Annotated in this window: 49 protein-coding genes, 1 rRNA gene and 1 riboswitch (1 of these 51 running past the window's edge); of the genes, 45 read left to right on the forward strand and 5 right to left on the reverse strand. The window is 53.4% G+C overall.

Features of this window, described 5'->3' with window-relative positions:
• Positions 1 to 204 precede the first annotated feature (204 nt).
• The 9 genes from rrf (at position 205) to BMX45_RS23050 (ending at position 11,281) form a co-directional block, all read left to right on the forward strand.
• Positions 205 to 321, forward strand: a 5S ribosomal RNA gene (rrf, locus tag BMX45_RS23010).
• A gap of 313 nt (positions 322 to 634) precedes the next feature.
• The gene (locus BMX45_RS23015; protein WP_175495190.1) at positions 635 to 1,615 is read left to right on the forward strand and encodes a ketoacyl-ACP synthase III; all 981 of its coding nucleotides are present in this window, start codon (positions 635 to 637) and stop codon (positions 1,613 to 1,615) included.
• 317 nt (positions 1,616 to 1,932) lie between these two features.
• The gene (locus BMX45_RS23020; RefSeq protein ID WP_090912166.1) at positions 1,933 to 3,285 is read left to right on the forward strand and encodes an ABC transporter substrate-binding protein; all 1,353 of its coding nucleotides are present in this window, start codon (positions 1,933 to 1,935) and stop codon (positions 3,283 to 3,285) included.
• Positions 3,286 to 3,403: 118 nt separating this feature from the next.
• Entirely contained in the window at positions 3,404 to 4,360 is a 957-nt protein-coding gene (locus BMX45_RS23025; RefSeq protein WP_009592284.1) for a carbohydrate ABC transporter permease, read from the forward strand.
• Complete coding sequence (locus BMX45_RS23030; RefSeq protein ID WP_009592322.1) at positions 4,357 to 5,220, forward strand: carbohydrate ABC transporter permease; 864 nt, start codon at positions 4,357 to 4,359, stop codon at positions 5,218 to 5,220. The genes BMX45_RS23025 and BMX45_RS23030 overlap by 4 nt, the downstream gene beginning before the upstream one ends.
• Before the next feature lie 79 nt (positions 5,221 to 5,299).
• Positions 5,300 to 7,024: a sensor histidine kinase gene (locus tag BMX45_RS23035; protein ID WP_090912169.1), complete on the forward strand. Its 1,725-nt coding sequence runs from the start codon at positions 5,300 to 5,302 to the stop codon at positions 7,022 to 7,024.
• A 15-nt stretch (positions 7,025 to 7,039) separates the two neighbouring features.
• Positions 7,040 to 8,383 carry an ABC transporter substrate-binding protein gene (locus tag BMX45_RS23040; protein ID WP_090912171.1) on the forward strand — a complete coding sequence of 448 codons (1,344 nt, stop codon included), beginning with the start codon at positions 7,040 to 7,042 and terminating at the stop codon, positions 8,381 to 8,383.
• A 22-nt stretch (positions 8,384 to 8,405) separates the two neighbouring features.
• Positions 8,406 to 10,004, forward strand: coding sequence for a response regulator transcription factor (locus BMX45_RS23045; RefSeq protein ID WP_090912173.1), 1,599 nt, complete (start codon positions 8,406 to 8,408; stop codon positions 10,002 to 10,004).
• Between the two features lie 305 nt (positions 10,005 to 10,309).
• Positions 10,310 to 11,281, forward strand: coding sequence for a ring-cleaving dioxygenase (locus BMX45_RS23050; protein WP_012819073.1), 972 nt, complete (start codon positions 10,310 to 10,312; stop codon positions 11,279 to 11,281).
• Between the two features lie 84 nt (positions 11,282 to 11,365).
• Here the strand turns inward: BMX45_RS23050 and BMX45_RS23055 are convergent, their stop codons facing one another.
• Positions 11,366 to 12,319, reverse strand: coding sequence for a helix-turn-helix transcriptional regulator (locus BMX45_RS23055; RefSeq protein ID WP_090912175.1), 954 nt, complete (start codon positions 12,317 to 12,319; stop codon positions 11,366 to 11,368).
• A 128-nt stretch (positions 12,320 to 12,447) separates the two neighbouring features.
• Between BMX45_RS23055 and BMX45_RS23060 the strand changes: the two genes are divergently transcribed.
• Entirely contained in the window at positions 12,448 to 13,341 is an 894-nt protein-coding gene (locus tag BMX45_RS23060) for an SDR family oxidoreductase (protein ID WP_090912177.1), read from the forward strand.
• Positions 13,342 to 13,501: 160 nt separating this feature from the next.
• Here BMX45_RS23060 and BMX45_RS23065 read toward each other — a convergent pair whose 3' ends face one another.
• On the reverse strand, positions 13,502 to 13,759 hold the full coding sequence (locus BMX45_RS23065) for a GlsB/YeaQ/YmgE family stress response membrane protein (protein WP_009592319.1): 258 nt from the start codon (positions 13,757 to 13,759) through the stop codon (positions 13,502 to 13,504).
• A gap of 208 nt (positions 13,760 to 13,967) precedes the next feature.
• Between BMX45_RS23065 and BMX45_RS23070 the strand changes: the two genes are divergently transcribed.
• From BMX45_RS23070 to BMX45_RS23115, 11 genes are all read left to right on the forward strand, one after another.
• Positions 13,968 to 14,702, forward strand: coding sequence for an acyl-[acyl-carrier-protein] thioesterase (locus BMX45_RS23070; RefSeq protein ID WP_254778198.1), 735 nt, complete (start codon positions 13,968 to 13,970; stop codon positions 14,700 to 14,702).
• Between the two features lie 61 nt (positions 14,703 to 14,763).
• Complete coding sequence (locus BMX45_RS23075) at positions 14,764 to 15,456, forward strand: response regulator transcription factor (protein ID WP_090912181.1); 693 nt, start codon at positions 14,764 to 14,766, stop codon at positions 15,454 to 15,456.
• Positions 15,457 to 15,459: 3 nt separating this feature from the next.
• Positions 15,460 to 16,446, forward strand: a complete 987-nt coding sequence (locus tag BMX45_RS23080; protein ID WP_090912183.1) for a sensor histidine kinase — start codon at positions 15,460 to 15,462, stop codon at positions 16,444 to 16,446.
• 589 nt (positions 16,447 to 17,035) lie between these two features.
• Positions 17,036 to 17,806, forward strand: a complete 771-nt coding sequence (locus tag BMX45_RS23085; protein ID WP_090912185.1) for an ABC transporter ATP-binding protein — start codon at positions 17,036 to 17,038, stop codon at positions 17,804 to 17,806.
• Positions 17,781 to 19,709, forward strand: a complete 1,929-nt coding sequence (locus BMX45_RS23090; RefSeq protein WP_090912187.1) for an FtsX-like permease family protein — start codon at positions 17,781 to 17,783, stop codon at positions 19,707 to 19,709. The genes BMX45_RS23085 and BMX45_RS23090 overlap by 26 nt, the downstream gene beginning before the upstream one ends.
• A gap of 90 nt (positions 19,710 to 19,799) precedes the next feature.
• Positions 19,800 to 20,645, forward strand: a complete 846-nt coding sequence (locus BMX45_RS23095) for an MBL fold metallo-hydrolase (protein WP_090912189.1) — start codon at positions 19,800 to 19,802, stop codon at positions 20,643 to 20,645.
• A gap of 339 nt (positions 20,646 to 20,984) precedes the next feature.
• Positions 20,985 to 23,123 carry a DNA topoisomerase III gene (locus BMX45_RS23100; protein ID WP_090912190.1) on the forward strand — a complete coding sequence of 713 codons (2,139 nt, stop codon included), beginning with the start codon at positions 20,985 to 20,987 and terminating at the stop codon, positions 23,121 to 23,123.
• Between the two features lie 107 nt (positions 23,124 to 23,230).
• Positions 23,231 to 23,368, forward strand: a complete 138-nt coding sequence (locus BMX45_RS31425; protein ID WP_006208278.1) for a hypothetical protein — start codon at positions 23,231 to 23,233, stop codon at positions 23,366 to 23,368.
• A gap of 237 nt (positions 23,369 to 23,605) precedes the next feature.
• Complete coding sequence (locus BMX45_RS23105) at positions 23,606 to 23,869, forward strand: DUF1294 domain-containing protein (RefSeq protein WP_012819088.1); 264 nt, start codon at positions 23,606 to 23,608, stop codon at positions 23,867 to 23,869.
• A 123-nt stretch (positions 23,870 to 23,992) separates the two neighbouring features.
• The gene (locus tag BMX45_RS23110; protein WP_012819089.1) at positions 23,993 to 24,427 is read left to right on the forward strand and encodes a universal stress protein; all 435 of its coding nucleotides are present in this window, start codon (positions 23,993 to 23,995) and stop codon (positions 24,425 to 24,427) included.
• 303 nt (positions 24,428 to 24,730) lie between these two features.
• Entirely contained in the window at positions 24,731 to 25,009 is a 279-nt protein-coding gene (locus BMX45_RS23115; RefSeq protein WP_090912192.1) for a hypothetical protein, read from the forward strand.
• A 32-nt stretch (positions 25,010 to 25,041) separates the two neighbouring features.
• Here the strand turns inward: BMX45_RS23115 and BMX45_RS31965 are convergent, their stop codons facing one another.
• Together BMX45_RS31965 and BMX45_RS31970 are read right to left on the reverse strand one after the other, a co-directional pair.
• Positions 25,042 to 25,326, reverse strand: coding sequence for a histidine phosphatase family protein (locus BMX45_RS31965; protein ID WP_254778200.1), 285 nt, complete (start codon positions 25,324 to 25,326; stop codon positions 25,042 to 25,044).
• Positions 25,301 to 25,654 carry a histidine phosphatase family protein gene (locus tag BMX45_RS31970; protein WP_254778202.1) on the reverse strand — a complete coding sequence of 118 codons (354 nt, stop codon included), beginning with the start codon at positions 25,652 to 25,654 and terminating at the stop codon, positions 25,301 to 25,303. Before BMX45_RS31970 ends, BMX45_RS31965 begins: the two co-directional genes overlap by 26 nt.
• A gap of 576 nt (positions 25,655 to 26,230) precedes the next feature.
• Positions 26,231 to 26,332, forward strand: a riboswitch (purine riboswitch).
• 192 nt (positions 26,333 to 26,524) lie between these two features.
• On the opposite strand from BMX45_RS31970, the gene purE reads away from it, so the two are divergent.
• The 16 genes from purE (at position 26,525) to BMX45_RS23200 (ending at position 46,571) form a co-directional block, all read left to right on the forward strand.
• Complete coding sequence (gene purE / locus BMX45_RS23125; RefSeq protein ID WP_009592351.1) at positions 26,525 to 27,010, forward strand: 5-(carboxyamino)imidazole ribonucleotide mutase; 486 nt, start codon at positions 26,525 to 26,527, stop codon at positions 27,008 to 27,010.
• Entirely contained in the window at positions 27,007 to 28,194 is a 1,188-nt protein-coding gene (purK, locus tag BMX45_RS23130; RefSeq protein WP_090912194.1) for a 5-(carboxyamino)imidazole ribonucleotide synthase, read from the forward strand. The genes purE and purK overlap by 4 nt, the downstream gene beginning before the upstream one ends.
• 3 nt (positions 28,195 to 28,197) lie before the next feature.
• Positions 28,198 to 29,493, forward strand: coding sequence for an adenylosuccinate lyase (gene purB, locus BMX45_RS23135; RefSeq protein ID WP_090912196.1), 1,296 nt, complete (start codon positions 28,198 to 28,200; stop codon positions 29,491 to 29,493).
• 220 nt (positions 29,494 to 29,713) lie between these two features.
• The gene (locus tag BMX45_RS23140; protein WP_090912198.1) at positions 29,714 to 30,604 is read left to right on the forward strand and encodes a phosphoribosylaminoimidazolesuccinocarboxamide synthase; all 891 of its coding nucleotides are present in this window, start codon (positions 29,714 to 29,716) and stop codon (positions 30,602 to 30,604) included.
• A 49-nt stretch (positions 30,605 to 30,653) separates the two neighbouring features.
• Complete coding sequence (gene purS, locus BMX45_RS23145; RefSeq protein WP_090912200.1) at positions 30,654 to 30,899, forward strand: phosphoribosylformylglycinamidine synthase subunit PurS; 246 nt, start codon at positions 30,654 to 30,656, stop codon at positions 30,897 to 30,899.
• 4 nt (positions 30,900 to 30,903) lie between these two features.
• On the forward strand, positions 30,904 to 31,593 hold the full coding sequence (gene purQ / locus BMX45_RS23150; RefSeq protein ID WP_012819095.1) for a phosphoribosylformylglycinamidine synthase subunit PurQ: 690 nt from the start codon (positions 30,904 to 30,906) through the stop codon (positions 31,591 to 31,593).
• Positions 31,571 to 33,814 (forward strand): phosphoribosylformylglycinamidine synthase subunit PurL, encoded by a 2,244-nt coding sequence (gene purL, locus BMX45_RS23155; RefSeq protein ID WP_090912202.1) that lies wholly within the window; start codon positions 31,571 to 31,573, stop codon positions 33,812 to 33,814. The genes purQ and purL overlap by 23 nt, the downstream gene beginning before the upstream one ends.
• Positions 33,799 to 35,277, forward strand: coding sequence for an amidophosphoribosyltransferase (gene purF / locus BMX45_RS23160; protein ID WP_009592356.1), 1,479 nt, complete (start codon positions 33,799 to 33,801; stop codon positions 35,275 to 35,277). Before purL ends, purF begins: the two co-directional genes overlap by 16 nt.
• Positions 35,278 to 35,456: 179 nt before the next feature.
• Positions 35,457 to 36,497: a phosphoribosylformylglycinamidine cyclo-ligase gene (gene purM / locus BMX45_RS23165; protein ID WP_090912203.1), complete on the forward strand. Its 1,041-nt coding sequence runs from the start codon at positions 35,457 to 35,459 to the stop codon at positions 36,495 to 36,497.
• Positions 36,497 to 37,105, forward strand: coding sequence for a phosphoribosylglycinamide formyltransferase (gene purN / locus BMX45_RS23170; protein ID WP_090912205.1), 609 nt, complete (start codon positions 36,497 to 36,499; stop codon positions 37,103 to 37,105). The genes purM and purN overlap by 1 nt, the downstream gene beginning before the upstream one ends.
• A 156-nt stretch (positions 37,106 to 37,261) precedes the next feature.
• Positions 37,262 to 38,809, forward strand: coding sequence for a bifunctional phosphoribosylaminoimidazolecarboxamide formyltransferase/IMP cyclohydrolase (gene purH / locus BMX45_RS23175; RefSeq protein WP_090912207.1), 1,548 nt, complete (start codon positions 37,262 to 37,264; stop codon positions 38,807 to 38,809).
• A 214-nt stretch (positions 38,810 to 39,023) separates the two neighbouring features.
• Positions 39,024 to 40,292 carry a phosphoribosylamine--glycine ligase gene (gene purD, locus BMX45_RS23180; RefSeq protein WP_090912209.1) on the forward strand — a complete coding sequence of 423 codons (1,269 nt, stop codon included), beginning with the start codon at positions 39,024 to 39,026 and terminating at the stop codon, positions 40,290 to 40,292.
• Between the two features lie 545 nt (positions 40,293 to 40,837).
• Entirely contained in the window at positions 40,838 to 42,148 is a 1,311-nt protein-coding gene (locus BMX45_RS23185; protein WP_009592303.1) for a sugar ABC transporter substrate-binding protein, read from the forward strand.
• A gap of 97 nt (positions 42,149 to 42,245) precedes the next feature.
• The gene (locus BMX45_RS23190; RefSeq protein ID WP_090912211.1) at positions 42,246 to 43,559 is read left to right on the forward strand and encodes a sugar ABC transporter permease; all 1,314 of its coding nucleotides are present in this window, start codon (positions 42,246 to 42,248) and stop codon (positions 43,557 to 43,559) included.
• The gene (locus BMX45_RS23195) at positions 43,559 to 44,401 is read left to right on the forward strand and encodes a sugar ABC transporter permease (protein WP_009592355.1); all 843 of its coding nucleotides are present in this window, start codon (positions 43,559 to 43,561) and stop codon (positions 44,399 to 44,401) included. The genes BMX45_RS23190 and BMX45_RS23195 overlap by 1 nt, the downstream gene beginning before the upstream one ends.
• 133 nt (positions 44,402 to 44,534) lie before the next feature.
• Positions 44,535 to 46,571, forward strand: coding sequence for a methyl-accepting chemotaxis protein (locus BMX45_RS23200; RefSeq protein ID WP_090912213.1), 2,037 nt, complete (start codon positions 44,535 to 44,537; stop codon positions 46,569 to 46,571).
• A gap of 538 nt (positions 46,572 to 47,109) precedes the next feature.
• Here BMX45_RS23200 and BMX45_RS23205 read toward each other — a convergent pair.
• Positions 47,110 to 49,251, reverse strand: coding sequence for an alpha-amylase family glycosyl hydrolase (locus BMX45_RS23205; RefSeq protein ID WP_090912215.1), 2,142 nt, complete (start codon positions 49,249 to 49,251; stop codon positions 47,110 to 47,112).
• Positions 49,252 to 49,689: 438 nt separating this feature from the next.
• On the opposite strand from BMX45_RS23205, the gene BMX45_RS23210 reads away from it, so the two are divergent.
• From BMX45_RS23210 to BMX45_RS23250, 8 genes are all read left to right on the forward strand, one after another.
• Positions 49,690 to 50,835 (forward strand): serine hydrolase domain-containing protein, encoded by a 1,146-nt coding sequence (locus tag BMX45_RS23210; protein WP_090912217.1) that lies wholly within the window; start codon positions 49,690 to 49,692, stop codon positions 50,833 to 50,835.
• Between the two features lie 297 nt (positions 50,836 to 51,132).
• Positions 51,133 to 52,086: a GNAT family N-acetyltransferase gene (locus tag BMX45_RS23215; RefSeq protein ID WP_090912219.1), complete on the forward strand. Its 954-nt coding sequence runs from the start codon at positions 51,133 to 51,135 to the stop codon at positions 52,084 to 52,086.
• A gap of 42 nt (positions 52,087 to 52,128) precedes the next feature.
• On the forward strand, positions 52,129 to 52,836 hold the full coding sequence (locus tag BMX45_RS23220; protein ID WP_009592358.1) for a PIG-L deacetylase family protein: 708 nt from the start codon (positions 52,129 to 52,131) through the stop codon (positions 52,834 to 52,836).
• Positions 52,837 to 53,353: 517 nt separating this feature from the next.
• The gene (locus BMX45_RS23230) at positions 53,354 to 53,968 is read left to right on the forward strand and encodes an alpha/beta hydrolase (RefSeq protein WP_090912223.1); all 615 of its coding nucleotides are present in this window, start codon (positions 53,354 to 53,356) and stop codon (positions 53,966 to 53,968) included.
• 140 nt (positions 53,969 to 54,108) lie between these two features.
• Complete coding sequence (locus tag BMX45_RS23235; RefSeq protein ID WP_090912225.1) at positions 54,109 to 55,056, forward strand: carbohydrate ABC transporter permease; 948 nt, start codon at positions 54,109 to 54,111, stop codon at positions 55,054 to 55,056.
• 15 nt (positions 55,057 to 55,071) lie between these two features.
• Positions 55,072 to 55,911 (forward strand): carbohydrate ABC transporter permease, encoded by an 840-nt coding sequence (locus tag BMX45_RS23240; protein WP_090912227.1) that lies wholly within the window; start codon positions 55,072 to 55,074, stop codon positions 55,909 to 55,911.
• A 150-nt stretch (positions 55,912 to 56,061) separates the two neighbouring features.
• Positions 56,062 to 57,432: an ABC transporter substrate-binding protein gene (locus tag BMX45_RS23245; protein ID WP_090912229.1), complete on the forward strand. Its 1,371-nt coding sequence runs from the start codon at positions 56,062 to 56,064 to the stop codon at positions 57,430 to 57,432.
• A gap of 98 nt (positions 57,433 to 57,530) precedes the next feature.
• Positions 57,531 to 57,671, forward strand: the 5' end (the start) of a protein-coding gene (locus BMX45_RS23250; protein WP_090912231.1) for a cache domain-containing sensor histidine kinase. It continues 1,671 nt past the right edge of the window; only the first 141 of its 1,812 coding nucleotides appear in the window; it begins with the start codon at positions 57,531 to 57,533; its stop codon lies off the right edge, out of view.

Here is a 57,671-nt window from a genome sequence, read left to right on the forward strand (position 1 = left end):
AAGTGAAGCGAAGCTTTGAAGCGGATGCCGAATACTTTCTGGGGACCCCGATACCACATCGGGTGAATGCTACGGAGTCTAATGTGCTGCAAATATCGTTTCGTATCTAGTTTTCAGGTGATCAAAACTGAATTGTAAGTGTACAAGCTATGCTTGCAAGGAGGATGGTCACGGCATTTGGCGATGCCGTATCCTGAATATACGTTTGGTGGCGATGGCGGAAGGGTTCCACGCGTTCCCATACCGAACACGACCGTTAAGCCTTCCAGCGCCGATGGTACTTGGACCGAAGGGTCCCGGGAGAGTAGGACGTCGCCAAGCGAACAACCATAAAGACCGTTATCGAGTAATCGATAGCGGTCTTTTTTGTTATACAATCATGAATCATCAGAAAGTAAAATTGCGGGATCCTCACATCCCGATTTATTGCATGTCGGTTGGTGAGGAAGTATATTTCTAGTCGTGGTTAGAGAACCTTTATCGCTTCAGCGATAAAGGTTTTTCGTGTAAGAGGGACCGCGTGTTTAGATCGAGGCGAAGATGGTGAAGGCTAGAATAATCATATATAAAAATAAATTAGTACCAAGTCCTAATACTTGGTGTTATAATAGTTATAAAATTGGAGGTGGGAATGATGAGCCAATCGAAGTCGAGAATAACGGCAATCGGGACGTACGTTCCTGAACGGATCTTAACGAATGCGGATTTGGAAAAAATGGTGGAAACGAGCGATGAGTGGATCGTCCAGCGAACAGGCATGCGGGAACGCCGGATTGCGGCTCCCGATCAGTACGTGTCCGATCTTGCCATTAAAGCTGTGGAGGATATGGTTGAACGGTATGGCATTACCGTGCAGGATGCGGATATGATTCTTGTGGCCACGAGCACGCCGGAGTACTCTTTTCCCAGTACCGCTTCCCGAGTGCAATCGAAGCTGGGCATCGCAAGCACAGGCGCGCTGGATCTGAATGCCGCCTGTGCGGGATTCGTATATGCGCTGCAGATGGCTGACGGATTGATATCCGGGGGAGCCTACCGTAAAATTCTGGTTATCGGCGCGGAAACGTTATCGAAGATTACGGATTATACCGACCGAACGACATGCGTATTGTTTGGGGATGGTGCAGGTGCCGTATTGTTGGAGAGAGACGAGTCTTCGGCTGGGATCATCGCTTCCGTTTCGGGCACTTTTGGCGAAGGCGGCATTCATCTGTATAAAACGGCGCTCTCCGAGCAAATGGACGGTACGGAATTAAAGAGCGGATGCCTTGTCCAAAATGGCCGCGAGATTTATAAGTGGGCCATTCGGAACATTCCGGACGGCGTCCGGGCCCTTTTGTCCAAAGGGGGCATGACCGCGGACGAAGTCGATTGGTTTGTTCCGCATAGCGCAAATCTCCGCATGATCGAGGCGATTAACGAGCGGGGGCCGTTTACAATGGACCGCACCTTGACCAGCGTCGAGTACCGGGGGAATACGTCAGCAGCTTCCATTCCGCTTGCGCTTCAGCTGGCCGTCGACGAAGGGCGCCTGAAAGCCGGAGACCACGCACTGCTCTACGGATTCGGCGGAGGCATGACCTACGCGGGTTCCATCGTCAAATGGACGATATGACAACGTAACAAGAATCAATGGAACGAACCTGGTGCATGGACAACCGTTAGTAAGGTTCCCGGAGGCCGCCCTAGAGGGCTCTGGGGTCCAACCGGAGAAATCGTCAGGCTGACGAAGTGTTCCACTCCGAGAGATTAATCTAAGCTATTAACCGCTATCGATAATCGATATGCGGTTTTTTAGTGCTGCGATTTTTCGAGATGTACGTGAATCGTAATATATTCAACTCAAATTCGAAAGTTTGCCTCCTCAAAATTTGGCGCCGCTTTCATTAGACTAAAGAAGAAAAATACGTTCCATGGAAGAGGGGTAGAAGAATGAAAAGGTTTAAATCATGGAGCTTGCTGCTCCTGAGTGTCATCATGGTGTTCACGCTGGCCGCATGTGGAGGCGGTGGCGGAAACGGAAGCAGTACGGCTGAATCTCCGGGGGGAGGCAGCAGCAATGAAGGGACGGACAATACGAAAGAAGGAACCGAGTCCACAGAGAAAATCGAGCTCTCCTTTTGGTCGCTCGGAACGACCAACTATGAAGATCTGGCGAAGGAATATACGAAAGAGCATCCAAACATCACGTTCAAATTCCAGAATACGTCGGACCAAACGGCGCACCACAACAATTTGACGACGGCGTTGTCCGCGGGCTCTGGTGCACCTGACATTTTCCAGCTGGAAATTGCCTTCATGGAGCGCTTCATCAATAACCAGGATAAGTTCTATAACTTGTACGACCTCGGCGCCAAAGACTTAGAGGGCAACTACCTGGAGTGGAAATGGAAGCAGGCCACATCGGTTGACGGCACCTTCCAACTCGGTCTGCCAACAGACATCGGACCTACGGTCGTCTATTACCGTACGGATCTGGCTGAGCAAGCAGGATTGCCAACCGATCCGGACGGCTTCAGCGCTGCGATCGATTCATGGGACAAATTCGCCAGCGTGGCCAAGGATTTCACAAGCAAAACAGGAAAGCCTTTCGCCGATTTGACAGACCTGGTCTACAACGGGGTGCGTGACCAATCCCCGGATCAAATCTACTTCAACAAAGAGGACGGCTCCTTTATCGGAGATACGAACCCGCAAGTGAGAAAAGCTTACGACTTTACCGTCAAAGGGATTCAGGAAGGCTGGATCGGCAACTGGATTCTATGGTCTCCTGAATGGCAAAAAGCGATCAATGACGGCGACTTCGGCGTCATGCTCGGCCCGGCTTGGATTGCCGGAACCATCCGCAATGCGAAGGACACCGCAGGCAAATGGCAGATTGCCCAGCTTCCTGAAGGAGCAGGCAACTGGGGCGGTTCGTTCCTGACCCTGCCGAAGGAAGGCAAGCATTCGAAGGAAGCTTACGAATTCATCTCGTGGGTGCTGAACAAGGAAAATCAGCTGAAATCGTTCAAGGACAGCGGCTTGTTCCCGTCCATTCCGGCGGTATACAGCGAACCTTCGTTCACGGAAGAGAAGGACGAATTCTTCGGCGGCCAGGTCATTTCCGAAGCGTATGCCAAATCGGCGGAACGCATCAAGCCGGTTTACTACGGACCGCTTCATGACCAGACCGACACCATCATCAAAAACGCGCTCAAAAACGTGCTGGAGAAAAAGGCCGACCCGCAAAAAGAATGGGAAAGCGCAATGAAGCAAATCAAGACGCTGGTCGATCGCAGCTAAGCTAAACAGGCGATCATTCCAGCTAGCCCGTTCATATCCAATAACCGTCCGAACCCGAGAAGGGATAAGCGCCCTTCGCTCGGGTTCGGATTTATCCTTACCTACCTGGAGGTGCATCATGGCTGACACAGCAACGGCAGAATCGCCGCAGCCGGTGCCGCAAAGGCGGCGCTTGTTGACGGAGACCGTGCGAAGCCGGTTTACGGCTTATACGTTTATATCGCCATTCTTTATATTGTTCGCAATCTTCGGTCTGTATCCGATCCTGTTTACCATCTATTTATCCTTCTTCAAATGGGATGCGCTCGGACCGATGAAATACGTCGGCTTCAAGAACTACGAACTGATTACAAGCGACCCGACCTTCTGGATCGCGTTTAGCAACACGCTCATTATGGCTCTGATGGGAACCGTGCCGCAGCTGATTGTAGCATTGTTTGTTGCGGTTATGCTCAACTCGGCCTTGAACAGATTCAAGAACACGTTCCGCATCCTGTATTTCATGCCGAATATCACCTCCATCGTTGCGGTGACACTGGTGTTCAGTACGATGTTCGGAAACAACGGGATGGTCAACTGGCTGCTGAACACCTTCGGTGCGGAAAGCGTGCCGTTCAACTCCGGCTGGTGGGGAGTCAAAATCGCCATATCGTCCATGGTCATGTGGCGGTGGATGGGCTATAACGCCATTATTTTTCTGTCGGGGCTGCAGAGCATTCCGACCGATATTTATGAAGCGGCCAAAATCGACGGGGCCACCCGCGGCCAGCAGCTGCTCTATATCACGCTGCCGCTTCTTCGCCCATTCATTCTGTTCGTCACCTTGGTATCGACGATCGGCGCGCTCCAATTGTTTACGGAGCCTTATGTATTCCTCGGTCAGTCCGGCACGGGTTCTACGCGTCAGGAAGGGGTCACGATGGTCACCTATTTGTATAACGAAGCATTTAAGAACGGATTCTTCGGTACGGCTGCGGCAACGGCGGTTCTCTTGTTCATCGCCACCATTCTGTTCTCGGTATTAAATATGATATTGGGCCGCGAAGGCAAAGATTCGGGAGGTAAAAAAGCATGAGCACTGTCGCCATAAGCCGAAAAAAGCCGGATGAACCCGGTGTTGTCGCGAAATTCTTTTTCTATCTTTTCATGGTCCTTGGCGCGCTGGTCTCGGTCTTCCCGTTCTACTGGATGTTTGTCGTGGCTACCAATGACAAGGATGCGGCATTTCACATTCCGCCGCTGCTTACGCCCGGCACGCAGTTTTTCGATAACTTCGCGCGCGTGCTGGAGCGGACGGATTTTTTCAGGGCCTTGATGAACTCGGTGGTGGTGTCTACGGCCGTGACCTTGTCCGTTGTGTTCCTCTGCACGCTGGCAGGTTATGCTTTTGCCAAGTATGAGTTTCCTTTGAAAAAGACGCTGTTTGTTTTTGTCATTGCCACAATGCTGGTGCCTGCCCAGTTGGGCGTGCTTCCACAATACGTCATCATGGCCAAGCTGCACTGGATCGACAGCTACAAAGCGCTGATCGTGCCGGCCATGGTCAATGCCTTCGGCATCTTCTGGATGCGGCAGTACATCGCCTCTGCCGTTCATACCGAGCTCATCGAAGCGGGGCGGATCGACGGCGGCGGACATTTCCGGATCTTCTGGAACATTGCCATTCCTGTTGTTACCCCGGCGATGGCCACGCTCGGGATTCTGAACTTCATGAACGTGTGGAACGATTTCTTCTGGCCGCTCGTCGTATTGAAAAACAGAGAGAATTACACCATTCAAATTGCGCTGCAGCAATTGTTCACCAATAAGGACGGCCTTGATTTCGGCATGATCATGTCGGCCACCTTCACGGCGACGCTGCCGCTTCTCATCGTATTTCTGTTGTTCAGCCGATGGGTCATCGCCGGATTGACATCAGGCGCCATAAAAAGTTAACAAGCAAGGTGAAGTCGACAAGGAATGCAGCCTGTCATGAAGAATAATAGACATAGTAGAGTGGAGGGAGGAAGGATCCATGAAACTCCGCCGAAAGATATTGCTGGCTATTATTCTTCTGGTCTTCATTCCGGTCATCGCGCTGGGCGGGGTATCCTATTACAGCTTTTCGGAAGCGATGGAGAAGAAGTCGAATGATTTCTACTGGATTTCGCTCCTGGAAACGGATCGGAAACTGAAGTTCGCCTTGAACGAAATCACGACGATTTCGAACTCGGCGATTACCCAGCAATCGGTTCAGCAGATGCTGAAACAGCCGGAATACGCGGTTACCTATGAACGGCGGCAGGAGATCAACAATCTGATCAATCATCCGATGATTGCGTCGTTTGCTTTTTATTCGAATGACCGGTTGATGTATAACACGAATGGCGGAATGGAGCTTCAGGAACTGAGGCAGCAGGCATGGTATGAAGCCGTGGAGAAGGCTGAGGGGCGTCCCGTATGGGTCGGACCCGGCGAGAACGGCTCTGCGGCTGACGGCGCTCCCGTTTTGATTCAATCCAGGGTCATCAAGGACTATTACTCGCTGGAGGATATCGGAACCGTGGTGATCTACGTGAAGCCGGATCTCCTCGATCAGGTGTTCTGGGAGGCGGCAACGCTGAAGCAAGGAGATATTTTGCTGGTCAACCAGCAGGGGCACATCGTGTTCAGCAAGTCAGGCGGGCATATCGGGGAGCGGACGGAATTCCCGTTTCTCTCGGATAATTATAAGACGAATGGAAAAGGGTATTATGTCGATCAATATGCAGGCGAAAAATCGCTGATCACATATTCACCTTCTCATAATAAAGATTGGTTTCTGGTCGCCATCACGCCAAGCAAACTGATTTCGGCCGAATCGGTCCCGATTCGCAACCTGGCCTTGATCCTGGGACTGATCTCGCTCGTGTCGGCGTTCCTGTTCGACCGTTTTTTTGTGCGCAGAATGGTGCGCAGCATCATTAGCGCGGTGAACGGGATGAAGCGCGTCAAGCAGGGCATCTTCGTTCCGATCCCGTCGCATAACGTGGCGGAGGACGAGACGGATTTGTTGATCGACGGCTTTAACCGGATGAGCACCCAGATCCAGGAGCTGATTGGGCAGGTCGAGACGGAACAAGCACGAAAAAAGGAAGCGGAGCTGCAGGCGCTGGTCGCTCAGATCAATCCGCACTTCATCTATAATTCACTGGAATCGATCAATTCGATGGCCGTGCTTCAGGGCAATAAGGATATCAGCAAGATGGTGGTTTCGCTTGGAAAGCTGCTGCGTATCAGCATCAGCGAGCATCATGAGCTTATCCCCCTCAGCATGGAGCTGGAGCATGTCCAGCATTACATGCGGATACAGAAATTCAGGTTCGAGGAAAAATTCGATTACGGCATTGAGCTTCCGAATGAACTGAGGCACTACGTTACGCAAAAGCTGATCGTTCAGCCGATTGTTGAGAACGCTTTATATCACGGGATCGAACCGATGGAGGAAAGCGGACTCATCTCCATCAGGGTGTCCGAGGATGGCGAGGATATCGTGATTGACGTGGAGGACAACGGTCCGGGCTTCGATCCGGAAACGCTGATGAAGCTGTGGAATTCGGATCCGGGACAGCTCAAAAAGTACCGCGAGAACGGGGTCGGATTGAAGAATGTTCATGAAAGGCTGCGGATCCGGTTTGGCAGCCGTTACGGTCTGATGATTTGTTCCTCCCCAGGTTACGGCTCCTTGATACGAATTCGAATACCGAAAATACTGACATGACAGGGGGGCTGCAGGGTGAGATGGTTTTGGAATTGGGGCTGGATCGTCGTATATGCCGCTCTGTTGGCGCTGTCTGTTGTGTGGGTGACGGTACAGAATCAGGAACCGGCCCAGGAGGATCAGCCCGAGAAAATCACGCTAACGTTCCGGCATTTCTGGAACAAAGAGCATGACAAGCCGGTGCTGGCCGTATTCGAGAGCATCGTCCGCACTTATGAGAAAGCGCATCCAAACGTAAAGGTGAACTTCGAGAGCATCGATCAGACGATTCACCGGGAACAAAAGCTGAAGAGCGAGATGGTGACCGGCACGCCGCCGGATATGTTTGTCTTGTTCGGAGGGGCCGAGATCGTGCCTTATGCCAGATCCAACCGGTTAATGGATTTAACGGATTTTTTGCAGGATACCGGATTGAAGGAGCAGTTCAAGGATCTGCACCATTGGACCTTCGAGGACCGGATCTATGGCCTGCCCTTCGAGGGACACGCAGAGCCGATCTATTATAACCGGGCTTTATTCCGGCAGCTGAAGCTGGAGCCTCCGAAGACGCTGGGAGAGATGGACGAAGCTATTCGTGTCCTACGGGAGAACGACATCATCCCCTTTGCGGTCGGCAACGAAGACAGGTGGCCGGCGGGAATTTTTGCCCATTATTTCATGGATCGCTACGCCGGCCCGGAACTGATTGACCGGCTGGTTGAAGGCGATGATCAGGCAAGCTTTGTGCAAGAGTCGTATTTGGAGGCGTTTGAGCACTTGGAGCTGTGGATCGAGGAAGGGGCGTTCAGTCCGAGGGCAAACGATATTTCCACGGAAGAAGCGATTGCCCAGTTCACGGAAGGAAAAGCGGCGATGTATATGAACGGCAGCTGGGATATCACGCTGCTGCAGAATGAGGATTACCCGGATTTTCAGAATGAGATCGGCGTCATTCCCTTTCCGTCGCTTTTTCCCGGCGAAGAACGCTCCTTGGCAGGGGGATATACGATCGGCATCGGGCTGTCATCGGACTTGGATGAAACGAAAAAGCAATCGGCTCTGGAGCTGCTGGGCATGTTCTATACCCCGGAGGTGCAGACTCGGCTGGTGTATGAAGGGCTGCGCGTCCCTTCGATGAAGATTGACTATGATTCCAAGAAAACCGGGCCGGTTTTTGCCCAAGTCACGGAATTGATGGAGGAATCCACGAGCACCTTTCTGCCTTACGACAACACGTTATCACCCGAGGTGAACAGTTCGTTCCTGAAGGTGATCGAGGATATGATTGGAGGAAGGATCGATGCTGCCGGCGCATTGGAGCAAATTCAGAAGTCCTCGGTCCGGTATTGGAAGCTTAGGCGGAATACGGCAGCAGAGTAAACAGGAAACAGGGGGGAACGTCATGGGCGGATCGGAAGGCAAATTCAGAGTCATGCTGGTTGATGATGAGCCGATCATTCTGCGCAGCCTGAAGGCGGCTATTCCATGGGATGAGCTCGATCTGGAGGTCGTTGGGGAGGCCAAGAGCGGAGACGGCGCATTGAAGCTGGCACGCGAAGTGTCGCCGCATATCATTATCAGCGATATTCGGATGCCGGGGATGGACGGCATTACGCTCATGAAGGAGATGAAGGCGGATCAGGCAAGACGAATCATTATTTTCATCAGCGGGTACGGCGAATTCGAATACGCGAGGGAAGCGCTGCGCGAAGGGGCTTTCGATTATTTGCTGAAGCCGATCGACCACGATGAACTGACCGAAACGATTGCCAGGGCGGCCAGAACCCTGGAGAAGCAGATTGCGGATGACCAGATGCTCCACTCGATCAAGGTTCTGTCGCTGCTGGCCCGGGAGCGGATGCTGACCGAATTCATCGAAGGGAACCGCAGTCCCCTGCAGCATATGCAGTGGCTGGAGGACAGCGAGCTGGAGCATGGATACACGATGGCCGTCATTCAATTGGATCAATATTTGCGGCTTAACGAGCTGTGGAGCATGGATGAGAAGCGCCTGTGGCTGTTTGCCGTACGGAACGTCCTCGAGGAGTGGTCCTTGCAGCATGGCGGGCTGACGGTATTTCCTTTCCGCAGCGGGGAATGGGTGCTGCTGTTTCCGAATCTGACGAAGGAGCGGCAGGAGGATATCGGCCGGGATCTGGTGCAATTGATCAAGCGGAACACGAAGCTGTCCTGCTCGGTCGGCTTCAGTCCCAGCATGGCCGGGATCGACCGCTTGGGAACGGCATACGAGACGGCCGTCCGCGCATTGTACCAGCGGTTTTATTCCGGGGAAGAGGGCGTGTTTCTCGGGGCGCCCGACTCGGTGCTGGAAACGGCCAGCGAAGCGAAGTATCCGAAGCATCTCGAGTCGCTCATGGTGGAAAGCATCCGTACGCTTCATAAGGAGCGGCTTCTGGAGCTTTTTGACGAAACCAAGGCTTATATCGAGGAGCATGCGTTCAGCAGGGAGATGACCGAGCGGGTGCTGCTGGAGATGAGCGTCGTGCTGTATCGGCAGTTTGAACACATGAAGGTGCTGTTTGAGTGGTCGCTGGAGGAACTGCTGCAGGAGCTTCATGCATCCGGCACGCTTCAGCAGCTGATGGACGTCATCAAGAGCCACTTCAGCAAGTGGATTGCCGAGAGCCGGTCCGGACAGGCCAAAGACAATGTTCAAGCCGTGATGGGCAAAGCCAAGGAGTACATCGCGGAGAATTATCAGAAGGATCTGACCATCGAGGAGGTTTCGGAGCTGGCGGATTTGAGCATCAGTCATTTCTGCACGCTGTTTAAGGGAACGACGGGTTATACGTTTCTGGAGTACCTGACGGAGTGCCGGATCGAGAAGGCCAAGAGCATTCTGCTGAATACGGACGTGAAGGTGTACCAGGTAGCGCCGCTGGTAGGGTATCAGGATCCGCGATACTTCACCCAGGTATTTAAGAAAATCACGGGGAAAACGCCATCCGAGTATCGGGAAGAGGCGATCTCCAAGACATAGAATGAACCTGATCCTATGATATCGAAATCGGATATTTTGCGGATAGGGTTCAACATAGGAGGGAATGAATAACAGATCCATTTTTCCGGGTTCGATCGGGGAAAAGGAGTTCTGTTATTTTTATTTTAAATATCTTAATATTAAGACTTGACGATTTAATGTTTAAATACTAAACTGAGATTAAGCAAAAACGTAAAGAAGGCAGCGAAGAACGAAGCTGCTCCCGAATCAGACGGCAAATATGAATATTGAAGATGGTGAACATGCTATTAATAAAGAAAAAACGATAAATGGAGGTTGAAGTCATGAAGTTTAAAGGAATTCATCACGTATCCGCGTTAACGGCTGCGGCTTCGCGGAACTTCGAATTTTATACAAAGGTTCTGGGCATGCGATTGGTCAAGAAAACGGTGAACCAGGACGATGTGTCGGTGTACCATCTGTTTTACGGCGATGAAAAAGGAAATCCCGGCACGGAGCTTACCTTCTTCGAAATTCCGATGGCGGGCCGGACCCGAGAGGGAAACAACAGCATTTCGGCGACATCCCTGCGAGTGCCGAACGACCGCGCCTTGGAATATTGGACCCGGCGGCTGGACGAGCACGGCGTAGAACGCGAGGAGATCAAGGAACGTGCGGGCCGATTGACCCTTCTCTTCAGGGACTTCGAGGGCCAGCGCATCATTCTCGTTTCGGATGAACATAACGAGGGGGTTCCAGGCGGCGTTCCATGGGAAAAGGGGCCGGTTCCGGCGGAATACGCCATCATCGGTTTAGGCCCGGTACAGCTGACCGTGCCTAATCCCGTGCAGACCGTGAAGGTATTGACGGAGCTGATGGGCTTCCGCTACAAAGGGCACTATGCTTCGCCAGTAGACGGGCAGCCCGATATCCTGGTCTTTGAGACGGGAGAAGGCGGTACGGGAGCGGAAGTGCACGTGGAGGAACGAACGGATCTTCCGCAGGAGCGGCTTGGCCGCGGCGGTGTTCATCATGTTGCATTCCGCGTCGAGGACGAGGAAGAGCTTCGGTCCTGGATTGACCGGATTGGAGATGTGGGCTTTTCGAATTCGGGATTTGTCGATCGCTTTTACTTCCGTTCCTTGTATTTCCGGGAGCCTAACGGTATTTTGTTCGAGGTAGCTACCGATGGTCCGGGCTTTGACACGGATGAGCATATCGACCATCTCGGCGAGTCCCTTGCGCTGCCGCCGTTTCTGGAGCCGAAGCGGGAACAGATCGAAGCCAACCTGAAGCCTCTCCATACGATTCAATGAAGATGGCGCACATCGCGCACGCAATACTCACGACACCGGGTAAGCCTCTGTTTTTGGGGCGATGGCCCGGTGTTTTCATTTGATCTATTCATATAGCCGCGATATGGCATTTGCCGCCCTGCTGACATGCTCCCTGAGTTCTTGGGGGGCCATCACCTCGATTTCCGCCCCGCAGCTTAGAAGAAATGCCGAAGCCGATTCCAGGGTGTTGAACTCCAAATCGGCCGTTATCCACCCGTCGTGCTGGCAATCCATATCGCATCGGAGTATTTTTACGTACCGCTCCCGCTCAAAGCGTTTGATCAGATCGACGGCCATGCGAACCTGTGCGGGATACTGGGGGAGATTTTGCATGAACCGTGCCAGCGACTCCTCCCAATACTCGGCTAGATTAAAACCGGCCGGACGCTGGAATGTATCCTCGGACATGACGGCATCCACGATTCTCGATACGCGATAGGTTCGCAGCTCGCCTTGGGATTCAGCCACCACATACCAGGTACTCCTTTTGGCAACCAGCCCGAGGGGATGAACCCTTCTTTCGACTCGTTCCTCTCCCTTCATGTATTGGATATCGATGATGCGGTCCAACCACAGCGCCTCCTGCAAAACCGTAAGATACGGATGCGATTCGCGGTAGGAATGCCAGCCTGCGCCATCGATATGGATCTTCTCCCGAATGATTTCGGCATCCTGCCGAATGGAGCGCGGGGAAGAAGCCAATAATTTTTGATAGGCAGCATCAAACTGTTTACGGATCCCCAAATCCCCGATCAGCGGGCTGTGGCTGGAAACCAGCAGGGAGATGAGCTCGTCCGGTGTCATGCCGGTCAGGTTCGTTCGATAGCTCTCCTCCAGCACCCACCCACCCTGGGATCCTCTTTCCGCATACACGGGGATGCCCGCCGAGCTCAAGCTTTCCATATCGCGTATAATCGTGCGCTCCGATACCTCAAGCTGCTCCGCCAGATAACGGGTGTTCTTCTTCCCCCCGTTCTGAAGCATCAGCATAATGGATATTAGACGATCCGCCCTCATATCCTGTCCCCTCTCTGTATCTATAGAAGTTAATTGTATTGTAGCATGGATATAAGACAACGGATGTCATATATGTCTGATACGATGAAGGCGTTGAGATACTTCAGTATATAGTTGGAGGTAACGCTATGAATAAGAGTGATCCTAAGCCATTGCAAGGAAAAATCGCCGTCGTGGCCGGAGCGACCCGGGGAGCAGGCCGCGCCATTGCGGTGATGCTGGGTGCCGCGGGGGCAACGGTGTATTGCACGGGACGGAGCGTTCGCGGCCAAGCGTCGGATATCAAGCGAACGGAGACGATTGACGACACGGCGGAGATGGTGACGGAGCGGGGAGGCACCGGCATTCCTGTGCAATGCGACCATACCGTGGAAGAGCAAGTGAAAGCGTTGTTTGAACGCATTCGCGAAGAGCAGCAAGGCCGGCTTGACATCCTCATCAATGATATATGGGGCGGCGAGAACCTGACGCATTGGAACATTCCGTTCTGGGAGCAATTTCTGTCCGATGGACTGCTGATGCAGGAGCGGGCAGTGACGGCGCATATGATCACGAGTTATTACGGCGTTCCGCTGATGGTGGCGAACGGTGGCGGATTGGTCGTTGAGGTCACGGACGGCTCGACGTACCGGTATCGCGGGAATTTGTATTACAGCCTGGCAAAAATTTCGGCGATTCATCTGGCGGCAGCCATGGCGGAAGAGCTGCGTCCCTATCAGGTAACCGCACTAGCCGTGACACCGGGATTTCTGCGCTCCGAGCAGATGCTGGATCACTTCGGCGTTTCGGAGGAGAATTGGCGGGATGCCACGGCACGAGAACCGCATTTTATCGAATCGGAGACTCCATATTTTCTGGGGCAGGCGGTTGCGGCGCTGGCAGCCGACCCGAATGTGGCCGACAAGAGCGGCAAGGCGCTGACCAGCTGGGACTTATCGGATGAATACGGGTATAGCGATATCGATGGGCGTAAGCCGCATTGGGGCAATTATGCGAAGAAGCAGGGACTTCCCATTACTTAAACATGTAAAACAGGGTGACCTATGCCATGATGGCGAATAGGTCACCCTGTTTGGTTACGGAAATTGTCCGTTGCACTTGCGAATACCGCTGTAAGTATGTCTAAACCATGTCACAGCGGAACATCGCAGAAATTACGCATCAACGTTCAATTTCAAGGGGTTATGAGCGGCCGCGTCTCATCGAACCCATGATCAGGCTGACGATAAAGACCAGGATGACGGCACCGATCAATGCAGGCAGGATGTAGAATCCACCCATTTCCGGTCCCCAGGATCCAAGCAGAAGACCGCCCAGCCAAGCACCGACGAAACCAGCAATGATGTTACCGATGATACCGCCGGGGATGTCTCTGCCCATAATCAAACCAGCAATCCATCCAATGATACCGCCAACGATTAATGACCAAAGAAAACTCATGTTAATCACCTCGTATAAGTTATAGTTGTTTGTGCCTTACTATTAACCAAAGACGTGACTTTTAAACCGGGTTGACCAGCAACTTGGATAAAATCATTATTTTCCAATGCAGTGATATGCCTCTTCGTTCTTTGATAAAAGCGATTTTTTTGATTATGCTTGAAGAGAGTGGTTAGGTTGAGAAAATAAAGGAGCTGGCATGGGACTCATGATAGAAAAATGGACAGAAGAATATACCATTCAATCCGTTGACGCAGACTTTAAGGGAGAATGCCGATGGGCTTCGCTGCTCAGTATTTTGCAGAGAGCGGCTGACCGGCATATTGAGGCGCTGGGGATCAGCCGCGAGGAAATGATCGAGCGGGGCATGGGCTGGATGCTGATTACGCTGGAGCTAGAGATGCGGCGGATGCCAAGGGATATGGAAACCGTATATGTGGACACCTGGAGCCGCGGGTCCAAAGGGGCGCTGTGGCATCGGGATTATCGGATCAAGAACGTCGATGGGGAATTGTTGGGCGAGAGCCGCTCGGTATGGGCGCTGGTGGACATTCATAAACGGAAAATTCTGCGTCCATCCATGTTTCCGTACGAGGTGCCGATCGGTCAGGAAATGGTTGGAGAGCTGCCAAGCAAAGCGGTTCTGCCGGAAGGGGTACAGCTTGATGATGCGTATACGTACACGGTCCGGTACAGTGGAATCGATACGAACGGCCATCTGAATAACGCCCGGTATGCGGATTTGTGCTTTGACGTGCTGGATGAGCAGGAACTTCGGGAAGGGCGAGTGACCGGCTTCAAAATTACATACCATAACGAGGCCAGACTGAAGGATACGATGGTGATCAAGCGTTCGGCCGAGGAGAACAATCGGGTGTACGTGCACGGCACATCGCCGGACGGAACCAACTTTTTTGAAGCGGCTATCGTTAGGGAATCATAAACCATCAGGTTGTTCTTCCGGAGGGGAAAGAGCGGCCTGACGCTTCATGGAGGGTGAACGGATGTACAAAATCATGATCGTTGAGGATGACCCCAAGCTGGCGGGGCTGCTGCAATCGCATATCGAACGGTACGGAAATGAAGGAAACATCGTCGAGGATTTCGATCATGTGCTGGAGCAGTTCCATGAGATGAAGCCGCATCTCGTTCTGCTTGACGTGAACCTGCCAAGCTTTGACGGATATTATTGGTGCCGCCAGATCCGGTCGGTATCGACCTGCCCGATTATTTTCATCTCGGCCCGTAACGGGACGCCGGATCAACTCCGGGCCTTGGAGAACGGCGCGGATGATTATATCACCAAGCCGTTTGCTTACGATATCGTCATCGCCAAAATCCACAGCCAGCTGCGCCGCGTATACGGCGACTACGCGGCGGCATCCGCTGAGCGTACGGTGGAGAAGGACGGGCTTGTCCTCTATCCCGAACGGATGGAGCTGACTCTTCACGATCAGACATCCGTGCTCACGAAAAAAGAAACGATCCTTCTGGAAACGCTGCTGAGCCGGAGCCCCCGGCTTGTGACGCGCGAGACGATTCTGGAGAAGCTGTGGGACGATACGTTCGTGGACGATAATACGCTCAGCGTGAATATTAACCGGGTGCGGAAACGGCTGGGGGAGTTAGGGATTGAGAATGCGCTGGAAACGATTCGCGGTTCGGGGTACAGGCTGCATACCGTATGGAAGAGGTAGGCAATGAAAAAACTGTTTTGGCGTGAGCATCTGCCCCTCATTCTGTTTGTAACCGCGGCCTTGTTCGTGGTGCTGCTCGTATTCTGGTATGACGGCTATGATCATCCGGTGACAGCGGCTTATGCTATTTTACTCGGTCTGGCCATTCTGGGCGGGTACCTGGCATTCCGGTATTTCACGCACCGGGATTTCTATGAGCGGCTGTCGCAGCCCATCAGGTCGTTGGAGGAATCGATCAAGCATAACGAGTCGGCCCCGCTGCCTACGGCCCTTAGCGAGCTTATGGAGGAGCAATACCGTCAATACCGTACGGTCATGGAAGAGTGGGAGCGCCGGCGGAAAGAGCATATGATCTTCATGAATCAGTGGGTGCACCAGATGAAAACGCCGCTGTCCGTCATTGAGATGATCACGCAGGAAGATGACAACGACGCCTTCAAGAGTTTATCCGAGGAATCCGACCGGATTCGGCGCGGGCTGGAGATGGTGCTCTACATGTCCAGGCTCGAAACCTTCGAGCAGGATTTTAGCGTGGAGCCCGTGAAGCTTCATCAGGCGGCTGCCGAGGCGGTGCACGAGAACAAGCGTTATTTCATTCACAGTCATGTGTATCCGGAGGTCCGGATCGATTCGGATCTCACCGTTCAGACGGATGCCAAATGGCTCCGGTTCATCATGCTGCAGCTGCTGTCCAACGCCATTAAATATTCTGCCGGAACCGGGCTTAAGGTGACGATGCAGGCTCGCCGAACGGAGGACCGCCGCCATGTGGTGCTGGAGATCACGGACCGGGGAATGGGCATACCGCCATCGGACTTGAAGCGGGTGTTCGACCCGTTCTATACCGGGGAAAACGGCCGCAAGCTGAAGGAATCCACCGGCATGGGCTTGTATCTCGTCAAAGAAGTGGTCCAAAAAATGAACCACCAAATCGAGCTGGAATCCGAGCCGGGAAGAGGAACGACCGTGAGGTTGATTTTCTCGGGGTGAGGCGCGGGCATGGTGTGTTTTTAAGCTGGCGGATGCTCATGATTTCAAGTAGTTGCTGCCGTTTAAGTTCAAGATACCGGATGGATTTAGGCCCGAATGGGGGCAGTCAGACTATATCTAAGTTATCCCTTAGAGTGGTACAGTAAGTCACCTAAATACTTTACCGAGAGCACCTTATCCAGGGTAATTGATGGATGTCGAAACCATCATGAAGCCCTGAGGTAAGGTTCTTTCTTTTGTTTAAAATAATGAGTAGGTATCGGCAGCACAGCGAAAGAGGACGAAACGATTCCGAAAAAGCGAAGCGGTCGCCTTTGCACCCGAATTTTCACCTCGGTGTAATCGTTCAGAAAATTGGGGGCAACAGCGATCGTAGGAACGTTACGTACTCGAAGCGGCCTCTAGAATCGCAACCGTTAAGCACTCGTAGCGCCCTTTAGATTGCAACCGTGAGTACCCAGAGCGGGTCTGCGCATGAATCTTACACCGATGTAAGGTTGGCGAAAGAGTGATCGATAGGAGATGGCCCGCCGGATGCTATACACTAACCTTACAAGATTGAAATAACGAAAGTGAGGTTTACAACAAGATGGAAATATTAAACGTGCGCAATCTGGGCAAAGTCTATAAGGCCGCGGTGTCCCACGAGGCGCTTTCCAATATCAACTTGAGCATCAACCAAGGGGAATTCGTCGGCATCATGGGCCCCTCCGGCAGCGGAAAAACGACGCTGCTCAACATGATCTCCACCATCGACCGACCTACGTCCGGGGAGATCACCATCGGCGGGGAGGATCCGTTCCGATTATCCCAGGATAAACTCGCCATGTTCCGCCGGCGTGAGCTGGGATTTGTCTTTCAGTCCTTCAACCTGCTGAATACGCTGACGGTGAAGGAGAATATCCTGCTCCCCCTGGCGCTGGACGGCGTGGATCTGGATGAGATGAACCGCCGGGTCGGCATTTTGGCCGATAAACTGGGCATCACATCGATTTTGGATAAGCAGACTTATGAAATATCGGGGGGACAGGCGCAGCGGACGGCTATAGCACGAGCGATGATCCACGTACCGAAGCTGGTTCTAGCCGATGAGCCGACAGGCAACCTGGACTCCAAGTCGGCCCGCGACGTCATGGAAATGATGGACCGGAGAAACAAGGAAGATCAAGCGACGATGCTGCTGGTCACCCATGACCCGGTGGCAGCAAGCTACTGCAATCGGGTGGTGTTTATCAAGGACGGGCAGTTGTACAACGAAATCACGTACGGCGAGAGCCAATCGGCCTTTTATCAAAAAATCATCAACGTGTTATCGCTGCTGGGAGGTTCGGGACATGAATTTTCGCCAGTTCGCCATTAACAATGTCCTGCGCAGCAAGCGCACATATATTGCCCACTTCCTGAGCAGTGCTTTTTCTGTCATGATTTTCTTTACCTACGGGCTGCTATCGTTTCACCCACAGCTGAAGGACGGCCTGGTCTCCTCCAGCGGTACCATGTCCATGCTGGGTACGATGGGCATGACGGTATCCCAGTACATCGTGTTCGTTTTTTCATTTTTCTTTCTGCTGTATTCGGTGGGGGCTTTCATCAAGGTTCGGAAAAAGGAGTTCGGCATTCTGCTGATCCTCGGCATGTCCCGCAAGCAATTGAACCGGATGCTGTTCATCGAGAATATCCTGATTGGCGCTGCAGCGATTGTAGTCGGCATCGGAACGGGATTGCTGTTCTCCAAGCTGATTCTGCTAATCAGCGCCAAGCTGCTGGCCGTGGATAAGGGACTTCCGTTTTATTTTCCGCTCGAATCGCTGATCGTTACGGCTGCGGCTTATGCCGTATTGTTCCTGCTGATTGCGTTGTTCTCCTCGTTCATGCTGCGTAAGGGCACGCTGCTCGCCCTGGTGAAAGCAGAGGAAAGCCCCAAGCCGCAGCCGAAAGCATCGCCTTGGCTGGCCGTCCTGGCTGTCCTGTTGATCGGAACCGGTTACGGTATGGTCATGGTTTTTGCCATTCTCCAAATCTTCAATCTGTTCCTGCTGCTTGGCGGCGTTATCTTCGTCATTATCGGCACGTATTTTCTCTTCACTCAGTTCAGCGTGTTTTTTATGCGGTATCTGCAGAAGAAAGAGCGGTTCTTCTTTCGCCGAACCAACCTGCTGACGATCTCGGAGCTGCTGTACAGAATCAAAGACAATGCGGTGATGTTCTTCCTCGTATCGGTCATTTCGGCATCCGCCTTTACCGGGATCGGCACCACGCTTGCAATCGGGGATCCCGGCCTGTCGGCCATGGAGAATCCTTATGCCTATACGTACACTATGAATGATGAGAACGCTGATAAAGGGAATCGTCATCTTGATATGATCAGGGAGGAGCTCAAGAAGGGCGGATTTCAGTACAAGGAGGCGGAGGTTACTCCGATATTTTCGGATAACGGGATCAATCTGATTAAGCTCAGCGAATATAACAGTCTAATTCAGTCGATGGGTTACCCGTCAGAAACATTGGGCGACCTGGAAGGCATCCTGACCCCGGGGACCGTCACGGAGAAGAACAGCTACCGAATCGATGGTCCTGGGAATGATCAATTCGAGGTGATAAACGGGAAAACATCGGAAATCGTCAAGGTGCTCAAAGCCGAAACGTTCATTGCGGTGCCCGCGACCTACGGCGATACGCTGGTTGTATCCGACCGCCTGTACAAGGATGTGCTCCAGGCACAAGAGGATCAGGAATTCGGTTATGCGGCATTCCATACGTTTTACGTGCAGGATTGGAAGAATACGGGGGATGTGTCCAGATCGATTCAGGAACGTCTTAAAGAGCAGGAAGACTACAGCTATTATCTCAAGTCATTGTACTTGGATTGGAAAAGCGCCCAGCAGCAGAACGGCATTCTGCTTATGGTTAGCGGCCTGGTCGGCATCGTGTTCTTCACCTTCGCGGCAAGCTTTGTATATTTCCGACTATACGCGGATCTTGCCCGGGACGAACAGCAGTACCGTATGATTGCGAAGGTGGGTCTCAGTAAAAAAGAGCTTGGCACGATCATTACCAAGCAGCTTGTCATAATGTTCTTTCTGCCGATGCTTATTGCACTCATCCATAGCGGCGTTGCCTTCGTTGCCTTGCAGCAGCTGGTAGACTTCTCGATCGTAGGGCACAGTTTGAAGATTTTCATCTTCTTCCTGAGCATACAGATCGTTTACTTCTTTATTACTCGCTGGCGTTACCTGGAGCGCCTTAACAAAATCATTCAGTAAAAAATCGCCATTCTTTCGTTGAAAAGGGCCAAAACGGGTATGTTATTACAAGAAGCACTTCACAACGAGAAATGGGGGGGCGATTCCATAATGAATGATCATAGCATGTTAAAGACAGGTGCCGTAGAGACCGAAGAGGTTGCGACCGATATTCTTTCCTTGCGTACCGTCATGGTGAACGTCCAAATGATCGATACGCCGGGAACCGGTGACTGGGTGCTGATTGATACGGGACTGGGAAATTTCGAAGGCTCCATTGCGGAAGAAGCGGAGAACCGATTCGGCAAGCCACCGGTGGCCATCGTGCTGACGCATGGCCATTTCGACCATGTGGGCAATGTGAAGGAATTGGCCGATCGCTGGAACGTTCCCGTCTACGCACACCCGAGCGAACGGCCGTTTCTTACGGGAAAAGAAGACTATCCTCCGGGGGATCCGAGCGTAGGCGGGGGATTGATGGCCCGCGTTGCTCCCATGTATCCGAACAAAGCCATCGATCTGGGATCGAGGATACGACCTCTGCCGGAGGACGGAAGCGTACCTGGTCTTCCCGAATTCAAATGGCTGCCGACGCCGGGACATAGCCCCGGACATATCTCCCTGTTCCGTGAACGGGATCGGGTCCTCGTAGCGGGAGACGCGGTCATTACGGTGAAGCAGGAGTCAGCGCTTGCCGTCATCGGACAGGAGAAGGAGCTTCACGGTCCGCCGATGTATTTTACTCCGGATTGGGATCTGGCGCGTGAATCGGTTCGCCGCCTGGCAAGCCTGAATCCCGAAATTCTGGTCACGGGGCACGGCGTCTCCATGCGCGGTGAAGAGCTAATGACTTCGCTTGCGCGGTTGGCCCGGGACTTTGACCGTTTGGCCGTTCCCGAGCAAGGTCGGTATGTGGATAAGGATGCGGATGGAAAAGTGAATCGAAGGCAGCATTAATTTTTATGGCATGAACGATTTATAGGCTAAACGAGACACCGTGAGGTTAACGACCTTGCGGTGTCTTTTCATATGCTGAAGATTCAATATGGAAAGAATGAACGGAACTATGCGAAAATGCAGATGATCGCAGCACCCGCTTTTTTCAAAAAAATAATAAAGTGCGTGAACCTGGGTGCGCTCTCAGACATCTAGCTTATGTAAGGATTTGAAGAAGCAGTGCTGTCCGGCATATGCCCATCATGCGTTCACCCTGCTGGCGAAGAACATGATCTGATTCGTTTTTGTGGAATCAATCGCTGGGAGGTTATAATAGGGGAACAGAGGAAGGGGAGGGCTATGAAAGTATTAGTATTGGCTGAGAAGCCGTCCGTTGCGAAGGAAATTGCGAGAGTGATGGGCAGCCGCGAGAAGCAGAAGAATTATTTTGAAGGACCGAAATATATTGTGACCTGGGCGCTTGGACATTTGGTGGGGCTTGCCGAACCCGAGGACTATGATAAGAAGTACCAGACCTGGGCGCTGGAGGATCTGCCGATCCTGCCGGACAACACGAGGCTTAAGGTGCTGAAGGAAACAAGCCACCAGTTCAAGACGGTGCAGCATCTGATGAAGCGTTCGGATGTCGGCGAGATGATCATTGCCACCGATGCCGCCCGCGAAGGGGAACTGCTTGCGCGCTGGATCCTGAAAATGGCGAAGTGGAACAAGCCGTTCAAACGGTTATGGATTTCTTCCCAGACGGATAAGGCAATCAAGGAAGGTTTCGCTTCCCTCAAGCCGGGGCAGCAGTTCGACCGGCTGTACGAGTCCGCGCGCTGCCGGGCGGAAGCGGATTGGATGGTTGGACTGAACGTGACGCGCGCGCTGACGACCAAATTCAATGCGCAGCTGTCCGCAGGCCGGGTCCAGACGCCGACGCTCGGGATGATCATGGACCGCGAGAAGGAGATCGTGAATTTCCGCTCCCAGGAATACGAGACGCTGCAGGCCGATCTCGGAAGCTTTGAGGTTTCGTGGCGTCCGGCCGGCGGAGACGGCCGTTTATTCGAGAAGGACAAGGCCGCCAAGCTGAAGCAGAAGCTGGAAGGCAGCACCGGAAAAATCGTGAGCGTGAAAAAGAGCGAGAAAACCGAACCGCATCCGCTGGCATACGATTTGACCGAGCTGCAGCGGGATGCCAACCGCCGATTCGGGTTTTCGGCCAAGCAGACCTCGAATGTGCTGCAGCGCCTGTATGAGCAGCATAAGCTGGTCACCTATCCGCGCACGGACAGCCGTTACCTGACGTCCGATATGGTCGGGACGTTGAAGGAAAGGCTGTCGAGCATTGCGATCGGACCGTATGCGTCCATTGCGCGCCCGCTGCTGCGCAAAAATTTGTCGCCAGGCAAACGGGTCGTGGACGACAGCAAGGTTACGGATCACCATGCCATCATTCCTACCGAACAGACCGTGCTGCTGAATCAGCTGTCGGTCGATGAACGCAAGTTGTACGATCTCATCGTGCGCCGGTTCATCAGCTTATTCTATCCGCCTGCCCGTTACGATAACGTATCGGTAACCGTGCAGATTGAAGGCGAGCAGCTCTATGCGAAAGGGACCACGATCAAGGACAGCGGATGGCGCGAGGTGTACGGCGGCGACTATGAGGATGACACGGATGACGAGAGCGACGAGGATCAGGGCCCATCTTCTTCGGGCAAGCTCCTGCCGGAGCTGAAAGAAGGAGAATCGGTGAAGGTGGTCCGCTGCGTGCTGAAGCCGGGACGGACTCAGCCGCCGAAGCGTTATAACGAGGCGGCGCTGCTCTCCCAGATGGAGAAGCACGGCCTCGGAACCCCGGCAACCCGCGCCGACATCATCGAGAAGCTGGTCAGCTCCGACACGATCGAACGGCAGGGGCAAACCCTCCATCCGACGGGCAAAGGCAAGCAGCTGATCGAGCTGGTCGCTCCGGAGCTGCGGACGCCGGAGCTTACGGCGCGGTGGGAAGCCGAGCTCGAGCGGATCGCGAAGGGGCAGGGCAAGCCGGAACCGTTCCTGCTCGGCATACGGGATATGACCAAGAAGCTGGTCACGGACGTGAAGGGAAGCGAAGCGGAATACAAGCCTCATAACGTTTCTAACAGCCACTGTCCGGATTGCGGCACAAGGCTGCTCGAGAAGAAGACCAAGCGCGGCAAGCTGCTTGTCTGCCCGAGTGACGATTGCGGGTATAAGCGCTCAGGCGAGAAACGCCTGTCCAACCGCCGCTGTCCGCAGTGCCATAAGAAGATGGAGATGAAGGAAGGCAAGGCGGGGCTGTTCGTGCAGTGCCTTGGCTGCGGCATTACGGAAACGCTGAAGAAGGACGCCAAGCACGTGAACAAACGCGAGGAGCGGAAGCTCGTGCAGCAGTACAGCAAGCAGGAGTCGATCGGTTCCAACCTGGGCGACTTGTTGAAGGCAGCGCTCGAGCAGAAGGGGAAAGAATAGTCTCTCGAGCGTTAATCTCATTGGGCTAAGGTGAATTGCGTTTTTCTTGCCGTTGTGAGCATAACCTCGGGTGCAATGGCCCATTCTACGGACAGGGGGTGATTTGCATGCCGAACCATAAAGCGAGAAAGACCGAAAACCAGCAGAACAAATCAAGCATTCTGGAGGAGAGCAAAACCCTCAAGCCGAAAAAGGCGGCAGACTATGTTCCGAGCCTGAACGAAATACCTAAGAACGAATCTTGATGGCTCGTTGCGGTTAAGATGTTTGGGTTGTCATTATGCCGGGCACGGGCCGGTCGAATCTTACGACCGCCGGCCGGTGTCCTCGTAATGGCATCAAAGACAGCGCTTGGCGTCATGCCCTTAAGGCATGGCCGGGCATTGTCTTCATCAGCCTGCGGTTTTATAATAGCGGTAGAACGTATAGCTAATGGCTGATTGGCGAGATCGATCAGTTGAAATGGGGGGGCGTGAACCAACGTGAGACCTGCACTGATCGTTTGGTTTATTTTTATCAATGCGGTAGCCTATCTGGTCATGTCCGAGGATAAGCGGCGTGCCCGGCTGGGACGGGATCGCGTTCCGGAGAGGACGCTTTTTCTGTTGGCCGCCATAGGCGGGGCTTTGGGCGTATGGATCGCGATGTACCGCAAGCGTCATAAGACGAGGCATTTATCATTTAAAGTCGGAGTACCGCTGCTGCTAGTCGTAAACGTTGCATTGTATACGTATTTCTGGGGATAGCTTGTTTGCCATGATTTACATAGGGAGGTTGCCGACAGTTAGTCGGCAAGCTCGTTTCATACCGGTATGAAGCTGTTTAATAATAAGTAGTAGGTCTTTTAACAACTGAAAGAGGTGGCCTGTATGCTTTTTACTAAAATTCTTCTAGCTTACGACGGCTCCAAAGCAGCGAATAAAGCGCTCGGACGTGCGGTGGAACTTGCCAAGGTAACGCCGGGTGCAACGCTGGATGTCATTCATGCTTACGATTTTCCTCGTTTCTTCGTTGGGGAAGGGCTTGCCCCGATTCCAGCTTCACTCAATAAAGACGTTTATGATCTGGCCGTGCAGACGACGGAGGAAATCCGCGAGCGGATCGAAAATTCGGGCGTTAACGGTCAAGTGGAGATGATCCAGGGTCCTCCGGCCGAAGTCATCCTGGAGTATGCGGATCAGAACGGCAGTGACCTGATTGTCATTGGCAGCCGCGGTCTTGGCGGCATCCGTGAGTTCGTGCTGGGCAGTGTCAGCCATAACGTGGTGCAGCATGCAACGATTCCGGTACTTGTCGTAAAATAATGTGGAAGGGACGCGAAGGCGTCCCTTTTTGATAGGAACAAATACACTTCAGTCGACTCACCCTCCTGATTTGAAGGCACGATTTGACCAACATTTTGTTCGGGATTGCAAAAAGAAGATAAGCTCTTGCTTACCGCTATCATCTAGTGTATCAGCAAGCTTTTTTAGCTCCTTTAAACCCATGGGCCAATCATCTCCGAAACGACTTGTTACCTTAATTCGTTCGAGTTTAACATAGCCTTATTTTTATAGGCAGTTCATATTGAGTGTTCGTACGTGATTATTTGGTTAGGGGAGGCTCCTATGGAAATTATACTTCTTATCATCTTGGTCGTTCTGGCCGGACTTATGGCTTCAAGCCGCATGACGGCCTTGGAGAAGCGAATGAAACGGCAGCAGGCCACGTTGAACCAAATCGCAAGCCATTTAGGAATACCCGAGCCGCCGGTGCCAGCGGAAGTCAAACGGCTGCTGCAGGATGGGCAGGATATTAAAGCGATTAAAACCGTAAGAGAAGAATTGGGATTGTCTTTGCTTGAAGCCAAACAATATGTAGATGCCATCAAGCATGGGGAGCGGTAGGACAGGCATAACGCGAAATGCACGATGCTCGATTACAAATGAGGGGTTGCATTCTCCATGGTAAGCTCCCAACGCCCGCCGCGAGACTCGATTCGGTGCAGCCCGGTGTTCGCCGCCGGAAAGAACGGATTCTTATTGGTCCATGCCATATCCTTGATTAGATGATAAATGATGTTGATCACTCCGCCGTGAGTAACCACCAATACATTTTCATGATGATTCGCCGATTCCTGATCCTGGCATAGCTTGGTGAAGGTATCCTTGATCCGCCGGAAATTTTCTAGCGGGCTCTCACCTCCGGGGTATCTCTCGTCCATCCGTAAGCTGGAAAAATACAGCCCGGGAAATTTCTTCTTCCGCTAACGCGTGAGGCATACCGGCGAGCAGACCGTTATTGGTCTCCCGCCAATCCTCGGAGCGGCTCAAGGGCAGGCTAAGTTTATCAGCAATGATTGCGGCCGTCTGACAAGCCCTTTGCAGATCGCTGCAAATGATCCGCTGGATATTAAAATCATGCTTGTGTTCATCCAAGTACTGCCCCAGCTTCTCCGCTTCCCTGATCCCTTCATCGATGAGCCCGCGCTGGCTCCATCCTCCGCGATATCCTTCTTCGTCCTGACCATGCCTTACGAAATAGATAGCCATTGGTTCCTCCTTAGAAATAGATTCTGCTTTTGCGAAATTCAAATATAAACGTCGGATTAGATGATTCGCCGGATTAAATACTAGTGACGGATGTTAAGATTTCGACGCTCGACCCCATCTTCCTTGTAAGTAATTACAATTAGAGAGCAGAATCCGATCTTATTTTATTCTGCGATAATACTTTTCCCTTACCCTCTATGCAGCAGCAATAAAGGTTCTCGCTCCAGCGGAGCGGACGAATCATAGATGGAGAAGCGCCAGCGTTCGCCTTTAAACGCGGGAAACCTCCATTATAGTCCTATCCAGTTTCCCGTGTTTAACAGCGATCGGAATCACGATGCGTCAGCGCAGCGCCGACTATGCTTTACATATACTGCTCACGGCCTTTCATGTCCGACAGTTGAACATGCTTTTTAATGCCCCAGTCTCGTGGAAGTTTTGCTGTTGCATTGCTCACTTGCCAGATACGAACATTATTTTTTCTATAAATCCGATTGTTCGTGTTTAGGTTGACATTAGGTGTCAGAAATTGATAAACTGAGGATGTTGAGGTTCAAAATAACTTATGAAGCATGATTGATGAAATTGAATATGTCTCGTATAAAGCCGGGGATATGGCCCGGAAGTCTCTACCCGAAAACCGTAAATTTTCGGACTACGAGGGAATACAAACGGTGTGGCAACGACGGGGCTTGGCTCCATGTTTGCTTCTTAGGCGGCGGATGCGCAAGACTCTTCTGCTTGACGCAGGCGGCAGCGTTCGTAATCCTTGTATGTCCGAGACCTGCACAGAACTTTGTGTTTACGGGATCGGACTTTTTTTTCAGCAATCATATGAATGTCGAATTTCGCAGAAAGCGGGGGTAACTCATGACAGCACAAGTAGGAGTCATTATGGGAAGCCAATCAGATTGGGATACGATGTCCCATGCATGCCAGGTGCTAGACGAGCTTGAAATTCCTTATGAGAAAAAAGTCGTATCCGCTCACCGGACGCCGGACCTGATGTTCCGTTATGCCGAGGAAGCGGAGGGCCGGGGGCTTCGCGTCATTATCGCCGGAGCCGGCGGAGCTGCCCACCTGCCCGGGATGGTCGCTTCGAAGACGGTGCTGCCGGTCATCGGCGTTCCGGTTAAATCGAAAGCGTTGAAGGGTCTGGATTCATTGCTGTCGATCGTACAGATGCCAGGGGGCATTCCGGTAGCAACCGTAGCGATCGGCAAAGCCGGAGCCACGAACGCCGGGTTGCTCGCAGCCCAAATTCTGGGCACCTCGGATGCAGGGATTCGCGAAAGAGTGCAAGCGCGTCGGGACCGGATCCGGGACGAAGTGCTGGAAAGCAGCGATAACCTATGATGGAGAACGGAGCACAGCAGATGCGAGCATCCGGCAGAAAGCTTTTGCCGGGTTCCGTCATTGGCGTACTCGGCGGCGGGCAGCTCGGACGAATGATCGCGCTGGACGGAATCCGGATGGGATATTCGTTCGTTACCCTTGATCCGACGCCGAACTCTCCGCTCGGCCAGATGGCCGAGCAGGTTACGGCCCGTTACGACGACGTCGAGGCTGCCCGGCAGCTCGCGGCGAAGGCCGATGTCATTACCTACGAATTCGAAAATGTCGATGCGGGCGTGGCCCAGCTTCTGGAGGAGCAGTCTTATGTTCCTCAGGGAAGCAAGCTGCTGTACACTACGCAGCACCGCTTGCGCGAGAAGGCCGCGATCGAAGCGGCCGGCGTGCCGGTTGCACCGTATCGTGAAATAACAAGCTTGGAAGATTTGTTGTCCGCCGCCTCCGAACTTGGACTTCCGTGCGTGCTAAAGACCGCCACGGGAGGTTATGATGGTAAAGGGCAAGCGGTTCTCCGCAGCGAAGATGAACTCGAATCGGCTTACAAGGAGCTGGCTGCCAGCGGGACTGAGCTGGTATTGGAGAAGTTCGTCAAGTTCGCATGCGAGATCTCCGTCATTGCGGCGCGTACGCCCAGCGGCATCGTGAAGAGCTTCCCGCCGGCAGAGAACGTGCACGTCAACAATATTTTGCATTTGTCGATTGTGCCTGCGCGCGTGCCGAGCGAAGTAAAGCGCAAAGCATGTCAGCTCGCGGAACGCGTGGCTGAAGGTTTGGGAGCTGTTGGCCTGCTGGCCGTCGAGATGTTTGTGACCGAGGAGGGGGAGCTGTTCGTGAATGAGCTTGCGCCTCGTCCGCATAACTCGGGGCACTACACGATGGAGGCATGCTCAACCTCTCAATTCGAGCAGCATGTGAGAGCGATTTGCGATCTGCCGCTCGGGGATACGACGCTGCTGAGCCCGGTCGTCATGGTGAACCTCCTGGGGCAGCATCTGGAGGAAGCGGTACGGCGTTTTGGAGAGCACGACGCGCTTGCAGGGTCTCTCGGCGTTGTGCCTAAGCTTCATCTTTACGGCAAGAGCGAGGCGAAGGCTAACCGCAAGATGGGACATATCAACCTCTTGTGCGGGGACGTCGATGACGCGCTCGAATGGGTAGAGAAAACTAATATTTGGAGGCAGGATTAAACGATGATTGAACGTTACAGCAGACCGGAAATGCGGGCGATTTGGACCGAGGAGAACAAGTTCAGAGCATGGCTGGAAGTGGAATTGTGCGCATGCGAGGCATGGGCCGACCTTGGCGTCATTCCGAAGGAGGACACCGTTAAGCTTCGCCAGAATGCGACCTTCAATATAGATCGGATTTATGAAATCGAGCAGGAAACCCGCCATGATGTCATCGCTTTTACCCGTGCGGTGTCGGAAAGCCTTGGCGAGGAGCGCAAATGGGTCCACTACGGCTTGACTTCGACGGATGTGGTGGATACCGCGATGGGATATCTGCTCAAGCAAGCCAACGATATTCTGGAGCAGGACATCCTGCGCTTTATCGGTATTTTGAAAGAGAAAGCACTGGCTTACAAGCATACCCCGATGATGGGCAGAACGCATGGCGTGCATGCTGAGCCGACGACCTTCGGCTTGAAAATGGCGCTGTGGCATGAAGAAATGATCCGCAACCTGGAGCGTTTCCGCCATGCGGCTGATGGCGTGCAGTACGGCAAAATTTCGGGTGCTGTCGGCACGTATGCCAATATCGATCCTTCGGTCGAAGAATTCGTTTGCCGCAAACTCGGCACGAAGGCGGCGCCGATCTCGACCCAGACGCTGCAGCGTGACCGTCACGCGGAATACTTGGCGACGCTTGCCCTTATCGCTACTTCGCTCGAGAAATTCGCTACCGAAGTACGCGCGCTCCAGAAGAGTGAGGTTCGCGAAGTAGAAGAGGCATTCGCCAAAGGACAAAAAGGTTCCTCCGCAATGCCGCATAAACGGAATCCGATCGGTTCGGAGAACATCTCGGGCCTTGCCCGCGTCATTCGCGGCCACATGGTTTCCGCTTACGAGAACGTGTCGCTCTGGCATGAGCGGGATATCTCCCACTCCTCGGTAGAACGTATCATCCTGCCGGACGCTACGATGCTGCTGAACTACATGCTGAACCGCTTCGGCAACATCGTGAAGAACCTGACGGTCTTCCCGGAGAACATGAAGCGCAACATGGCTCGCACATATGGCGTTCCTTTCTCCGGCCGGATCCTGACGAAGCTGATCGACAAGGGCTTCAGCCGCGAGCAAGCGTACGACACCGTTCAGCCACGCGCCATGCAGGCATGGGAAGAGCAGCGTCAATTCCGCGAGATCGTGGAATCCACGCCTGAAATCACCGAGGTGCTCAGCGCCGAAGAGATCGAAGATGCCTTCAATCCAAGCTGGCATCTGAAGCATGTGGATACGATTTTTGCCAAGCTGGGGTTGGAGTAGTAAAGAAATTTGATTAGGCCTGAAGGCTCTATGAATTTGAGAATCACTTCAACGGAGAAGGCGGAATTGTTTTGGAGAAGCGCCAGCGGTCCCCTTTGCCCCCGGATTTAAACATAATTAATAAAATTCATAATAAATCTGGGGGCAACAGGGATCGGAAAAACAATCCGCATTCGTAGTGATGATATGCAGACAATCTCTAGTCTAAGGGGAGGAACACATGACATTACCGGCATTATCGACCGCCACTCATCTGGTCAACGTACCGCTGCTGTACAAGGGCAAGGTTCGTGAACTGTACGACCTGGGCGAGCACGTACTCATTGTAGTAACCGACCGCATTTCCGCTTTTGACTATGTGCTGGAGCCGCCCGTGCCGGCTAAAGGAACCGTGCTGAACAAGCTGAGCGCCTTCTGGTTCGAACAAACGGAGCAGCTTATCCGCAACCATGTCGTGCATACCGACGTGAACCTGCTGGGCGATGCCGTCAAGGACAAGGACCTGCTGGATGGACGCATCATGGTGTGCCGGAGGGCCGAGCGCATCGATATCGAATGCGTGGTGCGCGGGTACATCACCGGCGGAGGCTGGAGGCAGTATCAGTCCTCGGGCGAGGTCAACGGCATTAAACTGCCGGAGGGCTTGCGCAAGAACGAGGCTTTTCCGGAGCCGATCTTCACGCCGGCGGCCAAGAACGATGTCGGCCATGATGAGGACATTTCGCTTTCCCGCATGAAGGAGCTTGTCGGCGAAGAGCTGGCATTGCAGCTGCAGGAGAAAAGCCTGATGCTGTACAAGTTTGCCCGCGATTACTGCCGCAAGCACGGCATTATTTTGGCCGATTGCAAGTTTGAGTTTGGATTGATCGACGGAGAGATCGTCCTGATCGATGAGATCTTCACGCCGGATTCCTCCCGTTTCTGGGATGAGAACAATTATACGCTCGACATTGAGATCGACAGTATGGATAAGGAGCCGGTACGCACGTATCTTGCTTCGTCCGATTGGGATAAGAACAGTGAGCCGGATCCGCTGCCGAAAGCCGTGGTGGAGGAGACAACGCGCCGCTACAGCGATATTTACAGCCGAATCACGGGTGTCAGCCTGTAAGCTTTGATAAACCATTTCATTCATATATACCGAGGAGGAACAGGATACAATGTTGAAAGCAAAGGTCTACGTCACGATTAAGCAGAGCGTATTGGACCCTCAAGGGGTAGCGGTGCAAGGAGCGCTTCATTCGATTGGGTACAAGGAAGTGGAAAGCCTGCGGATCGGTAAATATATGGAGCTTGAGCTGGGCACGGACAACCGTGAGGAAGCCGAGCAACGAGTGAGAGAAATGTGCGAGAAGCTTCTGGCCAATACGGTGGTAGAGAACTACCGTTATGAATTGGAGGGCTAAACCAATGAGATTTGCAGTGCTGGTCTTTCCTGGCTCCAACTGTGACATTGACTGCTATAAGGCGGTAGAAGAGACGATCGGTCAGCCGGTGGATTATGTATGGCATACGGCAACGGACCTTTCCCCATACGATTGTATTTTGGTGCCGGGCGGATTCTCCTATGGAGATTATCTGCGGTGTGGTGCGATTTCCCGGTTCGCCCCGGTCATGAACGAAGTGGCGAAAGCGGCGGAAGAGGGCAAGTATATTCTGGGCATCTGCAACGGATTTCAGATTTTGACGGAGGCCGGACTCCTTCCGGGAGCCCTGCGGCGCAACGATTCGATGAAATTCCGCTGCCATGACACGGTGCTTAAAGTGAACAATAATACAACGCCGTTTACCCGCGATTACGCGGAGGGACAAGAGATTGTCATTCCGATCGCGCATGGCGAAGGCAACTATTACTGTGATGAAGAAACGCTTCAAAAGCTCCGGGACAACCGGCAAATCGTATTTACGTATCAAGACAATCCGAACGGCTCGATCGAGGATATCGCGGGCATCTGCAACGAGCGCGGCAACGTAATCGGCATGATGCCGCATCCGGAGCGCGCGGTGAGCAGCCTGCTCGGCTCGGATGACGGTAAAGCAATGTTTACATCCATATTACAGGCATGGAGGGATACTCATGGCGCAGCAAACGTCCGTTAAGGAACCGACGGCAGAACAGATCGCAGAGCATCAGATTTACAAGCAGATGGGAGTTTCGGACAGCGAGTATGAGCTGATCTGTTCCTTCATGGGACGCAAGCCGAATTACACGGAAATCGGCGTATTCAGCGTCATGTGGTCCGAGCATTGCGCCTACAAAAACTCCAAGCCCCTGCTTCGCCGCTTCCCGACAAGCGGCCCGCGCGTCCTGATGGGACCGGGCGAAGGCGCAGGGATTGTCGATATCGGCGACAACCAAGCGGTCGTATTCAAAATCGAAAGCCATAACCACCCTTCCGCTGTAGAGCCTTACCAAGGCGCGGCTACGGGCGTAGGCGGCATAATCCGCGATATTTTCTCCATGGGGGCAAGACCGGTAGCGATTCTGAACTCGCTTCGTTTCGGCAAGCTGGAGAGCGATCGCGTTAAATATTTGTTCGAACACGTGGTATCCGGCATAGCCGGCTACGGAAACTGCATCGGAATCCCGACGGTAGGCGGCGAGGTGGTATTCGACGAGAGCTACGAAGGCAATCCGCTGGTCAATGCGATGTGCGTAGGCGTTATCGACCATGACAAGATTCAGCGCGGCGTTGCAAAAGGGGTAGGCAATCCGGTCTTCTACGTCGGGCCACCAACTGGCCGCGACGGCATCCATGGCGCGACCTTCGCTTCCGTTGAGCTGACGGAGGAATCCGAAGCGAACCGTACGGCCGTTCAGGTCGGCGATCCGTTCATGGAGAAACTCGTGATGGAATCCTGCCTCGAGCTGATCGATTCCGGCATCGTGCTGGGCATTCAGGATATGGGCGCAGCCGGACTGACTTGCTCCAGTGCCGAAATGGCAAGCAAAGCAGGCAATGGCCTGGAGCTGTACCTGGATCAGGTGCCTCAGCGCGAAGAGGGCATGACGCCTTATGAAATGATGCTGTCGGAATCCCAGGAGCGCATGCTGTTCGTCGTTGAGCCGAAACATGAAGCGCAAGCGCGCGAAATCTTCGAGCGTTGGGGCGTTATCTGCGCCAAAGTCGGCAAGGTAACGGACGATGGCCGCCTGAAGCTGATCCACCACGGCGAGGTGGTTGGCGACATGCCGGTTAAAGCACTCGTCGACGAGTGCCCGATCTATAACAAACCATCCCAAGAACCGGCTTATTATCAAGAGCAGGCTGCGGTGGATACGCTCCGTTATGAAGAAGTGAAGGACTTGGGCGGCGCCCTCAAGAAGGTGCTCGCTTCGCCAAGCCTTGCAAGCAAAGCATGGGTATACAACCAATATGATTATATGGTTCGCACCAGCACGGCCGTTCGTCCGGGCTCGGATGCTGCCGTCGTAACGGTACATGGAACGCGTAAAGCCCTGGCGATGACAACGGACTGCAACGGTCGTTACGTCTACCTCGACCCTGAGCTCGGCGGCAGAATCGCGGTCAGCGAAGCGGCGCGCAACATCGTGTGCTCCGGTGCCGAGCCGCTGGCAATTACGGATAACCTGAACTTCGGAAGCCCGGAGAAACCGGAAATTTTCTGGCAGATGGAAAAAGCCGTGGACGGCATGGCGGAAGCTTGCCGTGAGCTTGAAACGCCGGTCATCGGCGGAAACGTCAGCCTCTACAACGAGAATGCCAAAGGCGCGATTTATCCGACGCCGGTTGTCGGCATGGTCGGCCTGATCCATGATACGGATCATATTACGACGCAAGCCTTCAAGGCGGAGGGCGATGCAATCTACGTTCTGGGCGATACCCGTGCCGAACTGGGAGGCAGCGAGTTCCAAGCGATCTTGCACGGGGTGTCGGAGGGCAGACCGCCGGAGCTGAACCTGGATACCGAGAAGAAATTGCTCGGCGGCGTACTGAAGGCCATCCAATCGGGTCTGGTCCAATCGGCGCATGACGTGTCGGAGGGCGGACTTGCAGCAGCGCTTGCGGAAAGCTGCATCAGCGGCGGCATCGGCGCGAGCGTGAAATGGGCAACCGAACTGCGCAACGATGTGGCGCTATTCAGCGAGAGCCAATCCCGGATCGTGCTGTCCGCGTCTCCTGATCACAAGAATGCGCTGGAGAAGCTCCTGCAAGAAGCGGGCGTTCCATTTACCGCGCTTGGCGTAGTCGGCGGAAACAAGCTTAGCATTAACATTAACGGTGCTTCTGCGCTGGAAGAATCCGTGGAGGCTTTGAAATCCGTCTGGGAGGATGCCATTCCATGTCTCATGAACTGATACCCGAAGGACTGTGGACAGGGGATTACTACAATGAGGGAACAGGTCAGAGCGATATTTTCGATACATTAAAAGAAGAGTGCGGCGTATTCGGGGTGTTTGGGCATCCCGATGCCGCCTCCCTTTCCTATTACGGGCTTCACGCCCTCCAGCACCGCGGCGAGGAGAGCGCGGGAATCTGCGTGGCCGACGGCGAGAATTTCAATTATCACCGCGGTATGGGGCTGGTAAAAGAAGTGTTTGATAAAGACAAGCTGGAATCGCTGCAGGGCAGCATGTCGATCGGGCATGTCCGGTATTCGACCAGCGGGGACAGCAGGCTGACGAATGCGCAGCCGCTCGTCTTTAAATATCGTGAGGGCAATCTGGCGATTGCTACGAACGGCAACATCGTGAACGAGCCGAAGCTCCGGCGCGAGCTGGAGATGGAGGGCTCCATTTTCCAAACGACCAGCGATACGGAGGTCATTGCGCATCTGATCGCCCGTTCGCCGAAGGATTTTGTCGAGGCTGCCAAGGATGCCTTGCAGCGCCTGGTGGGCGGCTTTGCGTTTCTGCTCATGACCAATGACAAGCTGCTCGTCGCCTCGGACCCGAACGGACTCCGTCCGCTCACGATGGGTCGTCTGGGCGATGCATACATCTTCACCTCCGAGACCTGTGCGCTTGAAGTTATCGGAGCCGAGGCGATTCGCGACGTCGCTCCCGGGGAGCTGCTGATCCTCGATCGGAACGGGCTTCGGGAAGAGCGTTATACGGAAGCGGGACGCAAAGCGTTGTGCGCGATGGAATATATTTATTTTTCCCGTCCGGACAGCGATCTGAACGGCTCCAACCTGCATTCGGCCCGCAAACGGATGGGCAGCAAAATGGCCCTGGAATCGTTCGTGGATGCGGATGTGGTTACGGGCGTACCCGATTCCAGCATCTCGGCCGCCATCGGTTATGCCGAACAGACGGGCATTCCTTACGAGCTGGGATTGATTAAGAACAAATACACGGGCCGGACGTTCATTCAGCCGAGCCAGGAGCTGCGCGAGCAAGGCGTGAAGATGAAGCTGAGCGCGGTACGGCGCGTGGTCGAAGGCAAACGGGTGGTCATGATCGATGATTCCATCGTACGGGGAACCACGTCCCGCCGGATCGTCAATCTGCTTCGCGAAGCGGGCGCGACCGAAGTGCATGTGCGGATTACGTCGCCGCCGTTCAAGAATCCATGCTTCTACGGCATCGACACGCCGGACCGCAGGGAGCTGATTGCCTCCGAGAAAAGCGTCGAGGAAATCTGCCGTGAGATCAATGCGGATTCCCTGTCGTTCCTGAGTCCGGAGGGACTGATATCCGCCATTGGCGGTTATGATGAGCATAGCCCTAAAGGCGGCTTGTGCATGGCATGCTTTGATAATGAGTACCCGACGCAGATTGATTTCAACGGGGAAGAGAAGATGGGCTGCAGCTGCTGATTCTGCGCAGCGGACAGCCATTTTTTCTCGGATACACCCTCTAAGTGAATATTCAAAAAGGTCGGTTTTCAGCACCGAGAAGGTTGGATAGAACAACCTCTTAAGCTGATTATTGATTAAGCCCATAAATGATGTGTGAACTGATACTTTCGTCATAACGAAAAAGGAGTGTTGAGCGCGTGTCTGATACTTACAAACAAGCAGGCGTGGATATCGCTGCAGGCAACGAAGCGGTAGAGCGGATGAAAAAGCATGTCAAAACGACTTTCAGGCCGGAAGTCATGACGGACCTCGGTGGTTTTGGCGCACTGTTCAAGCTGAATAAAGACCAATATGAAGAGCCGGTACTCGTCTCAGGCACGGATGGCGTCGGCACAAAGCTGAAGCTTGCATTCGCGATGGACCAACATGATACCATCGGCATCGATGCGGTAGCGATGTGCGTGAACGATATCGTGGTGCAGGGCGCAGAACCGCTCTTTTTTCTCGACTATTTAGCGTGCGACAAGGTTATTCCGTCCAAAATCGAATCCATCGTCAAAGGGATCGCCGACGGATGCAATCAAGCGGGCTGTTCCCTGATCGGCGGGGAAACGGCGGAGATGCCGGGCATGTACAGCGAAGGCGAGTATGACATCGCGGGCTTTACCGTAGGCATTGTCGACAAAAGCAAAATGATCAACGGGTCGAATATCGCGGCAGGCGACACGGTGATTGGCTTAGCATCCAGCGGCGTGCACAGCAACGGCTTCTCGCTCGTCCGCAAGCTGCTTCTGGAGGATGCCGGCTACTCGCTGCAGCAGGAGCTCCCGGAATTGGGCGGACGTCTTGGCGACGTGCTGCTCGCACCGACCAAGATTTATGTGAAGCCGCTGCTCGGTCTGCTGAAAGAGATCGAAGTAAAGGGCATGGCGCATATCACGGGTGGCGGATTCATCGAAAATATTCCGCGCATGCTGCCGGATGGCGTCAACGTCGACATCGAATACGGCGCTTGGCCGATTCTGCCGATTTTTAAGCTGATGCAGGATAAAGGCAGCATTTCGAATAAGGACATGTTTACGACATTCAATATGGGGATCGGCATGGTGCTTGTCGTTAAGGAACAGGATGCAGACGGGGCGCTTCAATTCCTGCGCTCCGCAGGCGAAGAGGCATATGTGCTCGGCCGCGTGACCGAAGGCGAGCGCATCGTAACCTTCACGGGAGCTGAGGTGTAATGAGAGCGTTTCGGATGGCGGTGTTCGCTTCCGGAAGAGGCAGCAACTTTCAGGCTTTGGTCGATGCGCAGCAAAGCGGAGCCCTGGGCGGCGAGATCAGCATTCTGGTATGCGACAAGCCTCAGGCTCCCGTAGTGGAGCTGGCTAACGCTGCGAATGTGGAGGTATTCGCCTTTCAGCCGAAGGAATATGCCTCAAAGGAAGATTACGAACGGGAAATTGCGGCAGAGCTTCAGCAGCGCGGTGTCGAATTGATTGTTCTTGCAGGATATATGCGGCTATTGAGCCCTTCCTTTGTCGAGTTCTATAAAGGGCGGATTATCAATATTCATCCTTCGCTCCTGCCTGCTTTTCCAGGCAAAGACGCGATCGGCCAAGCGCTTGCGTATGGCGTGAAGATGACCGGCGTCACGGTGCATTTCGTGGATGGCGGCATGGATACCGGGCCGGTTATCGCTCAGAAAGCCGTTGAAATCAAGGAAGGCGATACGGCGGAAACGCTGGCAGAACGCATTCACGCCGTGGAGCAGAAGTTATATTCTGAAGTCGTTTCCTGGTTTGCCCAGGGGCGGATTTCGCTGGACGGGCGGAATGTGACGATTGCCTAATAGGCTTTTGTAATAAAAGCGGACAAGGTCATACAGTGAATCGACATGTTCGATATTTCTCGGGAAATAATTTGCAATTATGGATCTTCGACAGCATCTACGTTATCAAGACAGGCCTAACTTAGTAGATTTTCATTCAAAATAGGGGGTATGAACGTGGGTATCAAAAGAGCTTTGGTCAGCGTGTCGGACAAAACCGGCGTCGTGGAATTTTGCCGCGATTTGTCTTCATTGGGTGTAGAGATCATTTCGACAGGAGGAACGAAGAACCTCCTCGCAAAAGAGGGCGTTCCTGTCATCGGCATTTCTGATGTGACCGGATTCCCGGAAATTCTGGACGGACGCGTCAAAACCCTTCATCCAGCGGTGCACAGCGGCTTGCTTGCCATTCGCGACAGCGAGGAGCATCAGCGTCAAATGCAGGAGCTGGGCCTCGATTACATCGATCTGGTCGTGGTGAACCTGTACCCGTTCCAGGAAACGATCGCGAAGCCGGATGTTGAGTATGAAGATGCGATCGAAAATATCGACATCGGCGGACCGACGATGCTGCGTTCGGCTGCGAAAAACCATGCTTTTGTGAGCGTGGTTGTCGATGCGGCGGATTACGGCAGCGTGATCGAGGAAATCCGCGGCGGCGGCGATACGACGCTTGAAACCCGTAAACGCCTTGCAGCCAAGGTATTCCGTCATACGGCTGCCTACGATACGCTCATTTCCGACTATTTGTCGAATGTGACAGGCGATCCGCTTCCTGAGCGCTTTAGCGTCACCTACGAGAAGATCCAGGATCTTCGCTATGGCGAGAATCCGCATCAAAAGGCAGCATTTTACCGAAAGCCGCTGGCTCCTGCGGGAACGTTGACGACCGCCGAGCAGCTGCACGGCAAAGAGCTCTCCTACAACAATATCAATGACGCCAACGCGGCCCTCCAGATCGTGAAGGAATTCGACGAGCCGACCGTGGTGGCCGTGAAGCATATGAATCCTTGCGGCGTCGGCATCGGGACGAATGTATTGGAAGCTTATCAAAAAGCTTACAATGCGGATCCGACGTCCATCTTCGGCGGCATCGTGGCCGCAAACCGGACGATTGACGCTCCGACGGCCGATCTGCTGAAGGATATTTTCCTTGAAATTATCCTGGCACTGGACTTCACGCCGGAGGCACTGGAGATTCTGACGAAAAAGAAAAACATCCGTCTGCTGAAGATGGGCGAGTTCGGCTCGGCCAAGGAGCGCCAAAGCACGCTTGCCGTAACAACCATCGAAGGCGGCATGATCGTGCAGGAAAGCGATGTGCATTCCCTCGATGCGGCTGACCTGAAGGTCGTGACGGACCGTGAGCCGACCGAAGCCGAGCTGAAGCAGCTGCTCTTCGGCTGGAAGGTGGTCAAGCACGTCAAGTCGAACGCAATCGTATTGGCGGCTGACGACATGACCGTCGGCGTAGGCGCAGGTCAAATGAACCGTGTCGGTTCCGCGCGCATTGCGGTGGAGCAGGCGGGAGAGAAAGCCAAAGGCGCGGTTCTCGCTTCCGATGCCTTCTTCCCAATGGGCGATACGGTGGAGCTTGCGGCGAAAGCCGGCATTACTGCCATCATTCAGCCGGGCGGCTCCATTAAGGATGAGGAATCCATTAAGGCTGCCAACGAATACGGGATCGCCATGGTCTTTACCGGCGTGAGACATTTCAAGCACTAATTCATGAGCATATAAAGGGAGCTTTGCTGCAGCCGTCAGGCTGCTGCTGAAGGATCACCTTTGATTCAGCAGCATATAGAGGCGACGCCGCGCTTAGCGCGCGCCGCCTTTACGTTTAAGGGGCCAAAGGTCGACTTATCGCTTTGCCCCGTAAATGATTCATGCGGTGAAGCGATATCGCGGGCAATATGAAATGATTCGGGAGGGGTAAACCATGGATATTTTGGTTATCGGAGGCGGCGGAAGAGAGCATGCCATCGTATGGGCACTGGCAAAGAGCCCGAAAGCAGGCACCATTTACTGTGCGCCGGGCAATGCCGGAATCGGGCAGCTGGCCGAAAACGTGCCGATTGCGGTATCGGAATTTGATAAGCTGGCGGCTTTCGCCGTAGAGAAGCAGGTGGGTCTCATTGTTGTCGGTCCGGATGATCCGCTGGCTGAAGGCATCGTGGATGCGTTTGACGCTACGGGCATCCCGGTATTCGGTCCGCGCAAAAACGCAGCCGAAATCGAGGGCAGCAAAACCTTCATGAAGGATCTGCTTCATAAATACAGCATACCGACAGCGGCTTACGCGAAGTTCGACAATTACGAGGAGGCGCTTGCTTACTTGCGCCAGCAAGGCGCGCCGATCGTCGTCAAAGCGGACGGGCTCGCAGCAGGCAAGGGCGTCACCGTTGCGCGGACCATCGAGGAAGCCGAGCAGGCACTCAGCGACATCATGCAATCGAAGATCTTTGGCGATGCCGGAAGCCGCGTAGTTATCGAGGAGTTCCTGGAAGGCCAGGAAATGTCGATCCTCGCCTTTGTGGACGGAGAAACCGTGAAGCCGATGTCAGCCGCGCAGGATCACAAGCCGGCCTATGACGGGGACCAGGGGCCAAATACCGGAGGAATGGGAACGTATTCGCCATTGCCTCATATTCAGCCGTCCATCATCGAAGAGGCCATTGAGACAATCATCAAGCCCACGGCAAAAGCGATGGTTGCCGAAGGACGTCCGTTCCGTGGCGTTCTGTTTGCCGGATTGATGATCACGCCGGACGGCAGACCGAAGACCATTGAATTCAATGCCAGATTCGGCGATCCGGAAGCGCAGGTTGTATTGCCGCGCCTGAAGACCGATCTGCTCGACGTTTTCCTTGCTGCCGTGAACGGGACCCTGGCCGATCTTGAGCTGGAGTGGGGCGATGAAGCAGCCGTATGCGTCATTCTGGCTTCCGGCGGCTATCCTGCATCGTATCCGAAAGGAATCGCGATCACCGGCCTGGACAATGAGCAAGACGGGACGATCGTATTTCATGCGGGCACTTCTCGCGATGCCGATGGCACCTGGAGAACGAACGGGGGACGTGTCCTGGGCGTTGTCGGTTTAGGCGCGGATATCGCTGCGGCACGCGCGAAAGCCTATGAACGGGCAGAAGCAATTGCGTTTGAAGGCAAGTTTAACCGGACGGATATTGCGCTAAAAGCATTGCAGTAAGCCAAGCTCTCATTCAATAACAACGATGTGTCAAAAATAGAGGGACTGTCGCAGATCGGTTTCAATGATCACAAGCGGTAGTCCTTTCTTGCTGTTATCGGAAATGCATGGGGAAGCCAAGCTTAGATGCAAGATCCGCTCATGGCAGACCCGGGCACATCTGTTTCTATTTCCCACTATTGTGCAAACGTTTGTTCAACGAGCAGGCATTTATGATGGCTTCTTGTCTCAAATAACGTGCGGAATGACAGGATTGCACAGTATCTGCACAACTATTTTTATGATAACTTACGAAATACAGTGAATACCGAAGGTAATAGAAGATTATATGCCTAAAACGGGGAAAAATGATCTGTGCAAACGTTTTTACATTCGATATTAAATGTTGTATGATGTTTTCAGTGAATGAAGCGCTTTCTCGACGGGATTTTTCCTGAGTATCTCGCCAGACGCTACATAGAAAAAGAGACGCTGAAAATTTTCTGAAATCGTTTGCGCAGATTTCCAACATTTTCTGATCATTTATTGAGAGGGGTAATCATGGAATGAAGATGAAGAAGTTACTTACGCTAGCTGCAACCTTCACGTTGGCGTTCTCCATTACAGCGTGCGGAGGAAATACGGCCGCTCCAGCTACGGAGGCACCTGCTGAGACTCCGCCAGCACAGGAAACGCCGGCCGAAAATACAGAGACACAGGAACTTAAGCCAGAAGAAGGCGCGAAATTGGTCGTATGGGAAAGCCGTGACGAAAGAGCTTACACCGATGCGGTCGCCAAAGAATTTACCGAGAAATACGGCGTTGAAGTGACCATTGAAGAATTGTCCCCAACTGATCAAGTAACCAAGCTTGCGCAAGACGGACCATCCGGCTTGGCTGCCGACGTCGTACTGTTCCCTCACGATAACCTGGGTAAAGCCGTAGCGACAAACCTGGTTCTGCCGAACGATTTTTATGAAGAAAAAACGAAAAGCAACAACACGGAAGCAGCCATCCAAGGCGTAAGCTATGACGGCGTTCTGTACGGATACCCTCGCGCTGCGGAAACTTACCTGATGTACTACAACAAGGACTTGGTAAAAGAAGTTCCGACAACGATGGAAGAGGTTATCGAATTCAGCAAAACCTTCACCGACAAATCCAAGAACAAGTATGGATTCATGTTCGAAACAGGCAACCTGTACTTCGCATATCCGTTCCTTGCTTCCAACGGCGGATACATCTTCGGTAACGGCGGTGCCGACGTCAACGATATCGGCCTGAACAACGAAGGCGCAGTGAAGAGCATGGAAGTATATGCAAGCCTTAAGGAAATCCTTCCGGTTAAATCCGGCGATATTACGCCGGATATCAAACGCGGATTGTTCACGGCCGGCGATCTGGCGATGGACATTAACGGACCATGGGAGCTTGGCGGATACAAAGAAGCGCTTGGCGACAAGCTCGGCGTTGCTCCAATCCCGACGATCGGCGGTCAGCCTGCCGTATCGTTCTCCGGTATCAAAGCTTGGTACGTAAGCTCGTTCACGAAGTATCCGCAAGCAGCTCGTCTGTTCGCCGACTTCGCAACGTCCAAGGAAGCGCAATTGCAATTGAGCGCATTGGTTGGTTCGGTTCCGACCAACAACGAAGCTCAAGAAGACGATCAAATCAAGAACGACGAGTATGTATCGGCATTCACGGAGCAGTTCAAATCCTCCCAGCCGATGCCGTCCGTACCGGAAATGGCTAACGTATGGTCTCCAGTAGGCGCTGCGCTGGCTGAGATCTGGGACAACAACAAAGACGTGAAAGAAACGCTGGATAAAGCTGTAACTCAAGTGAAAGACCTCAACAGTGGTGGAGCTGGCGAGTAATAGCGTTCTTATATAATACGAGACAGATGAAGAAGTTCACCCGCCGAACAACCGGCGGGTGATTCCTCGATTATACGGAGAGGAGAATGGAGGGAGCATGCGTCAACATCGTATCACAGCGGCCGTATTATCAGCCATCTGCATGGGTCTGGGTCAGCTTTACAATCGGCAATGGATCAAAGGCGTTATTTTACTTATCGTAGGCCTATTCAGTCTGTATTACTTCATTAACAACCTGGGTGATGCCATCTGGGGAATGGTAACATTGGGAGAACAGGGGAGCCATTTAGAAAAAGTCAACGGCTTGACCCAAATGGTAGCGGGTGACCATTCCATCAATCTCCTGATTGAAGGACTTATCACCTTAATTATGTTTGCGCTCTTTCTTATTGGCTACTATGCCAATATCAAAAACGCATATAACGCTGGAAAACTAAGGGAAAAGGGTGTAACGCCCAACAATTTCAGACAGACCCTTTACTATATTTTCGAATGGAAATTCGCGCAATCTTTCCTAACACTGCCGGCGATCGGTATTTTGTTTTTTACGGTCATGCCGATCATCTTCATGGTCCTGCTGGCGTTTACGAACTATTCCGCTCCAAACAATCTGCCGCCTGCAAGCCTGGTGGATTGGGTTGGCTTCAAAACCTTTACCAATCTCGTTGCACTAAAATCGTGGAGCCACACCTTTTTCGGAGTTTTGACCTGGACGATCATCTGGGCGGTGCTCGCAACGGTTACCACGTATTTCGGCGGCGTGCTCGTGGCGCTGCTTATCCAACAAAAAGGAATTCGCTTCAAAGGCGTATGGCGCGTCATCCTGATCATTCCATATGCGATCCCGCAGCTGATCTCGCTGCTTGTCATGCGTAATATGTTTAACGGACAGTTCGGCCCGATCAACCAGTATTTAAGGTACTTCGGTTTGGAAGGACTGCCTTGGCTGACCGATCCGGTCTGGGCTAAAGTGACCGTTATCGTTGTTAATATGTGGGTCGGTATCCCTGTATCCATGCTCCTCGTGATGAGCGTTCTGACCACGATTCCGAAGGATCTCTATGAAGCGGCGGACGTGGATGGAGCGACCGGCTTCCAGAAGTTCAAAATCATTACCCTGCCGATGATTTTGTTCTCGACGGCACCGGTGCTGATTACGCAATTTGCCGGTAACATCAACAACTTTAACTTGATTTTCCTCCTGACGAACGGTAATCCGGTGGTAGGCGACTATCAATACGCGGGAGCGACGGACCTGCTCGTCACCTGGCTCTATAAACTGACGCTCGATCAGCAGCGTTACAGCATGGCATCGGCCATCGGTATTATCATCTTTATGATTATTGCGACCTTCTCGATTTACAATTATCGTCGTACCAGATCATTCAAAGAGGAGGATATGATCCAATAATGGGAATTAAAATGAGAAACGCGATCCGCCTGACGGCAAGCTACATCACGCTTGTCATCATCGCGATCGGCTGTATTTACCCGGCGCTCTGGATTGTTCTGGCCTCTTTCCGTCCCGGAAAGTCGTTGTACAGCAAATCCTTGATTCCAGAATCCTTCACGCTCAGTCATTATAAAGAGCTGTTTACGTCCCAAAGCTTCCTGTTTGGCACATGGTACATGAACACGCTGAAAATTGCGGTGTTCTCCATGATTATCGGGACCATTCTTGTTCTGCTTACTAGTTATGCGGTATCCCGCTTCCGGTTCAAAGGCCGTCAGAATGCGCTATCGGTCATTCTCGTGCTGGGGATGTTCCCGGGCTTCATGAGCATGATCGCCCTGTATATCCTGTTGAACTCCTTGGACCTGCTGAATACGCATGCCGCGATGATCATCGTGTATGCGGCCGGGGCACCGCTTGGCGGAACCCTCATCATGAAGGGCTTCCTGGATACGATACCGCGAAGCTTGGATGAAGCGGCGAAGATTGACGGAGCCACCAACTTCCAGATCTTCCGCAAAATCATTCTGCCGTTATCGAAGCCGATGATCACGTATATGGGCTTGACGCTGTTCGTAGGCCCATGGGTAGACTTTATCTTTGCCCGGCTCGTGCTCCGGACCAAGGAAAACTGGACGCTCGCCGTCGGTCTGTGGGATCTCGTCAACTCCACCCAGGACAGCAACTTTACGTTATTCGCGGCGGCATCGGTGCTGATCGCACTGCCGATCACACTGCTGTTCGTGTTCCTGCAGCGTTTGCTGGTCGACGGCATGACGGCCGGCGCAAGCAAAGGGTAAGCCCAAAAACGGATAGCCAAACGCACGATATCATCATAAGACACATAGATAGAGAGAACAGCGAAGAGACACAGCCGGTAATTGCCTTGCTGTGTCTTTTTGCATGTATGCATGCAATCAGGGGGTACATAACATGAACATGACAAAGCGTTTTCAATTCAAGGCGGTCGGCATGAAGCTGTTTGTTATCTTTTTTACAACGATCGTGCTGTTATCTTCGGCGCTGGGGTTATTGTCGTATTCCATCTCCAAGGACACGGTAATGGATCAGGTATCCGAGGCGACCTCGGGGCAGATGATGCAGGCGGCGGACAAGCTGGATTTTCTATTAGCCCAGTATGAAGCCGCTTCCCGCCAATGGGCGCTGGACACGGTGCTTCGCGAAGATCTGGTGACGGTCAGCACGGCGGATATCGGCATTCGGGACAAAACGCAGGCCGAGAACCGGATCCGTGAGAAGCTGAACGGGATGGCATCTTCGGATAAACGTCTGCAGGGCATGCGTCTGGTCGCGCCCAATCTTCAGGCTCAAAGCTCCTATAACTCCACGGGCTATTCGGGCATGTCTTCTTCGGACGGGGTGAAGGCGAAGATCGACCGGATTATTCAGGCCGATGGCGAACCGGTATGGTTCCCGACAGAGATCAAGGGTTTTATGGAGAACGAGAATACCGCCACCATGACGATGGGGAGATTGCTGAAAAACCTGAAAAATCCGAATGCGCAGTACGTCCTGCTGATGGATGTCAAGGATGAGGCGGTCGGCGAGGTGCTGGCGAATCTAAAAATAGGGAATCACGGACAGATGCGGATCGTGGCCGAAGATAACCGGATCGTGCACGACATGGACCCGGCCCAGCTGATGCAGCCGTCCGCCATTACGGTTCCTTCAGACGCTGAGGAAGGGGGGATCTACTATACCGCCGACGAGCAGATGGTGGTGTATACGCCTTTGAAGACCGCGCCATGGCATATGGTCGGCTTTGCTCCCGTCAGCGATTTCGTGCAGGCCACTGACAAATTGCTTGCCGTGACGCTTGCGGTCATTGTGGCAGCGGTTCTGGTTGCTGTTCTGATCGGCTACTATATGATGCGTACCGTCGGTCGACCGCTGAACCAGATGTGCAGCCTGATGGAAGAGGGAGAGCAGGGGAACTTAAGGGTGCGGACAGAATTTCAGCGTGCAGATGAAATTGGCCGTCTGGGTCTGAGCTTCAACCGGATGATGGGGCAAATCTCGGCTTTGGTCGATCAGACGAATGCGTCGGCGAAGGAAGTGCTGGTTACGGCCGAGGAATTGGCCGAAGCCTCAAGGGGAACGTCGCTTACGGCCGGCGAAATCGCAGCCGCCATGGAACAGATTGCGCAGGGAAGCGGAAGCCTGGCCATGGAGGCCGAACGAGAGAACCAGCTGGCCGAGAACATCGGCGTGCGGATGAGCAAGGTGTCCGATACGAATCAGGTGATCGCGGCCGCGGCGGATCGCGTGCTCCGGGTAACGGGAGAAGGCGCGCAGCATATGGACAGCCTGGTGGAGAAATCGACGCGGATTAACCAGGTGAACCGGGCGATCGTCCAGAATGCGGAGAAGCTGAAGGATAATACCGCATCGATCCACAAAATATTGGAGCTGATGTCGGAGATCACGCATCAGACCAACGTGCTGTCCATTAACGCGACGATTGAAGCGGCCCGCGCCGGGGCGGCAGGCAGCGGCTTCATGGTGGTTGCCAATGAGGTGCGGAGCCTCGCGGATCGTTCCAAGGAGTCGATCCAGACCGTAGGCGCGATGATTCTGGACATTCGGCGCGAGGTGCAGGGCTCCGTGGATGCTTTGACGTCGGCATCGCCGCTCTTTGACGAGCAGCTACATTCGGTGCAGGAAGCACAGGGCGTCTTTGATAACGTGCGTCACGAGATGGATGCGCTCTTAACCGAGATCAGCGAGTCTACGCATGCGGTGGAGGTTCTGATCGATTCCCAGCTGGCGCTGACCGACTCCATCTCGGAGGCGAGCTCGATTGTCCAGGAAACCAGCGCCGCCACGGAGGAGGTCGCTTCGATGTCGTCCGAGCAGTTCAAGGTGAGCGAGAAGCTGGTCGGCCTGTCGTCGCGATTGGAGGAACTGTCGGAGGGCTTGCGTAAGTCTTTGGTGATGTTCAGGACGTAAATGGTTTTCGTAATGATGTGATGGCTATGCAGCACTCCGCCTGCTCCGTTGAAGCGAGACGCTGCGAGTACGTATCGTTCCTCCAATCGCTGTTGCCCCCAATTTTCTTTGGATTATGATTTTTCGGTAGAAAATCGGGGGCAAAGGCGACCACTATCGTTTTTCCGGAATCGATTCGTCCTCTCCGCTACTGCGTGCTAAACGCAAAACCATTTACGCTAGGGTGTGGGGGAAGAAAAAGGCCGATGAAGAGGAACATCTTCATCGGCTTTTTTGCTGGTGGTGCGTTACTCGGGAGCGCAAGTGCAGGATCGTTGAGTTGCCCCATCTGCTTGGTGAGTTACTGCCTGCTGAGCACGCACGCTCTCCCTTTGGGAATCGCTCATGCCGTTCAGAGGGAATGTTGAGGTGCTTCATGCGCAACGGGCTACTGCCTGCTGGAATTATGAACTGCACGAAAAAACCAACTCCAGGAAATTTCCCGAGCTGGTTTTTGGTTTGTTCAGGGGCGCTCTTCGGCAAAAAGACGTTCTTGTACTTACGGTTGCCAGTTCACGTTAATGGTGGCCGTTCCGCTCGCTGGAGCGGTGAAGGTATGGTTCGAACCGCCTTCCCATGTTACTGTCGAGCCCTGTTTCTTCAGGAATTTGAATTCGATGGTTTTGCCGGCAGGAACGCTGACATCATAGTACCAGGTTGGGTATTGGTAGATGACCTGGTTGTACATCGGACCGATGGCTTTGGCCGGGTCCCAGTTGCCAAGCTCGCTTACGCTGCCTGCCAAATACACGTTCTGGCCGAGCGCGGTGGTGGCGTTGTTCACCACAAAGCGCACGCTGACCTGATCCCCGCTCAGCACTTCGAAGTTGTCATGCACATTGCTTGAGGTTCCGGCGCTGTTGGCGATTTTGATATTGTATACGCCTCCGGCGACGGCAGGGATTTTCACTTTGATCTGCGTGTTCTCCCAAGCCGTAATGTTAGCGCCGGTCACTGCCGTCGTGCCAAAGTATACCGTGCCTTTGCTTGCACCGAAGCCGCGGCCGTCAATGGTGACGGTTGCGCCCGGTTTGGCCATCATCGGTCCTACGTGCCCGATGGTTGGCGTGGTCACGGCCGTGGTGTACTGCCATACGGCCGTACCGCCCGCTGCCAGCGTGAAGTTGGAAGCGGACCCGCCGGAGCCGACGGTCAGATTGTTACCGTTCAGGAGGCCGCCCAGCACGTCGGTGTAGCTGCCGGCCGGCAGTGAGGTTACCAATCCCGTAATGGAAGCCGTCGTGTTCACGTTGCGGTTGACGGCGATGACGGCCACGTTGGTGCCGAACTTGCGCTCGTAGATCAGCACATCGTTGTTGATCCAGCGCTCCTGCGTCGTCCCATAGGCAATGGCCGGATTGGATTTGCGCAGCGGCGCGAGTTTTTGAATTACTTGATATGCGGTAGTCGTTGTAGAGAAAGAAGGAATTCGAGCCCGATTGTCGGGATCGTTCCCGCCGGACATGTATTGCTCGGTTCCATAATAGATGGCTGGTACGCCGCGGGAAGTGAGCGTGAAGGCGAGCGCTTGCTCCAGCTTCCGGCGGTTGGCGCTGTTATTGTGGAATCGTTCCATGTCATGGTTATCGATGAACGTGACTTGATCCTCCACCTGCGCGTAATCGGCCGCAGAGCCCTCCAGCATGGACTTCAGTCCGTACATATTGTCGGTGTTGTCCCTGAATACCTGGCGAACCTTCTGCGCAAAACGGAAATCCAGCAGGCTCATGCCGGATTCGTTGGCGAACTTATGGTTCTCGGCACTCACTTCGTTCACCCCGAGGAACCATTCGCCGAAGGTGAAGACCGGCTTGTAATTGTTGACGGTGGCCATGAAGCTCTTCTGCCAGCCGAACGGCATATGTTTTACCGCATCCATCCGAATGCCATCAATGCCCAGATCAAGCCACATTTTAATGGCATCCTTCAGGTAGGTATCCACCGTGCTGTTGTTATGGTTCAAATCGGCAAGGTCGTACAGGTTTTTGTAAATCCCGTTCTCTGTCGTCGAGAAGTCGGTGCCTCCGTTATGATGGAATAAATTCTGCGTATCGCCGGTGTATCCGCCGAGGAGGGTGCCGTTGTTGTACAGCTTGCCGTTCTCCGCGAACGACGGCTGGTCCGAGGAAGCGGGAGACGTGTGGTTCGGCGCGAAGTCGATGATGACTTTGATGTTCTTGGCATGGGCGGCAGCGATGAGATTCTGGAAGTCGGCGATCGTGCCGTAAGCCGGGTTCGTTTTCTTGAAGTCTCTGGCCCAGTAGCCGTGATAAGCGGTGTTGTTCACGCCGGAATAGTTGATGACGCTGTAGATGTTCTCGACCGGCTGGGAGATCCAGATGGCGGTAACGCCCATACCGGTCAGGTAGCCGTCGTTGATTTTGTTGATGATCCCTTGCCAGTCGCCGCCGCAGTACAGCCGCAGGTTGGTGCAGGTACCGTCAAAGGCCGGGCCGGTCGGGTTGTTGGCAGGATTGCCGTCGGAGAAACGGTCCGTAAAGATTTGATAAATGACATCCGTGCTGAAGTTTTGCTTGTTGGATACCGAGGTATCCGGAGCTGCATGGGCTGGGCCGAGCAAGCTCAGCGCCAGGGACAAGCTAAGGGCAAGGGCGGTTGTCAGTTTGTAGAATTTTTTCATCGTATTCCTCCTATGTAACGGTTATTGAATGAGGGTTGGTTCAATGAGCAAACCGAAGCCGCGGGGAATCACCTCCTGTACCAAAGATAGGGCAACAAAAAACCCCGGCATCTCCTGAAGAGAAACCGGGGTTGTTCCATACCGGGTGTGCGGTGACGGAATGCATGGCCCTTAAATTATACGAGTGTTTGATTTCAACAATATTGTAAATGAAAGCGTATTCATATGTCAATATGTAATATCCAAATAAAAGGAAATTAATATTTTATGTCATGAAATTAAATTTTATATTCTTTATTTATTATTGAAACAAAATTTTACAGACCATATAATAGGTTTAGCAAGCGTTTACAATTTGAAGATCAGTTCATGTAAAAATGGCGTGTTTGTTGTTTAGTTGATCCAATTCAAGGCCTGGAAGCAAAGGAGGGAAGTTCAATGGAGACTCATGTGAAGGCCGGTGCAGAGCAGCTGGGCTTGGGAATCAAGGGAGTGAGGGCGGCGTGCGCCGCCATTGAGCGCGAAATAGCCGCTGGTACGGCGCCGGGTGCCGTACTGGGCGTTCTGCATGAAGGCAGGACATGGTTCTACACAGCAGGCTATGCCAATCCTAATCCGGTGCAGGGCCAGCCTGTGCCTGTTAGCGAGGATACGTTATACGACTGTGCATCTTTGACCAAGGTGGCGGTCACGCTCCCGTTGATTTTGCAATTGATCGATGATGGAGCTCTGACCTTGGGCACAAAAGCGAGCGATATGCTGCCTTCATTCGGAACGGCAGGCAAAGAAGAGATCACGGTAGGCCAGCTGCTGACGCATACTTCCGGGCTCCAGGCGGATATGAACCTGCATTCCCATGGCTGGGACAGGGAGCAGATGTGGGATGCCGTTTTTTCAGCGCCGCTTGCGGCGAAGCCGAATACCGACGTGATTTACAGCGACTTGGGGTATCTGGTGCTTGGACGCATCATAGAAGGGTTGCTCGAACTGCCCTTGGACCAAGCGTTTAAGCAATGGGTGGCGGATCCGCTGGGCATGCATCACGCAACGCTGACTCCTTCGCCGGGTCAGGCGTACCGCTATGCTGCAACGGAGCATGATGAATCCATCCAGGATCACTTGTGCGGGATCGTGCATGATGAGAAGGCGCGGGCTTTGGGCGGCGTGTGCGGCCATGCGGGATTGTTTGCCACGGCAGGTGACCTGCTGCAGTATGCCCGAATGTGGCTTGCGCAAGGCGCGGTTCCGGCGGTGGAAGCTGTGAAGGCGAAAGCCGGCGAACCGAGGCTCCTATCTCGGGCTGCCTCGGCTACGGCCACCCGTTCCCATACGAGTCATATTCAGGGCTCGAGCCGTGGCTTGGGATGGGTGCTGAAAGGAGATAAGATGGACGCCTCCGGAGATTGGATGAGCCCGTACTGTTACGGACATACCGGCTTTACCGGAACCAGCCTGTGGATCGATCCCGAGTCTGATCTTGCGGTTGTTCTGCTGACCAACCGCGTATATGGAGGGCGGAGCAGCAGCGTGGCTCAGCTGCGCGTACAGGTCCACAACGCTTTGAAGGGAGCCGTTGCATGGTAAGACTGGAATACAATAGCACTGTCCAAGCATGCCCCGACTCACGCACCGTTTGCATAGGGAGCAGTGCGCACGATATATAAAATATTTGTCGTTCGTTCCCGCAGCGGCAGCAATCCGAAGCTGAGCTAACGCCGGATGGACATTAAGCAATGCCCCCTGATGTCGATACATTTTTGAGCTGCTGCATAGATATTCCGTCCAGTACATGGAGGATTGTTGAATGGAGATCAACTGGTCGTGTCGTATAGGGCAATCGTCGTCGATCCAAGATTTACGATTATAAGGAGGGATAACGCAATGGCGAGTTTAACCTACAGGTCTTACCGGTCTGGAGACGAGGAAGGGATCACGGCTCTGTGGAACGCCTGTTTGCCGGGAGATCCCGTCACCCGGCTTCGTTTTCGAAATCTGGTGCTGCTCGACCCGAACTTTGATCCGCAGGGACTGCGGATCGCGGAGCAGGAGGGCCGCATAGTGGGCGTCCTGTATGCGGTGCGTCGGAGATTGCCGATGATCGGCACCGAGCTGGACCCGGATCACGGCTGGATCACCTTCTTCTATACCGATTCATCGGTTCGAAGATTGGGGGTCGCGTCGCGGCTGCTGCAGGAAGGCGAAAATTATCTTCGTCATCATGGGCGCAGCAAAGTCTTTTTCTCCTCGTATGCCCCGAATTATATCGTTCCGGGCATTGATGGGGAGCGCTATCCGGAGGGCTTGGCATGGCTTGCGGCCAGCGGGTTTACCCGCAATTACACGGCGGTTGCGATGGACCGCTCCCTGGTTGCTTTCCATATGCCGCCGGAAGTGGCGGAGCTGAAGCGGCAGCGGGAGCATGAAGGCTTTACTTTCAAGCCGGCTCAGGACGGCGATCTGGTGGAGCTGATCGAGTTCGCGACGGACGTGTTTAACCCGGATTGGGGCCGGGCGATTCGTGAGGGACTGCTCCAGCGATTAACAACGGATCAGATTCTGATCGCGCGGGATCAAGGGAAGCTGGTGGGCTTCTGCCTGCATGGCGGATATGAGGGCGTGGCTGATCGATTCGGCCCGTTTGGCGTGGATCCGTCGATGCAAGGGAAGGGTCTCGGAAAAATTCTCTTGTATGACTGCCTTGCCCTTATGCGTGCTCAAGGACTGCACGGTGCCTGGTTCCTCTGGACGGGCGAGCAGAGTCCCGCAGGCCATCTGTACCGCAAAGCCGGCTTCAACGTCACGCGCCGGTTCGATATTATGAGCAAGCCGCTTTAATAGATAGCTTCGACTACATGGATATATAAAGGAGAGATTACATTGACGGAAGCAAAGCAGCATCACATTTTGGCGATTGGCGGGCATGCGGGCGATATGGATCTTACGGCAGGAGCCGTGATCGCCAAATACACGCAGGCTGGTCATAAAGCGACGTTTCTTCATCTAACGCCGGGAGAGAAGGGGCACCCCCGTCTGACGCCGGAGGAGTACGCAAAGCAAAAGATTGACGAAGCTCACCAATTTGCCGATATCGTCGGCGCGGATGTGCGGTTCCTTGCCTACAAGGATGCCGAGCTTCCGCTGGACGAGGAAGTGAAGTATCAGGTCGCCGACGTCATACGGGAAGTGAAGCCGGATATCATCATTACGCATTGGAAGGAGAGCATTCATAAGGATCATTCCAATACGCATTATATCGTGGAGGACGCCCGCTTCTACGCGGGCTTGAAGACGATTGAGCGCGAGCTTCCGTCCCACTATGCCCAGCATTTATACTATGCGGACAATTGGGAGGACCCGTACGATTTTCATCCCGAGGTCTTCATCGACATTCCGGACGAAGCCTATGAAACGTGGGTGAGAGCCATGAACGTATACGCTTATGCTCGCGGGGAAACCTACGGCTTCCCGTTCATCGAATACTACAAGGCGCTCACGATCGTGCGGGGAGCGCCGATGAACTTCAAGCGCGCGCAGGCCTTCGCGGTTCCGAGGGGTGCGTTGACCAAACGGTTACAATTTTTCTGAATATATGGTTTTTCATCCAATCAACTGGAATAATCGCTAACATTCTCACAAAAAAATTGTGAGAAATACCAAAACATCCACTGACATTATACCTATCTTTTGATATAATGAGTGATGTTACGGGGGAACACGTACGGAATCATATATAGAGAATACAAACAGGAGAGGAAGTCTTCCATAGTGGAGGCTTCCTCTCTTTTCGTTTCGTTCGTCAAGAATTGCGAAGAATGGGACATAGCGTTTCCGATTGCAGCTTTAGCGGGGAGGCGAGGCGGAAGGACAGCTGTTGCATTTTTCAAAATCCATGGTATGATGTATTTAAAGAATCTTAAATTAAAGATATCTAGGCGGCATTTTAGGGCAGTCTATGATGGGATTGCCGCCTAGTTTATGATGTGATTTTTCAGGGCAGACTTTGGTCCTATTGAGCTATTCCAGGGCATTCTAACGAACATTCATGGTGTCAAACGGATTCGAAATTGAACCATATCACCAATCGAAGGGAGACTATAAGCATATGGAACATACGCATATTTACCGCCAGGGAACCTCTCCGGAGGCACCAACCTTGCTATTGCTGCACGGCACCGGGGGGAACGAGGAGGATTTGCTGCCGCTGGCCGAGATGATCTCGCCAACGTCAAATGTGCTCGGCGTCCGCGGGAACGTGCTGGAGAACGGCATGCCGAGATTTTTCCGGCGTCTGGCCGAAGGAGTGTTTGATGTAGAGGATCTCGTGAAACGCACGCTTGATCTGAATGAATTTCTGAACTGGGCAGCCGCCGAGTACGATTTTGACCGCAGCCGCATCGTGGCCGTCGGGTATTCAAACGGCGCCAATATTGCCGCCAGCCTGCTGTTCCTCGAAGGAGACGCGCTGCAAGGGGCCATTCTCCACCATCCGATGGTTCCGCTGCGGGATAAGACCTTGCCGGATTTGACCGGCGTGCCGGTCTTCATCGCGGCCGGCCGGCGCGATCCGATGTGCACGCCGCAGGAGAGCGAGGATCTGAACGAACTATTGAGCGGGGCAGGCGCGGACGTGAAGCTCCATTGGGAGAACGGGGGGCATCAGCTCAGCCGTGCAGAGGTCGGGATGGCCGCTGCCTGGTTTAAGGAGAAGTTCCTGTAATACCGGGCATGCCAAGATCCATGATGCGTTCCCAGTCTAATCAAGTAAAAATGAAAGCGAATATGATCAAAATACCGTCAAAACGTTGGCGGTATTTTTTTTATACTTAACCCATCGAATAAGAATCGAGGGGGTCCGACATGGCACAGACAATGGAGACGATGAAGAAGCCTGGCGCCCAGCCGACACGGGAGGACAAGTCCCGGGGATCCTTGCAGCGGGGAGAGAACCTATGGGGGATCGCATTCGTAAGCCCGATGCTGATCGGCGTTATCATTTTGGTGCTGTTCCCGATATTGGCTACGCTCGTGCTGGGTTTTGCCGATTGGAATTTCGTGCAGGGCTGGGACGGCATCCAGTGGGTCGGGTTTCAGAATTTCCGCCAGCTGCTGGAGGATGACATGTTTATCAAGTCGGTACGCAACAACATCTTGTTTCTCCTGACAGTTCCGGTCTACATGGTGATCTCGATGACGCTGGCCATCTTGATCGACCGGTTTGTCTATATGAAGGGCTATTTTAAAGTGGCTTACTTCATGCCCTACATATCTAACATCGTGGCGGTGGCCGTCGTATGGCAGGTGCTGTTCCAGCCGTCCTACGGTCCGATCAACGAAATACTCCGGACGCTCGGGATGTCCAATCCGCCCAAGTGGATCGCGGATCCCAATTTCGCGCTGATTTCCATCATGCTGATATCGATCTGGATCTCCATCGGCTTTAATCTGATTATTTATATCGCCGGCTTGCAGTCCATTCCGAAGGATCTGTACGAGGCGGCGGACATCGATGGAGCGAACGGCTGGACCAAGTTCAGGCGCATTACGCTGCCTCTGCTGTCGCCGACGTCATTTTTCCTGCTGGTAACGGGGATCATCTCCACGTTCAAGGTCTTTGATATCATTGCCGTCATGACGCAAGGGGGACCGATCGGCTCGACGACCATGATGGTATGGTATTTGTACGATACGGCATTCGTCAACCTGAAGGTCGGTTACGCATCGTCCATTGCTGCGGTTCTGTTCGGCTTCGTCATGCTGATTACGCTGGGGCAGTGGGCTGCTCAGAAGAAGTGGGTCAACTACTAAGAGGGAGGGTGCTGTATGGGGACAAGAGTCGGCATCGACTGGCGCAAGCTTATCGTCACGATCGCGATGTTCGCGGTGAGCATTCTGTTTCTCCTTCCTTTTATCTGGATGCTGGTGACATCCTTTAAGGTGGAGCGTGACGTATTCGTATATCCGATTCAATGGATTCCGCGGGAGTGGAACGCGATTCAGAATTACAAGGAGGTATGGTTCGGGGATTATCCCTTCTACCTCTATTATTGGAACTCGGTCAAGGTCAGCATACTGACCACGATCATCTCGGCCATGGTATCCGCCCTGGCGGCCTACGGCTTCTCCAAAATCCGGTTTGCCGCCGGCAATTGGCTGTTCATCATCGTGCTGGTGACCTACATGATCCCGGGCCAGGCCATCCTGATCCCGCAGTTTATTCTGTACCGCAACATCGGGCTGTTCGACAACCACTTCGGCCTCATTATGCTGGGAAGCTTCAGCGTGCTCGGAACGTTCATGCTAAGGCAATTCTTCATGGGGGTGCATCAGGAATTCATCGAATCCTCCAAAATCGACGGCGCGAACCATCCGCGCATCTTCTGGTCGATTGCGCTGCCGTTGGTGAAACCCGCTGTTGCCACGTATGCGATCCTGCGGTTCATCTGGACGTGGAACGATTATCAGAATCCGCTCATCTTCCTGCGGACGGACGGGCTGTTCACGATTCCGCTGGCGATGCAGAAATTCACTTCCTTGAGCGGAGAATTCTATTCCCTGATCATGGCGGCTGCCGTGTCGGCGATATTCCCGCTGCTGATCGTTTTTATCATCGGCCAGAAGAGCGTCATCGAAGGCATTGCGCTGGGCGGGGTCAAGGGTTAGGGACCTCGGGAATGAACGGGGTAAAAATAGTTCCAACATCAGTAAAGATTGTTTTATGGTTAAGATGTAAGCGCTCTATATAATGTGGATAGTCACAGCTAGAATCGTCACGACCTTACATACCGATATCAATGGGGAGGGTTATAGACAATGATGAACAAGAAATGGTGGTCAGGCGTTCTCACGGCCGCGATGGTGATCGGCTTGCTGTCCGGCTGCGGCGGAGCGAAAGAGAATGCGGCCCAAGGTGATTCCGCGCAAGGCGGGGGGAAGACCAATCTGAGGCTGTACACCTATGGCACGGAGGAAGCTTACAATTGGAAGAAAACGATCCAAGCCTATGAAGAGGCAACGCCGGGCGTGACCATTGAGCTGGTCCAGCTCAGCGAGAAGGGGGATACGCAGGAGGCGTCCAAGAAGCTTGACCTGGAGGCGGCATCCTCGGCCCAGATGGACATTCTGATGTTCAGCGATCCGGCGGGTTATGCGCAGCGGGTGGCGCTCGGCATGGCCGAGCCGCTGGACGACTTTATCGCGAAGGACGGCTACAGCGTGGAAACGGATTATAAAGTGGATACCCGCCTCGACGGCAAGGTCTACGCGCTGCCCGGCAAGTTTAACCCTTGGTATGTGCTGCTGAACAAGGATCACCTGGAGGAAGCGGGGCTGCCGGTTCCGACGGACTGGACCTGGGACGAATATGCGGACTATGCCAAAAAATTGACCCAGGGCGAAGGAGCGTCCAAGCGCTACGGGACGTACTTCCATGGCCCGCAAGGGGGCGGATGGCTGGAGTTTCTGAAGCTGATGATGGCCAATCAACCACAAGATACCGACTATTTGAAGGCCGACGGCTCTTCCAATCTGGATAACCCGACCTTCAGGCAGACGCTGGAGCTGCGCGTGCGGATGGAGAAGGAGGACCAATCCTCGGTACCTTACACGGACATGATCTCCCAGAAGCTGAACTACCGGACCCAATTCTTCAATCAATCCGCGAGCATGATCACGATCGGCAGCTGGATGAACACGGAGATCGGCGGAACGGATAAAGTGCCGCTGGACTTCAATGTCGCCGTAGCTCCATTCCCGAAAAACGAGGCAGGCGATCCTACGGGGCTCACGCCGGTAACCACGGATTACGTGGCGGTGGCGGCCAAGTCGAAGCATAAGGAAGAGGCTTATCAATTCGTCCGCTGGTATACAACGGAAGGGCAGATCGTGCAGGGCAAGAACATTCCGGCCTGGCAGCAGGTGAAGACCGAGCAGGTGGAGGAGATTATCGACACCATTCTTTCGGCTACGAAAAGTCCGGAGAAGGTAGACAAGAAATCGCTCGTGGACACCTTGGTTGCCTCGAAGGCCTCGGCTATCGTGCCTCCGGCACCTTATCAGGCGGAAGTGTACGAGGCGGTGAACGAGGAATACGAGAAGTTGATTCTGGGCAATCAGGACATTGACCAGACCATCGCGAATTCGCAGGAGCGAGTGAACAAAATTATAGAATCCAACAAAAAATGATCTGGTATAATAGACAAAAAAATCGGGACGAAACTCTTCGTCCCTTTTTTTGAATTCGCGTACATTATTCCCGTCACGCCATACCCGAGGTGGATTCTATGCCCGCACGATTGAAGAGCCTGATCCCCAGCTCCATCAGGCATAAGCTGATATTGGCTGCCGTCACCTGCATCGTGGTTCCCGCCATCGTCAGCTTGATTCTGTATAATTCGTTAACGAAGGAAGCCTTGAGGCAGCAG

It is taken from the genome of Paenibacillus sp. cl141a (genome assembly GCF_900109305.1).
In the GTDB taxonomy this organism is placed as follows: Bacteria; Bacillota; Bacilli; order Paenibacillales; family Paenibacillaceae; genus Paenibacillus_AQ; species Paenibacillus_AQ lautus_A.

What these genes read in the sequence shown, in the direction of transcription:
- BMX45_RS23210 (WP_090912217.1), top strand. Translation starts at nt 49,690, where the DNA reads ATGGAGACTCATGTGAAGGCCGGTGCAGAGCAGCTGGGCTTGGGAATC.
- BMX45_RS23245 (WP_090912229.1), top strand. Translation starts at nt 56,062, where the DNA reads ATGATGAACAAGAAATGGTGGTCAGGCGTTCTCACGGCCGCGATGGTG.
- BMX45_RS23240 (WP_090912227.1), top strand. Translation starts at nt 55,072, where the DNA reads ATGGGGACAAGAGTCGGCATCGACTGGCGCAAGCTTATCGTCACGATC.
- purS (WP_090912200.1), top strand. Translation starts at nt 30,654, where the DNA reads ATGTTGAAAGCAAAGGTCTACGTCACGATTAAGCAGAGCGTATTGGAC.
- purD (WP_090912209.1), top strand. Translation starts at nt 39,024, where the DNA reads ATGGATATTTTGGTTATCGGAGGCGGCGGAAGAGAGCATGCCATCGTA.
- BMX45_RS23070 (WP_254778198.1), top strand. Translation starts at nt 13,968, where the DNA reads ATGATAGAAAAATGGACAGAAGAATATACCATTCAATCCGTTGACGCA.
- BMX45_RS23035 (WP_090912169.1), top strand. Translation starts at nt 5,300, where the DNA reads ATGAAACTCCGCCGAAAGATATTGCTGGCTATTATTCTTCTGGTCTTC.
- BMX45_RS23205 (WP_090912215.1), bottom strand. Translation starts at nt 49,251, where the DNA reads ATGAAAAAATTCTACAAACTGACAACCGCCCTTGCCCTTAGCTTGTCC.
- BMX45_RS23095 (WP_090912189.1), top strand. Translation starts at nt 19,800, where the DNA reads ATGAATGATCATAGCATGTTAAAGACAGGTGCCGTAGAGACCGAAGAG.
- BMX45_RS23075 (WP_090912181.1), top strand. Translation starts at nt 14,764, where the DNA reads ATGTACAAAATCATGATCGTTGAGGATGACCCCAAGCTGGCGGGGCTG.
- BMX45_RS23030 (WP_009592322.1), top strand. Translation starts at nt 4,357, where the DNA reads ATGAGCACTGTCGCCATAAGCCGAAAAAAGCCGGATGAACCCGGTGTT.
- purL (WP_090912202.1), top strand. Translation starts at nt 31,571, where the DNA reads ATGGCGCAGCAAACGTCCGTTAAGGAACCGACGGCAGAACAGATCGCA.
- purE (WP_009592351.1), top strand. Translation starts at nt 26,525, where the DNA reads ATGACAGCACAAGTAGGAGTCATTATGGGAAGCCAATCAGATTGGGAT.
- BMX45_RS23195 (WP_009592355.1), top strand. Translation starts at nt 43,559, where the DNA reads ATGGGAATTAAAATGAGAAACGCGATCCGCCTGACGGCAAGCTACATC.
- BMX45_RS23085 (WP_090912185.1), top strand. Translation starts at nt 17,036, where the DNA reads ATGGAAATATTAAACGTGCGCAATCTGGGCAAAGTCTATAAGGCCGCG.
- BMX45_RS23050 (WP_012819073.1), top strand. Translation starts at nt 10,310, where the DNA reads ATGAAGTTTAAAGGAATTCATCACGTATCCGCGTTAACGGCTGCGGCT.
- BMX45_RS23055 (WP_090912175.1), bottom strand. Translation starts at nt 12,319, where the DNA reads ATGAGGGCGGATCGTCTAATATCCATTATGCTGATGCTTCAGAACGGG.
- purK (WP_090912194.1), top strand. Translation starts at nt 27,007, where the DNA reads ATGATGGAGAACGGAGCACAGCAGATGCGAGCATCCGGCAGAAAGCTT.
- BMX45_RS23045 (WP_090912173.1), top strand. Translation starts at nt 8,406, where the DNA reads ATGGGCGGATCGGAAGGCAAATTCAGAGTCATGCTGGTTGATGATGAG.
- BMX45_RS23215 (WP_090912219.1), top strand. Translation starts at nt 51,133, where the DNA reads ATGGCGAGTTTAACCTACAGGTCTTACCGGTCTGGAGACGAGGAAGGG.
- BMX45_RS23140 (WP_090912198.1), top strand. Translation starts at nt 29,714, where the DNA reads ATGACATTACCGGCATTATCGACCGCCACTCATCTGGTCAACGTACCG.
- BMX45_RS23020 (WP_090912166.1), top strand. Translation starts at nt 1,933, where the DNA reads ATGAAAAGGTTTAAATCATGGAGCTTGCTGCTCCTGAGTGTCATCATG.
- BMX45_RS23015 (WP_175495190.1), top strand. Translation starts at nt 635, where the DNA reads ATGAGCCAATCGAAGTCGAGAATAACGGCAATCGGGACGTACGTTCCT.
- BMX45_RS23230 (WP_090912223.1), top strand. Translation starts at nt 53,354, where the DNA reads ATGGAACATACGCATATTTACCGCCAGGGAACCTCTCCGGAGGCACCA.
- purB (WP_090912196.1), top strand. Translation starts at nt 28,198, where the DNA reads ATGATTGAACGTTACAGCAGACCGGAAATGCGGGCGATTTGGACCGAG.
- BMX45_RS23080 (WP_090912183.1), top strand. Translation starts at nt 15,460, where the DNA reads ATGAAAAAACTGTTTTGGCGTGAGCATCTGCCCCTCATTCTGTTTGTA.
- BMX45_RS23100 (WP_090912190.1), top strand. Translation starts at nt 20,985, where the DNA reads ATGAAAGTATTAGTATTGGCTGAGAAGCCGTCCGTTGCGAAGGAAATT.
- BMX45_RS31965 (WP_254778200.1), bottom strand. Translation starts at nt 25,326, where the DNA reads ATGGACGAGAGATACCCCGGAGGTGAGAGCCCGCTAGAAAATTTCCGG.
- BMX45_RS23115 (WP_090912192.1), top strand. Translation starts at nt 24,731, where the DNA reads ATGGAAATTATACTTCTTATCATCTTGGTCGTTCTGGCCGGACTTATG.
- BMX45_RS23025 (WP_009592284.1), top strand. Translation starts at nt 3,404, where the DNA reads ATGGCTGACACAGCAACGGCAGAATCGCCGCAGCCGGTGCCGCAAAGG.
- BMX45_RS23060 (WP_090912177.1), top strand. Translation starts at nt 12,448, where the DNA reads ATGAATAAGAGTGATCCTAAGCCATTGCAAGGAAAAATCGCCGTCGTG.
- BMX45_RS23110 (WP_012819089.1), top strand. Translation starts at nt 23,993, where the DNA reads ATGCTTTTTACTAAAATTCTTCTAGCTTACGACGGCTCCAAAGCAGCG.
- purQ (WP_012819095.1), top strand. Translation starts at nt 30,904, where the DNA reads ATGAGATTTGCAGTGCTGGTCTTTCCTGGCTCCAACTGTGACATTGAC.
- BMX45_RS23065 (WP_009592319.1), bottom strand. Translation starts at nt 13,759, where the DNA reads ATGAGTTTTCTTTGGTCATTAATCGTTGGCGGTATCATTGGATGGATT.
- purN (WP_090912205.1), top strand. Translation starts at nt 36,497, where the DNA reads ATGAGAGCGTTTCGGATGGCGGTGTTCGCTTCCGGAAGAGGCAGCAAC.
- BMX45_RS31425 (WP_006208278.1), top strand. Translation starts at nt 23,231, where the DNA reads ATGCCGAACCATAAAGCGAGAAAGACCGAAAACCAGCAGAACAAATCA.
- BMX45_RS23185 (WP_009592303.1), top strand. Translation starts at nt 40,838, where the DNA reads ATGAAGATGAAGAAGTTACTTACGCTAGCTGCAACCTTCACGTTGGCG.
- BMX45_RS31970 (WP_254778202.1), bottom strand. Translation starts at nt 25,654, where the DNA reads ATGGCTATCTATTTCGTAAGGCATGGTCAGGACGAAGAAGGATATCGC.
- BMX45_RS23235 (WP_090912225.1), top strand. Translation starts at nt 54,109, where the DNA reads ATGGCACAGACAATGGAGACGATGAAGAAGCCTGGCGCCCAGCCGACA.
- BMX45_RS23190 (WP_090912211.1), top strand. Translation starts at nt 42,246, where the DNA reads ATGCGTCAACATCGTATCACAGCGGCCGTATTATCAGCCATCTGCATG.
- purF (WP_009592356.1), top strand. Translation starts at nt 33,799, where the DNA reads ATGTCTCATGAACTGATACCCGAAGGACTGTGGACAGGGGATTACTAC.
- BMX45_RS23090 (WP_090912187.1), top strand. Translation starts at nt 17,781, where the DNA reads ATGAATTTTCGCCAGTTCGCCATTAACAATGTCCTGCGCAGCAAGCGC.
- BMX45_RS23200 (WP_090912213.1), top strand. Translation starts at nt 44,535, where the DNA reads ATGAACATGACAAAGCGTTTTCAATTCAAGGCGGTCGGCATGAAGCTG.